The following is a 55,552-nucleotide window of genomic DNA, read 5'->3' on the forward strand; positions in this document are numbered from 1 at the left end:
CATCCAGGAACCGCGGCCGGCCAAACTGCGTGCGAACCCCGGGTGAGAAGAGCACCGATTCGGGCGGACCCGCGACGTTGATGCCGGCCGCCGCGACCAGCTGATCCTCGAGCTGGGTCAGTTGCGCCCGGTACAGCGGCCAAGGAGTGTGCGTGTTGGGAACATACAGGGTCCTGCCTCGGAACCGGGTATGCAGACCGAATCGGGCAGTGACGTGGAGGGACAGCGGATCGGTTGCTTCGGCGTCGAACTCCGGGGCCACCCCAAAATCACTCCGGGCGCCGCCCCGGAACCGCCGCACCCAGTACCCGGCCCGGGGGTTCCCCGCGACCAGCGGGACCGTCTGGCCGGCCGGTCCCGGCTGACCGGTCGGCCGGGCAGCCGGCCCGGCCGCCCCAGCTGTCCCAACCAGCCCGGCCGCCCCGTCCGGACGTCCGCCCTCCAAAGAGGCGAAAGGATCCAAGGCCTCCACCCCGCGGAACCCCGCCCGCGACCACACATAGGGAATCCCGGCCGCCCGCGCAGCCAGCACGACCGCCAGACGCGTCGCATCCAGGCTGAGGAAGACCACGCCGCGGGTCCCGTCGGGCTCCCGGGAGTAGAGGCGCACGTTGATCTCGTTGAAGCTCCCGAAATAGGGGATCCCGGGCCCGCGGCCCAAACCGGCGCCCTGCATGCGGAACCCGATCAGCCCGACCCAGGCGGATCCGTCGAACTCGTCCGGCACCGCACCCGCCGGCATGAACGGCGCCGCAACGGCCTGGGGGATGCGCCAGTGGAGAAAGACCGCGTCCATCCAACGCTGATCCATGATGATCGGGGTCGGGAGCTCAGGGGCGTTCGGCCAGGGATCGGAACGCATTGAGGCGGGCACGCTAGTTAAGCTGCCGGGTGGCGTCCGGAAACGCCCGGCCAACGAGGAGTCCTCCGGTCGCGTCGGTCGGGGCAAGGGCAAGGGCAAGGGAAGCGGCGGCATCAGTCATGTCCTGAGCCTAACTGCCGCCTCCGACAGCAGGAAGCGGTTCAGCCCGCAGGTGACGCGGCGGAGGAACCCTCGGGTTGCTTCTGCCAGGGCCAGCGGCCGGTGATTTCAAGCTCGAGTGAGAAGCTCAGGAAGGTCCGGATCAGCACGATAATGGCGAGCACTCCGACGCTTTCGAAGGTCGGAGTGACGGCGACGGTCCGGATGATGTCGGCCGCGACCAGGAGTTCCAGCCCGAGCAGGATCGAACGGCCCAACAACTGCCGGTAGGAGCGGTAGACGGATAGCGGCTCGGCACCGTCAGGCAGCCGCCGCGGCTGGAAGCCACGCATCGCCATTGGGAGGGACACGATGGCGCCGATCACCATCACTGCCACACCGGCGAGGTCCATGTACCCGCCCGCTGCCTGAATTATCTCGTGAAAATCCATGGTTCCCCTCAAAGAAATGGCTGGCGGAATCCGGGGCACCCGGTCAGGGGTGCCGGACCCCTTCTCCGGCCAGAATTGCCCGGTAACCCTCTCGGAAAGTCGGGTACCGGAACTCGAATCCAGCGCTTCGCAGCAAGGCATTGCTGCAGCGTTTGTTGCCGCCGCGCGACGGCTCGCCGCCGCCGCTCGGCGAGTTGCCGTTTTGCAAGTTGCCGGACTGCGGGGTGCCGTTCTTCGGGTTGCCGCCCTGCCCGCCCCCATCAGCCGAGCCCGACGGCGGCTGGGGCAGTCCCAGTTCGGCGGCCAGGAAGGCCAGCACCTCGCCGAGTTCGGCAGGCTCGTTGTCCACGCCGAGGTACACCGGTCCTGGCGCGGCCTCCATGGTGCACAGGTGCACGATCGCGGCCGCGGCGTCGTCGCGGTGGATGCGGTTGGTGAAGCGTGACTCGGCCGGAATGACCGCGGACCCGATGCGCACCTGGTCAATGAGCCGGGTCCGCCCGGGACCGTAAATACCGCCGAGCCGCAGAACCACCGGGGTGATGCCGGTGCCGCTCAACCGGGTGGCGAGGAGATCCTCCGCCACGCGGATGGTGCGGCCCGAGAACCCGCCGGGTGCCGGCGTCGTGGTTTCATCAATCCAGTTCCCGCCGGCATCGCCGTAGACGGCCGTGGAGGAGACGAACAGGACCCGCCGGACCGGCGCGCCGGAGTCCAGCACGGCGTCCAGAACGTTCGATAGCCCGTCCACATACGCCGCGCGGTAGGCAGTCTCGGTGGGGGAATCCGCCGCGATCGCGACGACGACGGCGGTGGTGTCCGCCGGGAGGGGCGGCAACTTACCGGCGCTCAGGTCAGCCGCGGCACCTTCGATAGCGGCTGGAAGTTTCTCCGGCGAACGCCGCCAGCCGACCACCGGGTGGCCGGCCGCGGCGAACCGCAGCCCCGCCTCGGTGCCCAGATCGCCGCAACCGGCCATAAGTACAGTCATGCTGGCCAGTCTGCCAGTTTTCGGCGGTGATGGCCGCCGAATCCGGTTAGCGCGCCGGGATCGGGAAGAAGACCCGCGGATCCTGCAGCAGTGCCGGGTAGTCGAAGTCCGAACGGTTCAGGATCTCGTCGACCTTGAAGTTGCGCGCGAAGCGGCCCTCCACCGTGATCGGACGTCCCAGGACTTTGCCCACGGCGAAGGACGCGCCGCCGTCGAACGGGATGGCGACGGTTGAGTTGCCGGGAAGCGTGTTGAACGCTTCCTCCTGCTGCTGGCGCTTGCGCGTGGGCTTCTTCACGAGCTGCTTCGGCGGGAGCTTGCGCTGCTTGGCGGGGCGGCGGGCACCGGAGTCGGCGTAGACGAACTGGTATTCGTCGTCGCCCGCGGCGGCGGCCTTCGCCTTGCCCACTAGGGGCAGGCTGACGGTGTCAAGCTTTTCCGGCTCGGTGTCATCGAACGGCAGGCGCAGGACCCACATGCGGTCGCCCGCAGGATCCTCCGGCACCAGCTCAAGCCGGGGCTCGGGCCAGACGTATTCCAGGTCGGGGTCGGTGTCCGGGAACAGCTCGGTGTAGAACCGCGGGTCCTTGGCGATCAGCCGGGAGCGGTGGCTCAGGTGCAGTTCGGGGGCCCCGAGCCACGGCGGCATGGGGATCTTCGCGGCGTAGTCAGGGTGCGCGGCCTGCGGGGCGAATTCCATGATCTTCTCGCGGGTGGTGTCCTCGCCGCCGCGGGCCGTCCACTCGTCGACCACGGTCAGGCCGTAGAGGGTCAGTGCGGGAACGTATCCCATCCACATCCGGATGGCCGGGTGCGACTGCCAGCCGTACTCCGGAATCACCAGCGCACGCAGGGTCTGCAGGGCTTCAACGCGCTGCTTGCCGAGCCGTTCGCGGTCCAAAACCGCGGCGCTCTGCTGGAAATCGGGGAACGGGAGAAAAGTCTGCATCTCTCCAGTTTGAGGCCAAGGAGCCAATGCGCCAATTGCGGGCGGCCGCGGGTGAGCGTGTTCACATTTTGGAATGGGACAGACAGCCCGCATTGTCGGCGGGTAAACTAACACAAAACAGCCCCGCCCCACGGAAGACACGCGCCCATGTCGACGAATCAAGTACTTGCACCTGCGGCGCCGACTGCGCCTGTCCCCCTGCCCAAATACGGACAACTGTTGAGTCCCGACGCCCACGGCATCCTGGTCCTGGAGGAGTTCACAATCGACCCGGCGGCTGCCCGCAAGGAGCAGAACGGATTCCGAACGGCGCTGGCCTCCGTGGCGCTGACCATGCGTCGGCTGCTCGCCCTCCGGCTGTTCATCGCGTTCGTGGCGATCGGCAACCTTCCCCTGTTCCTGCTCTCCAGCGGCTGGGAGATCTACGTCATCTCGCTGACGCTGGTGGTGGCGGTCCACGCTGCGGTCTCCTGGCTGAACCGGCACGAGCCGAAGATCCGCCAGCGGCGGATGCTGGAGCTTCACCTCAACCGCGAAAAAAGCGACAACTACCGCAAAGTCCGCGATGCCGTGAAGTACGTCATCGATGCTCCGGGCCGCATGAACGAGAGCCTCTACCTCGAACTGCTCGCCGCCAAGCGGGTGGCGCTGCACCTGGCCATGGGAACCGTAGCCCTGCTGGACACCAGCGACGACACTGCGTGGAAAGTGCGGATCGTCCGCGAGATTCCGCAGGCCGCTCGAGCCTGAGGCTGGCCGCCTGAGCTGGCTGGGCGCAGTCCCCGGCCGCCAGTCCCCGGGCAGTACAGAAGAGCGCCACGGCCCGGGGGAGTGCAAACGAAGACAGCACGACGCCGGAGCATCCCCTTGGGGAACGCTCCGGCGTCGTGGGTTAAGCCCTGCTGCCAGAGCCGGCCACGGGCCGGCCGAGCTCCGGTCAGGCCGGCAGCTGCAGTACCTGTCCCGGGAACACCACATCAGGATCGCTGATGGTCGCGGCGTTGGCATCGGCCAGCAGCTGCCAACCGCCGGCGATGTTGAGCTTCTCGGCGACCTTGCTCAGCGTGTCGCCGCTCTGGATCGTGTAGCTCTCGCCGCTCAGGGGAACTTCCGCCACGTGGCGCGCTGCCGGGGCAGCGGCCTTCGGCGCTGCTGCCTTGGGCGCTGCTGCCTTGGGCGCTACGGCCTTGGCGGGGGCCTTGGGCGCTACGGACTTGGCGGGGGCCTTGGCGGCCGGGGCGGGAACGGACGCGGGCGCCAGCGACGTGCTCTGCGGAGCGACGGCGCCGCCGGTCAGGCCCAGCTTCGCCGAGCAGGACGGCCACGCTCCCCAGCCCTGGCCGGCCTGAACCCGCTCGGCGACGGCGATCTGCTGCTCACGGCTGGCGCTGGCCGCGGAACCGGTGCCGCCATACGCGGCCCAGGTGCTGGGGCTGAACTGCAGCCCGCCCGAGTAGCCGTTGCCGGTGTTGATGCCCCAGTTGCCGCTGCTTTCGCACTCGGCCAGGGAATCCCAGACGGAACTGGAGGTGGCGGTGGGGACAGCTGCGTTCGCCGCCGAGGCGGAGAGTGCAACGCCGGCGATCGAAACGGCGGCGAGGGTGGCGCCGCGGCGCGCGACTGTGCTGAACGTGGATTTCTTCATGGGGGTGATGCTCCTGAGGGCCACCGGTGCTCGGTCCGTCCCCGGACGTTATCGCACTACTGCCCGCCCCTGACGGTAGAGGTCGTTGCGGTGTCTACCGGTCGGGCAGTATGTGGTGGTGGTAGCACCGGGCATTCATGCCCGGCGTCCGGGCATGACCCCTAGGCTAATCCAGGCTGACGCCGTTATCAAGCCGTTATTCCGGTGTCTTCCCAGCCGGATCAGCCGCCGGCGATCTCCCGGAGCACGCTGAGGTGCTCCGACCATGCTTCCCTCCCCGCCGTCGTCAGGCTGACGGAAGTCCGGGGCCGCTTGCCCACAAAATACTTGCGGACCTTGATGAAGCCGGCCTCCTCAAGGACGCTCAAGTGCTTGCTGAGTACCGAATCGCTTACTTGCACCGCGTCGCGGAGGTCCTTGAAGTCGAGTTCTTGGGCGGCCGCCAGTCCAGCAAGGATGGAGAACCGGACGGGCTGATGGACGATCTCCGAGAGCCGATGCCGGGGGTGGTCTCCGGCTGGGATCATTTGCGGGCCTCGTGCCAGGCGCAGGCGGTGGTAACGGCTGCCAGGGCACCGGCGGACAGGCAGACGCCGAGGAGGTTCTCACCCTGTGAGAGGGCAGCGAACAGGATCGCAACAGCGTAGGTGGCGGTCCAAAGTCCGCCGTAGATCGCCCACCGCTTCGTGAAGCCCTTCTTGATTGACGCCGCGAAGACAGTCATGAAGACGACCAGAATGATATTCCAGGCCATCATGGCCATCATCGCGATGAAGTACGGCGGGCCCGTGGTCAGGCCCATCGCCAATGTCCCCATGGACGTGGAGACGCCAAAGCTGAGCATGAAGGCAATGTGCGGCCAGCCTGCGGCAGCGGTGGCTGAACTGCCCAGGGACTCAGCCCTCGCCAGCAGTTCCCGGGCCTCTTCGGGGGATGGGGCGTTGCTGTCTGTGGCTGGCACGGTGACTCCTGTTCGCGGGCTGTTCCATTAGGATAGAAAGTACTTTCCGATCTGGCAAGTACTTTCTACCCGGATTCGTTCAGCCGCCGAGGACCGCGGCCAGATACGGCGCCGTCCGGCTCTTCTTGGACCGGGCGACGGCGGCGGGCGACCCCACCGCGATGATCTTGCCGCCGGCGTCGCCGCCGGCCGGGCCAAGATCGATCACCCAGTCGGCAGCGGCCACCACATCCATCTCGTGCTCCACCACGATCACGGTGTTCCCGGCGTCAACCAGCCGGTGCAGCTGCGCCATGAGGAGCTCGACGTCGGCCGGGTGCAGCCCGGTGGTGGGCTCGTCCAGCAGGTAGAGCGAGTGCCCGCGCTGGGCGCGCTGCAGTTCGGTGGCGAGCTTGATGCGCTGGGCTTCGCCGCCGGAGAGTTCGGTGGCGGGCTGGCCGAGCCGGAGATAGCCCAGCCCCACCTCGCGGAGGGTCTGCAGGCTGCGCGCCGCGGCGGGGACGGCGTCGAGGAACTCCGCGGCGGCGTTGACCGTCATGCCCAGGACCTCGGCCACGTTCTTGCCGCGGTAGGTGACCTCGAGCGTTTCCGGGTTGTAGCGGGAGCCGTGGCATTCCGGGCAAGGACCGTAGCTGCCGGGCAGGAACAGCAGCTCGACGGCGACGAAGCCCTCGCCCTGGCAAGTCTCGCAGCGGCCCCCCGCGACGTTGAAGGAGAAGCGGCCGGCGCCGAAACCGCGGGCCCGGGCCTCCTCGGTGGCCGCGAACTCCTTGCGGACCGCGTCGAAGAGGCCCGTGTACGTGGCGAGGTTGGAGCGCGGGGTGCGGCCGATCGGCTTCTGGTCCACCTTGACCAGGCGGTCCAGCTGGTCCAGTCCGGAGACCGGGCCGACGCTGAGCGGCCCGGCGGACTCGGCGTCCGCGGACTCCAGGTCCTCGGTGGCCTTCACGGCGGCGTCCGCCTCCGGATGCAGCCGGGCGCCGACGACCTCGGCGAGGACCTGGCTGACCAGCGTCGACTTTCCGGAGCCGGAGACGCCGGTGACCGCGGTCAGCACCCCGAGCGGGAAGTCCGCGTCGAGTGCGCGCAGGTTGTGGCGGGTGATGTCGCGCAGCTCCAGCCAGCCGGCAGCATCCCGGCGGGCAGTTCCACGCCGGGCGCCAGCGGCGGGGGAGCCGCCGTCGTCCGCTGTTTTCGACCCGTCCGCTTTCCCGGAGCCGTCGACCGACCCTGACCCGTTGGGGAACAGGAACGGCCGCGTCACGGACGACTCCACGCCGGCCAGCCCGGCGACGGGTCCGCTGTAGAGCACTTCGCCGCCGCCCTCGCCGGCGCGCGGGCCGACGTCGACCAGCCAGTCCGCGCGGCGGACGATGTCCATGTTGTGCTCCACGACAAACACCGAGTTGCCCGAGGCCTTGAGCTGGTCCAGGACTGCGAGGAGGGGCTCGGCGTCGGCCGGGTGCAGGCCGGCGGAGGGCTCGTCGAGGACGTAAATCACGCCGAAGAGGCCCGAGCGCAGCTGGGTGGCGATCCGGAGCCGCTGCATCTCGCCGGGGGAGAGCGTCGGGGTGGAGCGGCCCAGCGCGAGGTAGCCCAGGCCGAGGTCCAGCAGCACCGTGACCCGCTGGAGCAGGTCCCGGGTGATGGCGACCGCCACCTCATTGGATTCGCCGGAGCTCTGCTTGCGCGAGGCGGTCCCGGCCTCCGTGAGCTCGGCGGTGGGACGGATGATTCCGGCCAGCTCGCTCATGGGGACGGCGTTGAGCTCGGCGATGGTGCGGCCGGCGAACGTCACGGCCAGGGCGGCCGGGGTCAGGCCGGCGCCGCCGCAGACCGGGCAGGGGCCGGTTTCCATGAAGCGCAGCACCTTCTCGCGCATCGTGGTGCTCTTGGAATCCGCGAGGGTGTGCAGCACGTAGCTCTTGGCGCTCCAGAAGCGGCCCTTGTAGGGCTTCGCGACCCGGTCGCGCTGGGGCGTCACCTCCACGACGGGCTGTTCCTCGGTAAAGAGGATCCAGTCACGGTCCTTCTTGGGCAGTTTCCGCCAGGGGGTGTCCACGTCGTAGCCCAGATGGGTGAGGATGTCGCGCAGGTTCTTGCCCTGCCAGGCGCCGGGCCAGGCGGCGATCGCGCCGTCGCGGATGCTCAGCGAGGTGTCCGGGACCAGCGAGGACTCGGTGACGGTGTGCGCGATGCCGAGGCCATGGCACTCCGGGCACGCGCCGGCGGCCGTGTTGGGGGAGAAGACGTCCGAATCGAGCTGGCTGGCGCCGTCCGGGTAGCTGCCGGCGCGGGAGAAGAGCATCCGCAGTGAGTTGGACAGGGTGGTGACCGTGCCCACCGTGGACCGCGAACTGGGAGTGCCGCGGCGCTGCTGGAGCGCGACGGCGGGCGGCAGCCCCGTGATCATTTCCACCTTGGGGTTGTGGCCCTGCTGGATCAGCCGCCGGGCGTAGGGCGCCACGGATTCGAAGTAGCGGCGCTGGGCCTCGGCATAGATGGTGCCGAAGGCCAGCGAGGACTTGCCCGAACCGGACACCCCGGTGAACGCGACGATCGCGTCGCGGGGCACATCCACGTCCACGTTCCGCAGGTTGTTCTCCCGGGCACCGCGCACCCGGACAAAGCCGTCCGTGGGACGGTCGGCGCCAAACCCCTCAAGGGCCGGGCCAGATGGATGGGAAGCATGCTGAGCATTGTGCATCCTGTCGACTCTATCGGTCTCTGCTGCCCGCGGGCATATCCTTACCGAATGGAAACTAACGACGGCGTCGCTGCCACCGGGGACGCCGCAGCGGACAGCCCGGTACCTCCCGCCCCCGAGAGCCCCGACTTCGCCGAGGTTCCGGAGGAGGTTCACGGTCCGCTGCCGGTCGCTGAGCTGCATCTGCACATCGAGGGGACCCTCGAGCCCGAGCTGATCTTCGCCCTCGCGGAACGCAACGGCATCAAGCTGCCGTACGCGGACCTGGACGAGCTGCGCTCGCGCTATGAGTTCACGGACCTGCAGTCGTTCCTGGACCTCTATTACGCCAACATGGCGGTGCTGCGGACCGAGCAGGACTTCGCGGACATGACCCGGGCGTACCTGGCCCGGGCCGCGCTCGCCGGCGTCCGGCATGCCGAGATCATGCTCGATCCGCAGGCGCACCTGTCCCGCGGGGTGGCCCTGGAGACCTGCATCAACGGTGTGGCGTCCGTGCTGGACGTGTCGGAGCAGGAGTTCGGGATCTCCACCCTGCTCATCGCAGCGTTCCTGCGCGACCTGACCGAGGACGCCGCCTTGGAGGTGCTGGAGAAGCTGCTCGCCATGGACGCGCCGATAGCCGGGATTGGGCTGGACTCGGCCGAGGTGGGCAACCCGCCGGCCAAATTCGAACGGCTCTTCGCCCGGGCCAAGGACGCCGGGCTGCACCGGATAGCGCACGCCGGCGAGGAGGGCCCGCCGTCGTACATCATCGATGCGCTGGACCTCCTGGACGTCGAACGGATCGACCACGGGATCCGTTGCATGGAGGATCCGGACCTGGTGGAGCGGCTGGTGCAGGAGCTCACGCCGCTGACCGTATGCCCGCTCTCCAACGTCCGGCTCCGCGCGGTGGACACCCTGGCGGAGCACCCGCTGCCGGCCATGCTCGCCGCGGGGCTGAATGTGAGCGTGAACTCCGATGACCCGGCGTATTTCGGCGGGTACGTCGACGACAACTTCGCGCAGCTGAAAGCGGTGATCGGGCTGTCCGAGTTCGACTGCGTCCGGATGGCGGCCAACTCGATCCGTTCCTCCTTCGCGAGCGAGGAACGCAAGACCGAGCTGCTGGCCGAACTGGCCGCCTCCGGGCACTAACCCTCCCCGTTGCCCTATCACTCCTGGTTGCTAAAACCCGCGGATGGGAACCAGAACTGATAGGGCAAGGGGGCTTCTTAGGGGCCGTAGCGCGGCTGAGGGCTTCCCCGTGGTGGGACGACCTGCCGGGGCTGCGCTTCGGCGGGAGGCGCGGGGACTGCGAACAGTCCGAGCAGCCCGTCGATCTCCCACGTTGCGGTGCTGGGGTGGCGGAAGTGCTGGTGGGGTTCTATGGCGTAACGGGTGCGTCGTCCGGACCGGATGCGGTGCAGGTAACCTCCCTCTTCGAGATCCTTGAGGATCTGCAGGGTTGAGCGTGCGGTGACGCCGACCCTCGCTGCGATATCGGTAATGCGGGCCTCAGGGTCGGCGGCCACCGCGAGCAGGACGTGCCCGTGGTTCGTAAGGAAGGTCCACGGGTGACGGCGGTGACCCCAAGGGGCGGGCGGTTCCGGGTCCGTTTCCGGGTCCTTTCCCGGGACCGACGGCGGGATTGTCATGGATGCTCCTTGCTGACGTTTCGTGCTTTGCCGCCGACGGCTCGATGAGTTGCCGGTGCGGCGTCTTCTGAGTTGTCACTTCTGCATCGTTTCCGGTCGGCGTTACGAGGATGATGGCGTGCATTCGCCGTGCTGCGGCGGTGATGCTCTTCAGCATGGCATTCCCGGTGGTTCCTTTCCCTCTGGACAGGCAGGGCACCGCCCGGACCTCAGCCTCGGTCCCAGTGCTGTCGAGCACCGGGCGGACCCGGGCAGCTATCGTCTCCGCCTCGGCGGTCTGCCGGATAGCTGCGAGCCGGTGGGTCACGGAGTTGATGCTGAAGCCGGTCCGCTCCACCGGCACCAGGAGGATGAGAGGCAGGCTCTCCTTTCTGGCCAGGGCCGCGGCGCGCCGGGCAGTTTCAGGGGCCAGGGGCCCATCAAGTATCAGGGCCGCCACCGGGCGGACTGGTTCACCTTTCATTTGCGCTCACCCCCGGCAGGTGAGTGGGGGTCGGCGTCGGATTTCCCGGTGATGCCCGGCTCGGGAGCCACCGTGACTTTGGGGTCGCGGCGGGTGCGCCACAGCGGTTCCAGAGCGGCGATCTCCTCGGGTGAGGCGGTGCCGAACGGGGAGTGCGCCGGCGCCGCGGGAGCCCTGCGGCCTTGTCCGCGGGTGGCCCAGAGGCTTGCGCCGATGGACACCCCGAGGATTGTGGCGATGACGGCCAGCGAGAGGGGGGTGGGGATGTAGTAGATATCGATCTTGAGGAGCATTTTGATGCCCACCCAGATCAGGACGAGGGCGAGTCCGATCTTGAGATAGATGAAGCGGTGGATCAGGTCAGCGAGCAGGAAGTACATGGCCCGCAGGCCCAGGATGGCAAAGGCGTTGGCAGTGAAGACCAGGAACACTTCGTCGGTGACGGCGAAGATCGCGGGGATGGAGTCGACGGCGAAGATGATGTCGGTGACCTCGATCAGGACCAGCACCGCGAGCAACGGGGTGGCCAGCAGGACGCCGTTCTTGCGGATTACGAAACGCTGGCCGTGGAAGTCGTCCGTCATGGGCACGCGCCGGCGGAAGAGTTTCAGGGCCCGGGACTTTTCCGGGTCAAGCATGTCGTTGCGGTGGCGGATCATCCGGTAACCGGTGATGAGCAGGAACGCGGCGAAGATGTAGAGCACCCATCCCGCGCTGGCGATGATCGCGGAGCCCGCTGCGATGAAGATGCCGCGGAAGACCAGCGCGCCCAGGACGCCGAAAAACAGCACCCGGTGCTGGTATTCGCGGGGTACGGCGAAGTACGTGAAGATGATCGCCCAGATGAACACGTTGTCCACGGCGAGGGATTTTTCGATCAGGTATCCGGCGAAGTATTGCTGGCCAAACTCCGCGCCGTAGATCCGCCAGATCAGGGCGCCGAAGCCTAGGCCGAAAGCGACCCAGACGGCGGACCAGAGCGCGGCTTCCCGGACGCGGATGACGTGAGCTTTGCGGTGTGCAAACAGGTCAACGGCCAGCATCAAAAGAATAAAGGCAACAACGGCCAACCAGGCCCAAAAAGGAACATTCATCAGGGGACACCGCTTCCAGTCAGTTCAACCAACTGGAGGTCTTTCCCGGTCCCAGGGGACCTGTCCCGCCGGGCCGCTCAGGGTCGGCCGTACTGACGACGGGACATTCAGGGGATACTCCCCTCCGTAAGAATAGTGAAGCACACTTCACCTATGACGGCAAGGGACTGCGGCGATCGGCGTCGTCGAGCTCGCCCCGCCAGGTCCTCACACTCACTTGCCCTATCACTCTTGGTTGCTAAAACAGCTGAATGGGAGCCAAAAGTGATAGGGCAAACGGGGGTGGCAGCCGGCCAGGATCACCCCCGGGGGAGGATGCACCGGGTGCCGGTGCCCGGCAGAGTGCTGCTATGACGACGACCGGACAACGGCGGGGCGGCTGGCTGCGCCAGCTGATGCCAGGGCTCGACGTCGCCGCGGCGTACCAGAAGAGCTGGTTCGGCAAGGACATCGTCGCCGGAATTGTCCTGGCGACGCTCCTGGTTCCGCAGGGCATGGCCTACGCGGAGCTGGCCGGTCTGCCCCCGATCACCGGGCTGTACACCACGGTCCTGTGCCTGTTCGCCTATGCGGTCTTCGGCCCGTCCCGCATCCTCGTGCTGGGCCCGGACTCCTCGCTCGGCCCGATGATCGCCGCGACGGTCCTGCCGCTGGTGGCGTCCGACGGCGACCCGCAGAAGGCGGTCGTCCTCGCGTCGATGCTCGCGCTGATGGTCGGCGTCATCATGGTCCTGGCGTCCGTGGCCAAGCTTGGCTTCATCGCGGACCTCATCTCCAAGCCGACCATGATCGGCTACATGAACGGCCTCGCGATCACTATCCTCGTGGGCCAGCTCCCGAAGCTCTTCGGGTTCTCGGTGAGCGGCGAGGGCTTCATCGGGGACCTGATCGGCTTCATCCAGGGTCTGGCCGGGGGCGAGGCGGTGGTGGCCGCTGCCGCCGTCGGGATCTCCGGGATCGTACTGATCCTGGCGCTGCAACGGTGGCTGCCCAAGGTCCCGTCGGTGCTTGTCATGGTGGTGCTCGCTATTGGGGCGACGTCGCTCTTCGGCCTCGCCGACCGGGGCGTCTCACTGGTCGGGGTACTGCCCCAGGGCTTCCCGCCGTTCACCATCCCGTCCCTGGACTTCTCGGATTTCGCGCTGATGTTCGCCGGCGCCCTCGGGATTGCCCTGGTGTCGCTGACCGACACGATCTCGACGGCGTCGTCGTTCGCCGCGCGCTCCGGTGAGGAGATCCGCGGCAACCAGGAAATGATCGGCATCGGCGCGGCGAACCTGGCGGCGGGCCTGTTCCAGGGCTTCCCGGTGAGCACCAGCGGCTCCCGGACGGCGGTAGCGGAACGTTCCGGCTCGAAGACCCAGCTCACCGGAGTGACGGGTGCGCTGCTGATTCTTCTTATGCTGGTGCTGCTGCCGGGGCTGTTCCGGAACCTGCCCCAGCCGGCGCTGGCGGCCATTGTGATCACGGCATCAATATCCTTGGCCGATATCCCGGGCACCATGCGGCTCTGGCACCAGCGCAAGACCGAGTTCAATCTCTCGCTTGCGGCCTTCCTCGGGGTGACGTTGCTGGGGGTCCTGCCCGGTATCGGCATCGCGGTGGGCTTGTCCATCCTCAACATCTTCCGCCGGGCCTGGTGGCCCTACGAGACGGTGATCGGGCGGGTGCCGGGAGTCGAAGGATTCCACGATGTGCATTTCCACCCGGACGCGCAGCACCTGCCGGGCCTGGTGATCTACCGCTTCGATGCGCCGTTGTTCTTCGCCAATGTCCGGCCGTTCCGCGAGAATATCCGGCGGCTGGCACGCACCGAGCCCAAGCCGCGGTGGATCGTCATCGCGGCCGAACCCATCACCGACGTCGACACGACCGCCTCGGACGTGCTGCTCGAGCTCGACCAGGAGCTGAACGCGCAGGGCACCTCCCTGGTGTTCGCCGAGCTCAAGCACGGGGTCCGGACGAAGATCGAACGCTACGAGCTGACCCGCCAGATCGACCGGCGCCACTTCTACCGCACCATCGACGCCGCCGTGGCCGCCTATACGGCCGAGACCGGGGCCGAATGGAGCGCCGGGGACTGACCCCGCGTTGCTTTGTTGGCGGCGGGAGCTACTTTGAGGTGCCGGCCCGCCTGAACATGCGCCGAAGGAGGGTGGCCGTGAGCCACGTGACGGCGCTGCAGACCGCGACACCCCAGGCGATGTCGGTCAGCGCCACCACGGCGGGGAAGTCCTTGAGGACTGCGAGCGCGGTCAGGGCCCAGGTGGCGTAGGTGAAGAAGCCGAACAGGGCGGCTCCCGTCACCCGCTGGCGCAGGGTGGCGTCCGGGTCGTTGGGCCGGACGCCGTAGTGCACAATTCCCACGACATAGATCAGGTAGAACACGACGGCGCCGGCCAGGTTCACGCTGGGCGCCAGCAGTTCCCCGATCTGGCTTTCGTACTGGTTGTTCGCCACGGTGCCGATCCAGACGACGTCGACGACGGCGAAGATCACGGCGGCGACCGCGTAGGACAGCAGCCACCTCTTGAGAGGGGTTTTCATGCCTGGCTCCTTTTGTCCGCGTAGAGGCTGTCGACGATGTGGCGGGCGCGTTCGGTGAAGGCGCCGCGCTTGAGCTTCATGGTGGGGGTCACGATGCCGTTGGCCTCGCTGAGGTCAGTGAGGAGCAGCACAAACCGCCGCACCTGTTCGGAGCCTGCGATCTTCGCGTTGGCGGCGCTGACCGCCTTGCCGATCGCGGTGAGGAGCCGGGCGTCGTCGATCTGGACCGCGCCGCCGTCGTCCGGGATGCGGAGGCCGGCCAGATCGGCGATGCCCTCGCGCTCGGCCCAGGCCGCGACGGATTCCGGGTCCAGCAGCACGAGCCCGCCGAGGAAGGGTTTGCCCTCGCCCACCATCACGGCGTGGGCCACGAGGGGGTCACCCTCCACGTAGCCTTCCCAGATGGCGGGGGAGACGGTCTTGCCGCCGGCGGTGACGATGACGTCCTTGATCCGGCCTTTGAGGGTGAGCCGCCCCAGCTCATCGAGCTCGCCCAGGTCGCCGGTGCGGAAGAACCCGTCCGCGAACGCGTCCGTGTTGTCGGCCGGCCCGCGGTAGCCGGCGAACACGCCGACGCCGCGGGCGAGCACCTCGCCCCGGTCCGAGAGGCGCACGGTTGTTCCCGGCATTGGGACGCCCACCGACCCGGCCTTGATGGACCCGGGCATGTTCCCGGTCAGCGGGGCGGTGGTTTCGGTGAGGCCGTAGCCCTCGATGACCGGCAGGCCCAGGCCGCGGAAGAAGAGGGATAGCTCGGCGTCGAGCGCGGCGGCACCGGAGAGCAGATAGTCGAGGCGCCCGCCCACCAGCTTCCGGAGCCGGGCGTAGAAGAGTCGATCGAACAGCGCATGCCGGACGCTCAGTCCCGGGGCGGCCCGGGCGGCCGGGTCGGCGTCGCGGGCTTCGGCGAACCGGCCCCAGGCGACCGCGGTCTTCTGCGCTGACGCCCACACCGGCCCGAGGTGCTTTTTCGTCGCGGCGGCGGCGGCGGAGGCCTGGATCTTCTGCAGCACGCGGGGCACCACCACCAGGAATGTGGGCTTCAGGGCTCCGAGGGCTGGCACCACGTCCCGGGGGTCGGACAGGTGCGCGATGCGCATGCCGTTGGCCAGGCAGGTCAGCTGCAGCCCGCGGGCCAGCACGTGCGCCATCGGCAGGAAGATGATGGTGTTGCCGCCCTCGCGGACCACCTCCGTGTAGGCGGCGGCCACGTTCAGCACCTGCCCGACGAAGTTGCCGTGGGTGATGAGGGCGCCCTTGGGCGCGGCCGTGGTGCCTGAGGTGTAGACGATGGTCGCCACCGAGCCGAGATCTGCCAGCAGGCGCCGTTCCTCGACCGCACTGTCGGGAATTCCTGCGCCACGGAGCACCAGGTCGGCCAGGTCCGCCCCGGGCCGGGCGTCCATCGTCCAAATGCCCAGGCCCGGCGTCCGGGCCTGTTCGAAGCCCTGCTCCAGGAGGAGGGCATGCTCAGCGGTGCCGGCGATCGCGAGGCGCACGTCGGCGTCGGCGAGGATCGCGGTGACCTGGGGAGCGGCCGACGTCTCGTAGATCGGGACGACGACGGCGCCAGCGAACCACGCCGCCATGTCCGCCAGCGCCCACTCATACCGGGTGGGGGACATGATGGCGAGCGATCCGCCGGGCTGGAGGCCGGCCGCGATGAAGCCCTTGGCCAGGGCCCGTACCTCGTCAACGAACTGCCGGGTGGTCACCTGCCGCCAGGGATCCGTGATCGCCGCGTTCGGCGCCCGTACCTCGAAGGCAACGTGGTCGGGGGAGGTCCGGAACCGCTGCATGAGCAGCTCGGTCGCGTTCCGGTGACCGGTCGGCTCGACCAGCAGCGGGGTGGTGAACTCTCTCATAGGGCGTCCTTCTCCGAAAGTGTGTGCAGGTGGTCTTGCATCAGGTGCTGGGCGACGTCGAGGAAGTCCGCGACGGCGGCCTGGTGGTCGGCGGGCAGGGCCTTGAGGTGCTCATTGGTGGCGGCCATGAGGGGCCGCATCAGGTTCTTGATTCCACGGGTCGCTGTCGGGGTGACGCTCACCTGGACCTGGCGCCGGTCCTCGGTGTTCCGGTGGCGTGCCATGTAGCCGCGGGACTCCAGGCGGCTCACGATCGCGGTGGCGGTGGCCGGGGTGGCGCCCAGGTCCTCGGCGAGTCTGCCCACCGTGACCGGTCCCGACTGGGCGAGCGCCGACAGGGCGTGGTAATCGGTGAGGTTCAGACCCATGACGCGAGCGATTTCCCGCTCGGCATCGCTGGCGAGAGTGAACAGGCCCTGCAGGGCCAACGCCGCCGGGTGTTGCTGCGACGCGGTCATGTCCCCTCCTTAGATACGGAATTCCTTCATCAGTTAATCTTGTTCGATGATCGATTATTCAATCCTATTTGATCATCTAATAGGATTGCTATAACTGCTGACGCCCGGCGGTACCTCTTGGGTCGTGCCGGCCGCGGCCGGCACCGTCTGACCGCTCCGTGTGAAAGGAAGTTCCTGATGAAGGAATCAGACCGTAAGGCGCTCATCGCCCTCCCCATCGTTGTGCTGATCGGGGCGCTTGTCGCCGTGGCCGGCAGCCAGGGCGGGGCAACACTGGGCGGGATACCCGTCTTCGCGATGGCGGTCGGGGCGGCGTTCCTCATCCAGTGGCTGGCGTTCATCCCTTCTTTCACGGCCCAGACCGAGAAGTTCTACGACCTGACCGGCAGCCTGACCTACACTGCCATCACCCTTCTGCTCATCGTGCTCACCCCGGGAGTCGACGCCCGCGCCGTGCTGCTGGCGGCCATGGTGCTCGCCTGGACGCTGCGGCTGGGCACGTTCCTGTTCCGCCGCATCAGCAAGGCCGGCAAAGACGACCGCTTTGACGAGATCAAGCCCTCCTTCATCCGGTTCCTCAACGCGTGGACCATCCAGGGACTCTGGGTCGTCTTCACCGCGGCCGCGGCATGGGTGGCGATTACCTCGGCGACCAGGGTGGCGCTGGACTGGTTCGCGCTGGTTGGCTTCCTGGTCTGGGCCGTCGGTTTCGGCATCGAGATCGTCGCCGACAACCAGAAGAGCCGCTTCAATACCGACCCGGCAAACAAGGGAAAATTCATCTCCACCGGGCTGTGGTCCAAGTCTCGCCACCCGAACTACTTCGGCGAAATCCTGCTCTGGATCGGTGTCGCGATCATCGCCGTCCCCGCCTTGCAGGGCTGGCAGTGGGTCGCCTTGATCTCCCCGGTTTTCGTCACCCTGCTGCTCACCAAGGTCAGCGGCGTGCCCCTCCTGGAGGAGAAGTCCGACAAGAAGTGGGGCGGCCAGGAAGATTATGAGACCTACAAGAAGAACACCCCCATCCTGATTCCCAAGCCCTAGCAGTACCCCCCAGCTTCCAAGCAACGCGGGGTCATCTACGGCCCGTCCCGGGCCCCGGGATGGGCCGTAGATGACCCCGCGTTGCTTTTGTTACCCACAGGTATCCGCACCACGCAGTTTTTGTTACCCGCGGGTACCCCTGCCCCTGGCCCCTCGCGCCCGCCGCCATGGGGTGTAATAGTGGGTCACGACACGCAGAGTTAACCGATCCGAGTCGCGGAAACTCGATGATCCTTGGCAAAATGCAGGTGGATCAATTGCTTCTAAAGGAGACCCATGGGCGCGAACACTGCCGAAAACACCACCCGTCGACTGAAGGCCGTACTGGACGTGCTGGCAGAGGGGGTGTGGACGGGCGAGCAGCTGAACGCCGGAGCGGTGCTGGGCGAGGCAATGGCACGCGTTCCGCTCAACGAATTCGAGCGTGAACTGCTCAGCGGCGGAATTCCCCGCGGCCACAAGACCCTGACCACCGCCACCGCGAAGCTGGTCAAGGCCGGCTGGCTCGTCAAGGGCCGTGCGGGCTGGACCATCACCGAGGACGGCCAGCGCGCCACCGTCGCGTTCGCCGACCCTGACGCATTCGCCGCAGCGCTCGACGCCGGAACTCCCGTTCCCGCCGACACCCCGCTGCCGTCGGCTCCCCCCGCCGGAACACCGACGCGGAAGACGGCCGTTCGCGAGACGGCTCCGAAGGCCGCCAAGGTGGCCGAAAAGGTCGCCGGCAAGGCTGCCAAGCTGGTGGAAGACGCCGTGGCCCCGGTCGCCAAGGCAGTCCGCAAGCGCAAGGCAGCGGACAAGCCCGCTGCGGCAACCGCCACGGCCCCGGCGGCCCCGGCACCTGCAGCCGGGACGGCATCTCCGGCAGCCGCGGCGCTGGCCACCAGCGTGGAGACCCTCGAGCAGCCGGAGGCAGTCGCCGTCGCGGGTGACTTCAACATCCTGCTGGGCGCCCCCGCCAACTGGGCCCCGCAGTACGACGAATCCCAGATGGAACTGGATCTCGTCGATCAGCTCTGGAAGCTCGCGGCGGACCTCCCGGCCGGCACGTACAGCTTCAAAATCGCGCTCAACCGCTCCTGGGACGAGAACTTCGGTGCGTTCGGTGCCTTCGACGGCGCCAACCACGAAGTGCACCACTCCGGCGGCCAGATGGTCATCCACTACGACCACCGGACCCGCGACATCATCCTGCCGTAACCAGCGGCTCTCATTTTCCCTGCCGCTGCGCTAAAGACCCTTCGACGCCTGAATTCGGGTGTCGAAGGGTTTTTTGCTCAGCGCGGGCGGCTTAGAGCGTCGCCAACCCTCGTTGCGCGCCGTCGGAGGGCGCCCGGGTCCGCCGTTGCGTGCCGTGGGCGGGTACCCGGGTCCGCCGCTGCGCGCCGTCGGAGGGCGCCCGGATGCGCAGCCGCGTCGGGGCCCTGCCCGGCAACCGGCGACCGGCCTAGCATTGGCTTATGGAAGCCGTTGAAGTTGATGGGCTGCGAATCGCGTACCAGCGGGTCGGCCAGGGACCGCCACTGGTGCTGTTCCATGGCGCCGGGGAGGACAGCCGGGTCTGGCGCCCGCAGCTGGAAGGTCTCTCGGACGGGTTCACGGTGTTCGCCTGGGACGCTCCCGGGTGCGGAGGGTCGGATGACCCTGCCCCGGACATGTCCGCCGGGGAGCTTGGGGCCATCACCGCCGGCTTCCTGCGCGCGGCCGTCCCTGCGAAGCCACACCTAGTCGGGCTGTCGTGGGGTTCCATGGTGGTCCTGGAGCTGTACCGCGGAGCTCCCGAGCTGCCCGCGTCGCTGGTGCTGGCGTCCGCCTACGCCGGCTGGGCGGGATCGTTGCCGCCCGAGGAAGTGGAGCGGCGCTACGCCCAGGTGGAAGCCGAGATCGGTCAACCTCCGGAGAAGTTTATCGACGAGTGGCTGCCAACACTGTTCACGGACAAGGCGGATCCCGCAGTGGTCGCCGAAGCGAGCAGGATCATGGCCGACGTGCGGCCGGCCGGAATGCGGGCCCTGCTCTCCGCCAGCGGCCGGGCCGACTACCGGCCCGTGCTGCCCACCATCAGCATTCCCACGCTCCTGCTCTACGGCGCAGACGATCAGCGGTCCCCGCTGCACGTCGCCCACGAGCTGCACCGCCAGATTCAGGGTTCAAAACTGGCGGTGATTCCCGATGCCGGGCACGTGGCTCAGCTCGAAGCGCCCGACGCCTTCAACACCGAAGTCCGGAACTTCCTGCACGGCATAGCCGGTTGAGCCGGCCCGGGGGTTTAGCTAGAACCGAGTCGGGTCCGGCCGCGGTGGCGGGACCGGGGCGGGGTCCGGTATTGGCAGCGGCCCCGGTGTCGGGAAAGGACCGGGTGTTGGCGCGGGACCCGGCCCCGGAATCGGCGCCGGGGGAGGGACCGGGCCGGGCTCCGGGGGAAACGGGTCCCCGGGCTGAGGCTCGGGCGTGGTCGGCCCGGGTTCCGGCGGAAACGGCTCAGGTTCGTGCGGCGGCGGAATGGTCATGCCAGGCTCCCTCACTCGTGGTGGATGGTGTGTGATGCTCCGGCGCGGAAGACCTTCAGCTCCCACGGCCGGAGCTGCAGGCGGGGCGTTGCCGCATCGGCGGGGTAGTTGCCCAGGACCAGTTCCGCGCTGTCCCACACAAGGGGAACGTCGGCGTCGTCGAGCGCCACCTCATGGTCCTGGCCGGAGAAGTTGCCCAGCACCAGCAGCTTGGTCTCCGGCAGCGAGCGGACGAAGGCGTAGACGTGCTCGTCCCGGGGTAGGAGCATGGTGAAGTCCCCGTGCGACACCACGGGCTCGCTGTGCCGCAGCGCGATGACCGCCCGGTAGAAGCTGTACACCGAGTCCGGGTCGTCGACCTGCGCGGCGGCGTTGATGTGGTTGGCGTTCGGGTTCACGGCAATCCAGGGGGAGCCGGTGGTGAATCCGGCGTGCCGCGAGGCGTCCCATTGGACCGGGGTGCGCGCGTTGTCACGGTTCCGCGGCGCCAGCGCGGCGAGGACGTCCGCGTCGGTGTGGCCCAGGTGCGTGGTGGCCTCCCGGTGGTGGTTGAGGACCTCGATGTCGCGGTAATCGCTGATCGCCCCGAAGGCCATGTTGGTCATGCCGAGTTCCTCGCCTTGGTAGACGTAGGGCGTGCCACGGTGCAGGTGCAGGACGCCGGCGAGCATCTTGGCGGAGAGCTCACGGTACTGGCCGTCGTCGCCGAAGCGCGACACCGCCCGGGCCTGGTCGTGGTTGCCCCAGTAGAGGCTGTTCCAGCCCCGCTCCGCCAGGCCGGTCTGCCAGTGGCCCAGGGTCTTCTTGAGGTCCGTGAGCTTGAGTTTCTTGGGCCGCCACTTGTTGCCGTCCTCCTGGTCCAGGGCGACATGCTCGAACTGGAAGACCATGTCCACCTCGGCGCGCTCCGGGTCGGTGAACAGGATGGCCTCGTCCACGGTGACGCCGGGCATCTCGCCGACGGTCAGCAGCGGGCCGGGGCGGCCCGCGAAGACTTCGCGGTGCATCTCCTGGAGGAACTCGTGGATCCGGGGACCGCCGATGTAGAACGGGCTGCCGTCGCCGTAGAGCATCCCGGCGGCGATGGGCCCGTCCGGCAATGCGGTGTCCTTGGAGATGAAGTTGATGACGTCCATCCGGAAGCCGTCCACGCCCCGGTCCAGCCACCAGTTCATCATCTCGTAGACCGCCGCCCGGAACTCCGGGTTTTCCCAGTTCAGGTCCGGCTGCTTCCTGGAGAAGATGTGGAGGTAGTACTCTCCGGTGGCCTGGTCGAACTCCCAGGCCGGGCCGGAGAACGCCGAGCCCCAGTTGTTCGGTGCCGCTCCCGGGCCGCCGGCGGAGCCGTCAGGGGCCGTCTCGCGCGGCGGCCGCCACCAGTACCAGTCGCGCTTCGGATTGTCCTTCGAGGAGCGTGACTCCACGAACCAGGGATGCTCATCCGAGGTGTGGTTCACTACCAGGTCCATGACCAGCTTCATCCCCCGGGCGTGCAGCCCGTCCGTCAGCTCCCGCAGCTCCTCAAGGCTGCCGAAAATCGGGTCCACATTACGGTAGTCGCTGATGTCATAGCCGTTGTCGTCCTGCGGGGAGGTGTAGATCGGGGACAGCCAGACGACGTCGACGCCGAGCCGGTGCAGGTAGTCCAGTTTGCCGATGATCCCCCGCAGATCCCCGATGCCGTCGCCGTTGGAGTCGGCGAAGCTGCGCGGATAGATCTGGTAGACGACGGCGCTCTGGAACCAGTCGCGGGCAGGAACCGCTGCGGATTCTTCAGTCGGCTGTTCTACCGTCATGGGGACTCCTCAGCTGGTCCGGCAGCCAGCACCGACGCTGGCTCACCAACGTTTGATTATTGAACAGTTCCCGCGGGCAGGGAAGACCCCGCCGGTGCCATGTGGACGGCGCCGGACCGGCGCCCGGCAGCCGCCCGGACCTGGCGCCAGGACCGGGCAACCCGGCACCCGGACCGGGCAACCCGGCGCCCGTTCCGGGCAACCCAACCGGGCGTCCTAGTTCTGCGAGGCGATGCTCTTGTCGCGGTCCTCAAAGACTTCCTCGCCGGGGCCGGTGAAGGCCTTGGAGCGCTGGATGGCCTCGATGGATCCGGTGAACAATTGAGAGTCGTGCGGATCGGCCGGGTGCCGGCCGGGCTCGTCCGCGGCGGACACCTTGCCCTGCTGCTTCGCCGAGGTGCCGGACGGAGCGGCGGGACCGGGAGTGCCCGACCCAAGCGAAACGGCACCGAGCGATTCGAGCCGGACGTGGGGGAGCGCCGTCGGGTGTTCCTGCTGCAGGAACAGCACTAGCTCCTCGCGGATCAGGCAGCGCAGGTCAAAAAGCGTCGCACTGTCCGCGGCGCTGACCAGGATGCGGACCCGGACGAAGCCGGCGGTCGCGTCGGTGATCTGCAGGATGCCCACGCGCTCGTCCCAGAGCTCGGTGCCGGCCAGGACCCGTTTGAGCTCGGCGCGCATGTCCTCTACCGGGGCGCGCCAGTCGAGGTCGAACTCCACAGTGCCCATGACCTCGGACTGCCGCCGGGTCCAGTTCTCGAACGGGGTGGTGGTGAAGTAGGTGGAGGGCAGGATCAGGCGCCGGTCATCCCAGATGTGGACCACCACGTAGGTCAGGGTGATTTCCTCGATCCGGCCCCATTCCTTCTGCACCACCACGACGTCGTCCACCCGGATCGCGTCCGTGAAGGCGAGCTGGATGCCGGCGAAGACGTTCACCAGGGACGTTTGGGCGGCGAGGCCGGCCACGATCGAGATCACACCGGCGGAGGCCAGTAGCCCGGCGCCGAGGGCCTGGATCGCGGGGAATGTCAGCATCGCGATGCCCAGGGCCACGATGACAATCAGGGCCACGCCGATCCGCCGGGCCAGGATCACCTGGGTGCGGAGCCTGCGGGCGCGGCGGTTGTCCGCCACGTCCACCCGGTATCGGGTCAGCACCATGGTCTCGATGATGAGGAGCACGGCGATAGCCAGCCAGGCAATGGACCCAATCAGCGCGATCTGCAGCGCGTGGTCCAGGTTGCGGCGCCATCCGGCGTCCTCGGTGGTGAGGCCCAGGGCGATCCGGACGCCGATCAGGCAGAGCGCCAGGCGCAACGGCAGGCGGGCCACCCGGGAGGTCTCGCGGAGGGCCGGCTGATTGCGGTTGAACCGGAGCACAATCCGGCGCAGCAGCCAGGAGGCGAGGAGCCCACCGGCGACGGCGAGGGCCACGGCGAGGATGGGGGCCAGAAGGGGCATGGCGGGATCGAGAACGTCTTGCATTAGTTAAGCTCTAGCAAGCTTCCGCGGCCAACTGAAATCGGCAGGTTGTCAACGTGGGAAGCATCACGGCCGGCGGTCCGCTGGCGGTGGCTCCGGCATAGCGGTAAAGACCAAGGGGCCAAAGGCCCTAGTTTCCCCGCGGGAAGCACCGAGAATGGACCAATCACTGAATTTTCCAGGGGGAGGGTGTCATGCGCCCAGCCGCATTGTTGGCCACAGTCGTTTCCGCGGTCTGCGCGGCAGCGCTGCTCGCAGGGTGCGTGTCGCCCGCGCCGGCTCCCGCCACCAGTTCCCCGCCGCTATCGACGGCCACGGCCACGGCCACCGCGTCGCCGGTTTCCTCGCCCGCCGCCACGGTCCCGGCGGGCTGGAAGACCTTTACGACGTCGGACGGCACCCTCGCGTTCGACTACCCGGAGTCGTGGACCGTCAAGGACCCTGCCGATGAACCAGCTGAGGGCGGCATTGCGGTGAGTTTGGTGAGTGACTCCGGCAAGACGATGGCCACTCTGCGGACCAACATGGTCACTGGTGCCGAATGTCCGGTGAAGTTCCCCTTCATGGTGTACGACGCCGAGCCCGTCCCGGCGCTGGCCCAGGGTGGGTTGACGCCGCGGTTCGTCTACGAGGGCCGGACCGGTCCGGCGTCGGAGGACCCGGCGGGGTCCCTCAGCCTGGCCTTCGGCATCACCTCCGGCCCGGAGCCCACCGGGGATACCGCCTGCCCGATTTTCCAGTTCTTCACCTGGCCGCCCAGCGGCGCCATGTTCGGAGGGGTCTACGATCCGTTCGACACCGCACCGGGAGGTCCCACAAACGTGGATACCCCCGAGGCGTACATGGACACCACCGAGTACAAGAACGTCAAGCAGGCAATTACGTCACTGCGGCCGGCCGGAAAGCCATGACGTGAGGAGGCCTGCGGCTTCACCCGGCTGTGTCCCCGGCGCGGTTCCCGGCACTGTCCCCGGCCCTAGCGCAGCCGCCACACTGAGCACCAGCCTCGGACTGGTCCTGCTGCTGACGTCCTGCGGCCTGTTCCCCGCCGAGGCCGGGGGCCCTGGCGCTTCGGCGAACCAGACCCAGGGCACCAGCCCTGCTCCGTCCGCCCCGGCGTCGGACGGGCCGGCGGCGGGGGAGCCGACGTCGGGCTGGCGGACCTTCACGACGACGGACGGCGGGCTGTCCTTCGACTACCCTGCGGGCTGGACGGTGAAGGATCCCGGTGGGGCGCTTGGCGGCGACTTCGTGGACGTGCTGAACGCCGGGGGGAAGCAGATGGCGGGCCTGCGCACCAACATCGTCACCGGGGCGGAATGCCTCGGCAAGACCCCTTACGAGGTCTACGATTCCAAGCCGATGGTTGCCCTCGCCGAGGGCGGGGGCGCCGACGGCGGCGTGCCCCGGTACGTGTTCGAGTCCCGCGGCGAGGACACGGACCCGGTGGCCACCCGGTCCACCATCGCGGCCTACGGCATCACCATGGTCCCCGAAGGGGCCGGGGACCTGGCGTGCCCGATGTTCCACCTGTTCCTGTGGCCGCCGAGCGGCGCTTTCTTCGGCGGGACGTACAACCCGGAGCACAATGAGACGCCCGGGGACCCGGCACTGCCGTACCTGGTAAAGGCCAAGCTGTATGCGTCCACCCCGGAGTACCGGGACGTCCGGACGATGATCACGTCCCTGCGGCCGGGCGAAATGCCGACGGGTTAACAGCCGCGGCAGGCCTGCCCCGGAATGCGCCCGCGGGGTTACGCTTGCCGGACCAGCCTGTTCGTCCTGGCACTGCTTCTGCCACTGAAAGGCACGCCATGAGGATCAATCCTCGTCGCAAGGACGCTTCTCCGCCCGCACCTGCTGCCGCCGCGGATGCCGATTCCATTCCCGGCCGCCGCCGGACGAGGCGCCGGAAACGGCTGCGCATCCTCGCGATGGCCGCCTTGATCGCCGTCGGGCTGGGCCTGGTTTCGACAGGCGCCAACCTGCTGCTTGAGCGGCAGGAACGGGCCAGCATCACCCCCTATGGCGTACGGATTGAGATCGCCGGCGGAGCCGTCAACGTGTACAGGAATGGCCGGCCCGGGCTGCCGATCGTGCTCCTCAGCGGTCTGGGGACGGCCGCGCCCGCGCTCGACTTCGCGCCGCTGATCCGGGAGCTGGGTGACTACAACGTCACCGTCGTGGAGGGATTCGGCTACGGCTACAGCGACATGAACGCCAGCGAGCGGAGCAACAAGAACATCAACACCGAACTCCACGAAGTGCTGGGCAAGCTCAACATCACTCAGCCCTATACCCTGGCCGGGCACTCGATCGCCGGCTTCTACATGCTGGACTACGCCAACCGCTACCCTGCGGAGGTGGCCGCCGTGATCGGGATCGACCCTACGGTCCCGAAAGCCACCAGCGGGCCGGTGGAGGTGCAGACAGGCGCCCTCGGTGTGGCGCGGTTGTTCTCCGTCGCCGGCCTGGTCCGCGCCGCCCTTGTGGTGGCCCCCGGGCTCGGGGAACCCGACGGTGACGCCTACACGCCGGAGGAGCGTGAACGCATGCGCCTGATGACGAGCTGGAATTTTGGCAACCAGGCTGTCGCCGATGAGACGGCGCGGATCGGGAACAATGCCTCGGACCTGCGCGGAATCAGCTATCCCGATGGGCTTCCCGTGCTCGTCTTCGTCGCTGCCGACGGCTCCCCGGAGGCCGCCGACAAGGCTGCGGCGCTGGAGAATCTCCTGAAAAACGTCAAACGCCACGAAATCGTCCCGCTGGCCGGCGGCCACTACCTGCATTGGACCCAGTCCAAGACCATGGCCGAGGAGATCAGGAACTTCCTGGCAAGCCGGTAGCCCGGCCGCCCTCAGCCGCCAGCCGCCGTCGTCGGGGGCCCGTCAGCGGCAGGGTGCCGCGATCCGGCACGCAGCGCGGTCCGGACGTTGACCTTCGAGGTGTACGAAATCGAGCCGTACTGGAAGAGCCGCACGGCGAGGCGGAGCATCACGGCCGCGCCGACGAACAGGATCACGATCTCAATGCCGGCCTCGAGCAGGCCCAACGAACCGAAGGCGTTGCGCAGCAGGGCGGTCACCGGCGCGGAGAACGGGAAGTAGGTGAAGATCTGCACGATCACCGACTGCGGATCGGAGACCACCAGAGTCACGGCGTAGAACGGGACGAAGATCAGTGCCATCATTACGCCCATGAAGTTGCCTGCTTCCTTGGCCGTAGGCATCACGGCGCCGATGGCCACGAGGGTGGTGGTGAACAGGGCGAAGCCGCCGACGAGGATCAGCAGGCCAATGGTCATCCGGACCGGGTCCAGGATCAGCGGGGGCAGGTCCAGGGCCGTGAGGCTGAGCTCCTCGGGGAAGAACAGCCGGCCGATCAGGACGGGGGAGAGGAATACGGTCATCTGCGCCAGGCCGATCCCGAACAGCGCGATGACCTTGCCCGCGATAAGCCCGGTCCGCCAGCGCCACCCGGGCCAGGTAGTCGAGCGACCATTGCCTGGCAGTGCGCCGGCCCATCCCCTTGAGCCGGCCGAAATAGGTCATGATGTCGATGACCTTTTCCTTCTTGTAGAGCCCGCGCTCTTCGGGAAGGTAGCCCAGCCGGTCGCCGTGCTCGGGTTTGAAGTCCCGGCCGTTGATGTGGAGGGTCCCGGCGGTGGGCTCGTAGATGCCGAGCAGGGCCCGGATGGTGGTCGTCTTGCCCGAGCCGTTACTGCCGAGGAAACCGAAGGTCTCGCCGGCGTGCACGTCCAATGAGAGGTCGCGGACCACGGTGGTGTCGCCGAAGTCCATTCGGAAGCCGCTGATGTGGACCCGTGCTTCGTCCTTTGCGGCTCCTGATGCTGCCGGGCTGCCAGCCCGGGGGGTTGCCTATTCGCCGCCTAGACGGCGGGGACATGCCGGTGCCGGCGGTGGGCCGGCGTCGGCAGGCCCGCCCTGGTGTTGCCGGTGCCGCCCCAAGCGTTGGTGCGGGCTTCCTTGATCAGTCCCGTGCCGGCGCATTCGCGGACCGCCATGATGCCGTCCGCGGCGGACTTTTTGTCCTCAAACGCTTTGGAAATCGCCAGGACCGTGCCGTCGGCCCCGAGGAGCCGGAACCGGACGTTGGCCTCAGCGTCCGTGAAGATCTCGAATTGTCCTGCCATGTTTTTTGTCCTTCCGGGCAATGCAGCACCGCGGGATGGTTAAGGCACTTCCCTGCGCCAATGCCGTTTTCTCGACACGTCCCCGCAGCGCGTCTGACCATCTTTCCGGCTCGGGGCTGCGGAAGGTAAGGGGCAAAGGTCCCTATGTGGAAAGTGCACGGTTCCTCTGGCGGCGGCCGACGGGTGGGGCGCTAGATTGGGTGCATGGCTGAGTTTCCGAGGGGCGATTCCGGCGAGTGGGTCCGGCTGACGGCGCGGGTGGACGGCGTGGTGCAGGCCGTCGGTTTCCGCTATTGGACCGTGCGCCGTGCCGATCAGCTGGGGCTGACCGGCACGGTCCAGAACAACACCGACGGTTCGGTGGGTATCGTCGCGGAGGGGCCGCAGTCGGTGGTGCTGGAGTTCCGGCGCTGGCTGCGCTCACCGGAAGCGCCCGGCAGGGTGGAGAACGTGGAGGAATCGATCTCCCGGGCCACGGGGGCGTTCAGCAATTTCCGGGTGGTGTACTGAGCGTGAGCAGACCGTTGCCGGCCGTTGGTTTCAGGGTAGGACTTCCTGGAAAAGTTATGAAACGTTCTTAGTGCCGCCGGAAAGGCCGGTCCAGGCGCGACCGGGGCTAAGGTCCCTCGGCAGCCAGCCCGTTTCTGAGTAGGGTGGCCCCATGCAGAAGATATCGCTCGATGCCCTTGCTCGTCAGCAGCTGGCGGCTGCGGTGGCGGCACCCAGCGGACGTGCTGCGGATACGGCGTTTGGCGGCCATGAGAAGACGCTCCGCCAGACGGTGATGGCGTTTCGGGCGGGGACGCAGTTGAGCGAGCACCAGAACCCCGGCGAGGCGACGGTGTTTGTGCTCCGCGGCTGTGTGCGGCTGCGCGCTGGCAATGAATCCTGGCAGGGCAAGACCGGGGACCTGCTGATCGTGCCGGACGGGCTGCACAGCCTGGAAGCGGAAGAGGACTCGGCGATCCTGATGACCGTCGCGAAAATCAAAACCTGACGGCCGGGAGCAGGCCGGGAGACCCGTAGAGGCGATCGGCGGGCCGGATTACCGCAAGGAGCTGGACATGACTGTCGTTCCGTTCGAAGAGGTTCCACAGACCCGGCGGTGGTGGGCGCGGGGCGCCTACGCCGCCGTCGTCTGCGCGGCGCTGGTCCCGATCGTGGCCGCGGGGGTGGCAGGCGCCGTGGCCCTGCTCCTGACCGCTGCCGGCGGACTGGTGGTGACCGTCGCGGGGATCTACTGGTTTCTCATCAGCCGCGGCTTCCTGCGCTGGGGTGCGCTTGCGCTGGCGGTCCTGGCCCCGCTCGTGGTTCTCTTCCTCTTCATTCAAGCGGGCCTGCTGCTGGAGGTCATGATCACCGTGGGGCTGGTGTTTGTGGCGCTGGTCTGTGCCCGTGCAGCCCTCCGTGAGCCCCGGGCCGGGTCGAAGATGACGGAGTACCCGGCCCCCAAGCCGAAGCACCCCTTCGTGGTGATGAATCCGCGCTCCGGCGGGGGCAAAGTGGTGAAGTTCGAGCTGCAGCGCAAAGCTGAGGAACTCGGGGCCGAGGTGGCGCTGCTGGAGGGTCCGGGCAAGGTGGATGTCGCGGCCCTCGCCCGGGATGCCGTGGCACGGGGAGCCGACCTGCTCGGCGTCGCCGGCGGCGACGGAACCCAGGCGCTGGTGGCCGGCATTGCGGCCGAGCACAACCTCCCGTTCCTGGTGATCAGCGCCGGCACCCGCAACCATTTCGCCCTGGATCTCGGCCTGGACCGGGAGGACCCCACAGCCTGCCTGGACGCCCTCCGCGACGGGGTGGAACTGCACGTTGACCTGGGCAGGATCAACGGCCGCACCTTCGTCAACAATTCCTCCTTCGGGGTCTACGCCGAGGTGGTGCAAAGCCCGGAGTACCGCGATGACAAGGCCGGCACCGTGCTGCAGATGCTGCCGGACCTGATCAAGGGCGCTAAGGGCGCCCGGCTGCACGCCCAGATTGACGGCAGCACTGTGGACGGGCCGCAGGCGGTACTGGTGAGCAACGGCCCGTACGGCAGCCACGACCTCGCCGGCCTGGGCCGCCGCACCCGGCTCGACCGGGGCATGCTGGGGGCAGTGGCGCTCTCGGCCTCAACCACCCGTGAGGCTGTCGGGCTGCTGCGGCGGGCGACGAAGCGCGGCCTGATCCAGCGCACCTCGGTGGAGGTAGTGGTCGACGCCGATGTGCCCGAGATCCCGGTCGGTGTGGACGGCGAGGCGCTGCTGCTTCCCACTCCGGTTCGGTGCACCATCGAACCTGCCGCCCTGCGCGTCGTGGTCCCACGGAACCGTCCTGGTGTCCCGCCCGCCCAGCCGGCGCTGGATCTGATCCGGCTCCGTGAGGTGGCGTGGGGGCACCGGACTGCCGTGCACGCAGCGGCGTAATCCCGACCCTGGATCCGCGCAGTGCGGCCACCTCCGTGGCCACCCCGTCCAGGTGGCAGCGCGCTGGCACGGGGCGCATCCTTGAGATCTTCGCGGACGAGCCGCGGCGTACGATGACGTCAGTGGGCGTTTCCAGCATGCCGGAGGTGAAGGCTCGAGGCGGGGAAATTCTGCCGGACATCCGTCATTCCGGAGAAATCCTCGAAACAGCGTCAGGCAACACGCACTAACGAGTTCCGAACTTGCAGGCACACAGCGCACTCCTCCCGCAGACTTGCGGGAACCAAGGGCCACTCTGAACAGCTAAGGAAACCATGCGCACCCGATACGTACTTCCGATTCTCACCATTGCCACAGCGCTCGCGCTCTCCGGCTGCGTCGACAACAGCCAGCCGGCCGCCACCGGCACGGCATCCGGAAGCTCCGATGCCATCGCGGTGAAGAAGAATGACTCCATCGCCGCGATGCTCCCGGAGAAGATGAAAACCGCGGGCGTGCTCAACGTCGGCATGGCCAACAACTACCCGCCCAACGAATTCAAGGATGACAACGGTGCGCCGGCAGGCTGGGCTGTGGACCTCACGAACGCCCTGGGCCAGGTCATGGGCCTGAAGGTCAACTTCGACATCGGCACCTTCGACAACATCCTTCCGGCAGTGAAGGCAGGAAAGGACGACATCGGCGTCTCCTCCTTCACCGACACCCTGGAACGCGAACAGCAGGTCGATTTCGTCAACTACTACTCCGCTGGAATCCAGTGGGCGGCCCCGAAGGGCAAGACCGTGGACCCCGACAACGCCTGCGGGCTCAAGGTCGCCGTCCAGGCCACCACCTACCAGGACACGCACGAGGTGCCGGCGAAGTCGAAGGCCTGCACCGACGCAGGCAAGCCCGCCATCACCATCTTCAAGTACGACGCCCAGGACCAGGCCACCAATGCCCTGGTGGTGGGACAGGTGGACGCGATGAGCGCCGATTCCCCGGTGACCCTTTACGCGATCTCCAAGACCAAGGACAAGCTGCAGACCGCCGGCACCGCCTTTGAAGTGGCACCCTACGGGATGCCGGTGGCCAAGGGCAGCGAATTCACGCCCGTCCTGCAGAAGGCCCTCCAGACGCTGATCGACGACGGCACGTACACCAAGATCCTCTCCAAGTGGGGCGTGGAAGCCGGCGGCGTCAAGACGGCGGACCTCAACGTCGCAGCCAAAGGGTGATAGCCGATGAGCGAGCCGGAACCCGACCGGATGATTGAGTCGGAACCCGGCAGGAGCGGGCCGTCCGGCAGGACGCCGCGGGCCGGCCGGGGACGGCACGACGACGACACGCCGCCGGAAGCGATCGTCGCCATCCCGCTGCGCCACCCCTGGCGGAACGTGGTGGCGGTCCTCCTCATCCTGGGGCTTGCGGTCTTTGTGCTCGACGCCGCCCAGCGCGCGGACTATGGCTGGCCGGACGTGGGCAAGTACATCTTCGACCGGCGGATCAGCCAGGCCGCCTGGGTGACGTTGTGGCTGACCGTCTACGCGATGATCGGCGCGATCGTCATCGGCCTGCTGCTGGCCATCATGCGCCTTTCGCCGAACCCGGTGCTAAAGAGCATTGCCTGGCTGTACATCTGGATCTTCCGGGGAACCCCGGTCTACGTGCAGCTGGTCTTCTGGGGCATCGTGTCCTTGATCTACCCCGTGTTCACGCTGGGCATTCCGTTTGTGGAGCCGTGGGTCACCATCCCGAATGAGGTCTTTACCAACCTCTTCATCACCGCCGTGATCGGGCTGGCCCTGAACGAGGCCGCGTACATGTCCGAAATCGTGCGCGCCGGTCTGCTGTCCGTGGACCAGGGCCAGGAGGAAGCATCGACGGCGCTGGCCATGTCCTGGGGCCAGACGATGCGGTACGTCGTGGTTCCGCAGGCGATGAAGATCATCATTCCGCCCACCGGCAACGAGGTGATTTCGATGCTCAAGACCACCTCCCTGGTGGCCGCGATTCCGCTGAGCATTGACCTCTACGGCGTGTCCCGCGGTATTTCCGCGGTGACGTTCACCCCGGTGCCGCTGCTGATTGTGGCTTCCCTCTGGTACCTGCTGTTCACCTCCATCCTGATGGTGGGCCAGCACTTCATTGAGAAACGGTTTTCCCGCGGAACCGGGCGCGTCAAGACAGGCAAGGAACCGGCGACGTCGGGACCGGCACCGACGGCGGTTCCCGGCGGGCCCACCCCGCCGGTCAGCACAGACTTTGGAGGAAAAGGATGACGGACGCGCCGATGGTGCTTGCGGAGCGGGTCTCCAAGAATTTCGGCACCAACAAGGTGCTGCGGGGGATCAGCCTCGAGGTCGACCCCGGCGAGGTGCTCTGCATTGTGGGCCCCAGCGGTTCGGGCAAATCGACGTTCCTGCGGTGCATCAACCACCTGGAACGGGTTGACGGCGGCCGCCTTTCGGTCGACGGACAGCTGGTTGGCTACCGCCAAAAGGGAGACAAGCTCTACGAACTGAAGCTCAAGGAAGCTGCCTTCCAGCGCCAGGAAATCGGGATGGTGTTCCAGCGGTTCAACCTGTTCCCGCACCTGACCGCGGTGGAGAACATCATCCTGGCACCCATGCGGGTGAAGGGTCTGTCCAAGGCCAATGCCACCGCCCGGGCCATGGAACTGCTGGATCGTGTGGGGCTGGGCGACAAGGGGGAGGCCTATCCGGCGCACCTGTCCGGCGGCCAGCAGCAGCGGGTGGCGATCGCCCGTGCGCTGGCCATGGACCCGAAGCTGATGCTCTTCGACGAGCCGACCAGCGCCCTGGACCCCGAACTCGTGGGCGAGGTGCTCGATGTCATGAAGGAACTGGCCAAGAGCGGCATGACCATGATCGTGGTGACCCATGAGATGGGGTTCGCCCGCGAGGTGGCGGACACGCTGGTCTTCATGGACGAAGGCGTGGTGGTGGAGGCCGGACCGCCGCGGGAGATCCTGAGCAATCCGCAGCACGACCGGACCAAGGCGTTCCTCTCCAAGGTTCTCTGACGCTGGGAGTCCACCGTGCGGCGGGCCTGGGCGTGGGCCGGGACGGGCCGGGACGGGCCGGGCCTCGGCTTGGACCGGACCGGCCTGGCGCCGGGAGCGGTGGCTTCGCCGCCGCGCGGGTGGAAAAATGAAGTCGTGGAAAGCCTCGCGGACAGCAAGGTCTGGGCTGACTACAACGCCGCCCAGGCGGACCGACCCGTGCGCTCCCTCTGCCTCGACGCCATGGCCTTCGCCGGTCCGGGGGACGGCCGCCGTGCCATCGACCTGGGCTGCGGTGCCGGGAAGGAAACGCTGGCGATGTTGCGCGCCGGCTGGTCCGTGCACGCCGTGGACTCGCTGCCGGACACCCGGGAACGGCTGCTGGTTATGGCCCCCGAGGACGCGGCCGGCCGGCTCAGCATCGAGGTGCGTGCCTTCCAGGACCTCCGGGACCTCCCGCCGGCGGAGCTTATCTTCGCCGGCTATTCGCTGCCCTTCATCCACCCGGACAGGTTCGCCGGGTTCTGGGCCGTGATGCTCAGTGCCCTCCGGCCCCCGGGCGTTTTGGCGGTGAACCTCTTCGGGGACCGGGATTCCTGGGCGGACATCCCGGACTGGAACTTCCACACCGAAGCCGGGGCGCGGCAGCTCTTCGCCGGGCTGGAGATCCTGAAGTTCGAGGTGTACGACGCCGACGGGCAGTCGTTCCGCGGTCCCAAGCACTGGCACATCTACGACGTGGTCGCCCGCAAGCCGTGACGCCAGCCGTCACGGACAGCAGTCTTTTCCCTCCCGGTTCGAGGACTTCCGCACCATTCCGCGGTTCCCGCGCAGAGACAGGGCCAGAAGCCCGCCCTGCGTGACCCGGAACCCTGTCCGTCGCCGCGATTTTGGCGTCCGGTTCGATTTTGGCCGGCACCGTGGGACAGACTGTTGCCGTGAGCAACTCTCCCCGGACGGGCCTCGCCGTCGCAGGACTCAGCCTGGGCACGGCCCTGAACCCGCTGAATTCCTCGATGATCGCCGTCGCCCTGGTGGTGCTGCGCGCTGACTTCGGGCTCGACGTCGCCACCGTCACCTGGGTGATCACCTCCTTCTACCTCACCTCCGCGGCGGGCCAGCCGCTCATGGGCAGGCTGGCGGACCGCTTCGGCCCGCGGCGGCTGTTCATGATCGGCATGGCCCTGGTGGCCGTAACCTGCGCCCTTGCCCCGTTCGCACCGAACTTCGCGGTGCTCTGCGTGGCCCGCGCCTTCATGGCCCTCGGCACGGCCGCCGCCTACCCGAGCGCCGTCGTCATGGTCGGTGCCCTGGCGAAGCAGGCGAACGTGAAGTCCACCCGGCCGCTGGGCCGGATCCAGATGGCCAACACCTCCGCGGCGGCCGTCGGGCCGGTGGTGGGCGGGCTCCTGGTGGGGTTCGTCGGCTGGGAAGCACTGTTCCTTATCAACGTTCCGCTGGCGCTGGCAGCGATCATCCTGGTCCGCCGCTTTGCCCCGGCGGACGAAGACCGGGAAAGCGGAAGGGCCTCTGAGCTGCTGCGGGACTCGGACATCCCCGGCATCCTGGCCTTCATCGGCTCCATGGTCCTGGTGATGATGGCGCTGCTCAACGTGCTGCCTGCCTTCCGCTGGTGGCTGCTGGGCGGAGGCACCCTGCTGGCCGTTCTGTTCGTGTGGCGTGAGCTGCGTTTCACCCCGCCGTTCCTGGACCTGCGGCTGCTGGGCAGGAACCGGCCGCTGTTGCTGGTCTACCTGGGGTTCGCCCTGTTCAGCGGCGTTTACTACTTCGCGTTCTTCGGCCTGCCGCAGCTGCTGCAGGAAGCCGGCGGCTACGAGCCCGGGGTGGTGGGCCTGTTGATGTTGCCGCTGGCCGCGATGTCGGTCGTGGTGACGCCTTTAGCGGTCCGCGCCATCGACCGGTTCGGGGTGAAGCGCGTGCTGATTGCCGGCGTCGTTCTACTCATGGCCGCCTCCGCGACGATGTGGCTGCTGACCGCGTCGTTCGCCATTCCGTTGGTGCTGGCCCTCACCGCGTTCCTGGGGGTGCCCTACGGGGTGGCCAGCATCGCCTACAACCAGGGGATGTACCTCTCCACCCGGCCGGAGGAGCGCGGTGTGGCCGCCGGGATCTTCCAGACCTGCCGGTATCTCGGGGCGATCACGGCGACGGTGCTGATCGGCATCTTTTACGGCACGGGTGTGAACCAGGCCAGCTGGGGGCTGATGGTTTTTATCATGCTCGGACTCGGTGCGGTGGTGTTGGTGGTGTCGGTGACGTGGCGGGGGCGGCGGGGCTGAGGGCCGTCGGCGCGGACTCCCGGCCGGATGGGTTCTCGCAGTCAAAGTGATACTGCCGCAGGAGGTTGGACCGGATAGGGTCTTTGAGTTTCTCCATCGCCCTGACCTCGATCCGGCGGACGCTTTCCCGCGTGGTGCCGAGGACCTTCGCCACCGCGTCCAGGGATTTCGCGCCTCCGCCGGTCAGGCCGAAGCGCATCGCAATGACCCGGGCCTCCCGGGACTCGAGCGTGCCGAGTACGGCATGGAGCTGCGCCTTCATCTGTTGCTGGAAGAGCGCATCGCTCGCGTCGGGGGCGGAGGTATCCCACAGCTGTTCAGCCAGGGCTTCGGTACCGCCCTTTCCGTCGGGCACCAGAGCGTCCAACGAACAGACCGGCCGGTCCACGGTCAGCAGACACTCAACCTTGCCGACCGAATTGTGTGTCAGCTGACTGAGATGCACCCTGCTGCAAACGGACCCCGTCGTAGCTGCAGTCCGTTGAGCTGACCGCACTTTCTGCAGCTGGTCAATGACGTTGGCCGGCAGCCGGATGAGTCGTGCCTGATCAGCCAGCGCCCGGGTGATGGCGTTCCGGATGTGCCACGTGGCGTGGGTGGAGAACTTGAAACCCTTGGTGAAGTCGAACGTGCGCACTGCCCTGTGCAGTCCCAGGTTTCCCTCCTGGATCAGGTCCTCAAAATCGAGCCGCCTGCGGGTGTAGTGCTTGGCGACCGACACCACGAGCCGGAGGTTGGCGTGGAACAGGGCGTAGACGGCTCGCTTGCCCATGAGGACGATGGTCCGGAGCTCCGCGCTCTCCGGGCCGGCCCGCGCGGTACCGTCCGCCAGGAGCTGTTCCGCGAAAAGCCCGGCCTCGATCTCCTGTGCCAGGTCCACTTCCTGCTCGGCGGTGAGCAAGTCGTATCGGCGCAGCCGGCGCAGGTAGTCCCGGACGGCGTCGTCAGTGACCCCGCCGGTGGCCGCCAGCATTTCCGGCCAGCCAGGGTCATTTGGCTCGAATGAGTCGGGGACCGGGGCAGCTGCTGCAGGCGAGGCCTGCGCCGTGCCGATTGCCTCGTGAATCCGGTCAGCCATGTCATCCCCTGTCGGACGGTTCAAGCTTGTGAAGGCAGACTACGTGGCTGGTGTGACAATAACCGGAGGGTATGGGCGGGCTGGTTGGGGGCTGATTCTGGCGTCCACGGCGGGGGATTTCCGACTCCGGTCAGCTTTGCTGGGCAACGGCGGCAAGGCGGGACGGCGGCAACGGCGGCAGCCCAAGGATCCCTTGACAGGCTCGGACCACCGGAATATCTTCGGCCTTAACAGGGCGATTCGCCCATTCCTCACAACTTTCACAGTCGTTCTCGGCGCTCCGCGCGGCGCCCACTGCCCGGACGGCAGCCCGGCGGCGTGGGTCCGTGCGGCATGCCCGAACAAACGCGCTGGGGATCCAATTCGGTCTCTCGGCTACAAGGAGTCGGAAATGTCTGAAGAAATTAGGTTGATGGAGCGGTTCTACAAAGATGTCATGGAGAGCGGAAATCTCGCTCTCATCGATGAGCTGGCGAAGGATGGCATGGTGGATCACGAGGAGGGTTTCCCCGGGCAGCCGCCCGGCAAGGACGGGGTTAAATTCTTCGTGAACATGATGCGCTCGGCTTTCCCGGACATCAAGGTCAAAGAGATCACGCCCTCGCTGAGCGCCGGAAACCTGGAGGCGTGCCACGTGATCCTGACGGGCACCCATCGTGGCGAGCTGGCCGGCATCCCGCCGACGGGCAAGCGCGTGGAGTTCGACTCTACTGACATCATCCGTGTCGAGGATGGCAAGGTCGCCGAGCACTGGGGCACCACGGACAACATGGGTCTCATGCAACAGATCGGCGCCGTGGCTATGGCCTGAACCAAAAGCGAAGCACGACGGCGGCCGGAACGACCGCCGTCGTGCACGACGAAGGCTGTCCACCTTCCGAAAGGGAACGCGGACAGCCTTTCTGCAGCCGTCGCGCGTTTAGGCCTGCGGCGCGTAGGCCCTGGGCAGCTTCAGCCCGCGTTCTTCCATGACGGTGCGCAGGCGGGTGGGGTAATCGGTGATGATGCCGTCCACGCCGAGGTCCATCAGGCGCTGCATGTCCGCCGTGGTGTTCACGGTCCAGGGGATGACCGGCAGGCCGAGTTCGTGGGCTTCAGCGATCATGCCGGGGGTGACGGAGCGGAAGGCGGGGGAGATGACGTCGTAGCCCTGGGCCGCCGCTGCCTTGGCGAGGGATCCGCCGTACGTGTCGATGTCGATGCCGCCGAGGTTGGGGCTGGCGCCGGGCTGGCCGACCGCCAGCCACCCGTCGCCGCTGGACAGCGCAACGAGCGGCAGCTCCGGGGCGATTTCCTTGGTCAGGTTCAGCGATGACCAGTCGAACGACTGCACCGAGATGCGGTCCGCCATGCCGGAGGCCTGGATCTCCGTGACCACGGCCCGGGTCAGCGCCACCATGCCTTCGCCGCCGGACTTGCCGTCCTCCACCTTGGTCTCGATGTTGAAGCGGACCTTCTCGGCGTCGGTGTCGCGCACCAGCTGGAACACGTCCTTGAGCTCGGCGATCCGGTTGCCCTCGATCACGTTCTGGCCCGGGAACCCCAACAGTGGCGCGAAGCCGCAGTCCAGGGTCTTGATCTGGGCCAGCGACAGCTCGGCAACCCGGTCGCCGACATAGGGGAAGGCGGCGTCGCCCGGCGTGGCGGGCGCCGTGTCCAGGCATTTGTCGGCCTGGATGGTGTCGTCGTGCCAGACAATGACCTTGCCGTCGGATGTCAGGTGGGTGTCCAGTTCCAGGGTGGTCACGCCCAGCTTCAGCGAGTTGGCGAACGCGGCCAGGGATTCCTCGGTCCACTCGCCGCGGCCTCCCCGGTGTGACTGCAGGTCAAAGGACCCGTTGCTCTCGTTGGTCTTGATGTCGGCTTTTGCGTTGACGGCAGCCGTCCCGGCAGCGTTCAACGACGGCGCGGAGCCTGCTTGGGCGGGTGAAGCGGCGAGGGCGGGGCCCGCCAGGGCGGCGATGAGCGCGGCGGTGGCCGCGGCAGTCAGGGGTGTGCGCATGGTCATGGTTCCTCCTGGGTGACGGGTCTCCGGCGCTGCGCCGGCGACCCGACAACCCTAGGGAGGCGAGATGGACTGCCGTGTTCGGGGAACTGGACCTTGGGTGAACACTTCTTCATCCGCGCTGGCGGGAATCCGCTGGCGATGCCCTTCTGCAGCGCTCAGGCGGTGTGGCTGGGGGGCTGTTCCCGGGCGAGGTCCTTGACCCATCCAGGGGTCACCTTGCCCAGGCGGCGGTCCGTCACTTCTCGGAGCTGGGCCGCCGCGATCTGCATGGCGCGGTCATCTTCGTCGAAGACTTCTTCCGGCTCGTCCTGCAAGGGGGCGGCGTGTGCGCCGTGCCTTACCGGTTCGGTTGCCGTGCTCATCCTGCTCCTCCTTCAGTTCGGCCGGGCTTGTGGCCTCCTCCATTGTCGCTCGGTGCGGGTTCTCCGTCCACACCGGCGCCCGGTTGCGGGGTCCGGGACCGGGTCTCCAACGCAGGCGGCGCTTCGCCCGTGGCGCGGGCCAGCCGGGCTTGGGCCGCCTGGTCGAGAGGCCGCTCCGACGCGGCTTCCAGGACGGCGAGCTCGCCGTCGCCGGCCAGTTCGCTTTCACCCAGGACTTTGAGGACTTTGAGCCCAATCGTGCCGCGCTTCTTGTCCCCGGAGTAGACAGCGTCCAGGGCCCACTGGGTCCGCTTCCACCATTCGGCACGGTTGTCCGCTTCAGCTTTCTGCTTCAGAGTCCGCCAGCCGATTACTCCGGCGATCAGAGCGCCGAGGAGCACCGCCAGCGGCCCCAGAGCAGCAAGAATCTGCCACCACTCGGCGGGGCCGGTGTGCACAAAGACCTCGATGGGTGTCGGAGCCGGCGTCGGTGGCATGCGACCAGCTTAGGCCGTGGCCGGGACGATGGCCTCCAGGTCACGGATGGCGTAGCGGTGGTGCTCCCATTCCTCATCGAGAATGGTGTGCAGGCACGCGAGAGTGGTCTCCGGTTGACGGGGGGCCCAGGGGTTCTTGCGAGCGATGGACAGGTCGTCCGGGGTGACGGTGGCGAGGAAGTCGCGCACCATGGCTGCCCGGCCGGCCCGGACCTCGAGCACTTCGGCGTATGACGGTGCGGCCGTCGAGAAAACCGACAGGTCGTACCCGTCGGTCCCGTACTCCACATTCGGCTGGCCGATGGGGTGGTAGGGCTGGTCGATTTCCAGGATCGCCTTGCGAAGCCACGTGTCGGTAGCCATGACCAGGTGACGCAGGGTCTGGGCGAAGGACCATTCACCGTCCACTGAGATGTCGACCGTGCCCGCCGGCATCGCCGCGACCCGCTCCAGCGTCGCCGACCAGGAACGCTCCAGCACGGCCCAGGCGGCGCGAAGCCCCTCCGGATCGCCGGCGCGTCTTTCGGCGCGGCCGGGGAAGCGGCGGTTGAGTTCGGCCTCGACGAAGGGGACCACATCGACGCCGTTGACGTGCAGGGCGTTCCCGCCATCGAACAGCCACAGCGCATCGATATCTGCTCCGGCTACGTCCACGCCGCGCATGACCGCGCCGGACGACGTCAATCACATGGACGAGCAGTACGACGGCCGGATCTCGGACATGCTCGACAACGCCTATCGTTGGGGGCGCGAATCACTCTGGCCTGGGGCACCGGCTGGCCCGCCATCCTGAAGTAACATGAGCGGCAGAGCGCGACACCAGCGCTTCGGACGGGACGGCCCGTTCGTCTAAATCAACGCGGGGAGGGCCCCGTGAAATGGGGTTCAACCCGTGGTTTCCTCGTTTGCGCGATCCATCGTCACGCGTGCCGCCATATCGCGGCTCGTGGTTGGCTGGGGCGCGGTCCTCGGACTGGTGTTTGCCGGGCCCCTGCTGGAGCCACCCGTCCCGACGTGGCCACTGATCGTTTCGCTCGTGCTCATCGTCGGGGTTGTCTTGGTCTGCGCCTTCGGAGTGGTACATGAGGCCGAACATCTGGCCCATCGGCTGGGTGATCCCTACGGCTCTCTGGTCCTGACACTCTCCATCGTGCTGATCGAGGTGGTGCTCATTTCCGCCGTCATGCTCGGGCCCGGGGAGCACACCACGATTGCCCGGGACTCCGTGATGGCAGTATCGATGATTATCCTCAATGCCGTGATCGGGCTCTCGGTCCTCGTTGGGGCGATCAAGCACGGCAACCTGGGGCACAACAGCACGGGCACCTCCTCCTATCTGGCGATGCTCGTCGTCCTGGTCGCGGTGGCGTTTGCCCTGCCGGCCCTGATCGGGGCTGACGGCTCCTACACATCGGGCCAGACGATCCCCATCATCGTGCTGACCCTGGCCCTGTATGCCTTCTTCCTCTACCGGCAGATGGGCCCGCAGGCCGACGACTTCCGGGAAGTCGATCCGAGCTTCTCCACCGGCCCGGACCAACCAGGCAGCGCGGCCGAGCAAAGCCGCCCTAGCATCACCCAAGTCATCGCCGACCACCGGACCGAGGTATTGCTGCGGATCGCATTGCTGATAGTGACGGTCCTGCCCATCGTGCTGCTCTCCCACGACATGGCCACCCTCCTGGACGACGGGCTCGACCGCGCCGGTGCGCCGGTGGCGCTGTCCGGCATTCTGATCGCCATGATTGTGTTCTTGCCCGAGTCGATAACGTCAGTGCGCGCAGCGTTGCAGGGTGAGATTCAACGCGTCAGCAATCTATGTCACGGCGCCCTGGTCTCCACGGTCGGCCTGACCATTCCCGTGGTCCTCATCATCGGCGCCCTCACCGGTCAGGCCATCGTGCTCGGAGAGTCCCCGGCCAACCTGCTGCTTCTCGGCGTCACGTTGATGCTGTCGGTGACCACGCTTGCCGCCAAGAAGGTGACAGCGACGCACGGCGCAGCCCATCTCGTGGTCTTCGCGGTCTACGGCATCGCCGTCTTCTCCTAAAACCCCTGCGTCAGCCGTTGAACAGGCCCGGCGCGGTGCGCTCAGCCCGTTAAGGCCGGGATGATGGCGCCCGAAAAGACCTGCCATGCGAGCGCTGTCTTGGCGATGAGGCTGAGAGTGATGTAGACGCGTTCGCCGTAGAGGTAGTCGCGCCACGGCCCCACCTGGCGGTACTGGAGCAACTGGTTGATCGCGAAGGTGTTGAAGAACAGAAACAGCGAGATGATGATGCCGTAGACGAAGGCGGGCGGCTCCACCGTGCTGGCCGACCCGGGGGACAAGAAATAGACCAGGATCACGATCCAAGGCGCCACCCCGGCCATGGACCCTAAAATGAACGGCAGGAAATTGCCGCTGCCAGGCTTCTCGTATTTTTCCTGCAGCGCACCGAAGCCGATCATCGCGGCATTGACGGCGAAGAGCGAGAGCAGTGCGGCGATATCGGTGATTCCTGTGGTCTGGGCGATCAGCCAGATCATCACGGACGAACTGAGTGAGTATTCGGCCCAGCGGAAGTAGTTGTGGTTCGCTCTGAGCCCGGCACCGTAGCGCGGGAAGAACAGCGGCGACGCTACGGCGAAGTGGAACAGGGCGGAGAGGGCGAGGAACACAACGACGCCGGCACCCACATTGACGGCAAAAAGTTCCACGCGCTCAGGTGGCACCGGGAACCCGGGAGGACCCGCCAGGTAGTCCGCCGTGACACCGAACGTGACCTGGGTGCTCAACATTGTGAGGATCACTCCAAAGCCGATGGCCTGGACCAGGTGAAGAGCGCCAGCCACAAGGTTGTAGGGGCGAAGACGGCGGATGCTGTCGTCGGCGGTCCGGGTTGTGCGCGCCATGGGGGTGCTCCTCGAGGAGGCGACGAACAGTATCTGTGCTGCCCACGGTAGCAGTCGGGTGCCTGCGGGTGCGAGGCACGAGCCTGACTGCCCCGGCGGGGCTCCGTCTGTTGAGTTGCGCTGAGACACAGACCGCGCCGCCTTGCTGGGTTCGCGGTTAGGTCAGTCAGTCTCTACTCGGCGACAAAAGCGGGGGAGCGCGGTACCAGCGTCCCCGCCAGGATGCCGCTGACGAAGCGCAGGATCTCCTCGCCGGCCAGGACACCGGACGCAGAGGTCACGGCCAGGTGCGGCCGGGAAAACCCGTCGGTGTCGAGTTCGCCATGCGCGGGGCGGATGGCGATGTCCGCCAGCTCAAGGATGCCCGCGTCCAGCCGTGAGTCGCCCGCTGCCACCAGAAGACCTGATCCGGTGCGCCGCCGGACCTCGTCCACGGCGGCTTCCTTGGTGATGGGGGCCGGCACGCAGTAGAGCTTCCGCCCCTGCAACGAAATCGTCCAGCCGCGGGCGTTGCACCAGGCGCCGAGCTCGTCGAGGTACGCCTCGGGCATCGCCTCGCGGTCAACGATCGAGTACACAAAGACGTCTTCGGCGGTCCGGACCCTCAGGATTGCGGGGATCGCCCCGCTGCCCTGGAGATGGCCCAGCACTGCGTCCAGGGGCGCACAATCGGCTCCCAGGGACCGCTCAATGTGGCGGGACCAGTCGCGGTCCGGCTCGCCGTCGTGCAGGAGCACGGCGCCGTTCGTCGTCACGGCGTACCCCTGGCCGAAGCCCGGCAGCCGCACGCGGGAGAACTGCGCCCGGGTGCGGGTGGTGACGGGCACGAACACGCTCCGTCCCACGATCCCTTCCAACAGCTCCTCCGCGGCCCGCGTCATGAAGGACAGCGGTGCCGCGTCATAGACTTCGGCGACGACCATCCGGGGCGCCAAGTGGTCGCTTCCCACGAGGGCCATGGAGTTCGCCGAGTAGATCAAGGTCCGGTCCAGGTCGCTGGCCACCATCACCGGGGCGGCGCTTGAGTGGACGCTCATACGTCGACCACCGCCTTGCCGTCTGCGCCGGTCGCTCCCGGGGTGTGGATCGGGTGGATCAGCCCGACACAGCTGTAGGCCAGGCCCGGAACCTCCAACACCTCGACGCCGCGCTGTTCGGCCAGGTGCAGCACGTGGGCGAGCTCCGGCATCGCCTCAGGGCGCACCAGCACCTTCCATGGCACGCGCCGCAGGAGGACCCTGGTGGTTTCGCCGACGCCCGGTTTGACGAGGTTCACGTTGTTAATGCCGAAGCTGCGGCTGATTTCCTCGACGGCGGACCAGCCGGACCAGTCTGCGTCCGGGAGTCCCGCGACGGTTGAGGGGAAGTGGACTGCCGCTCGGAGGACGTCGTCCCGGACGCCGGGGAACTGGCTGGTGACCGCTGCCAGGAAGTCGTTGGAGACGTCGCTGCCGGAGAGCTCCGAGTAGAACTTGGCCCCGTGGAAATCGCCGGGCCCGATCAGCGCCGTGTTGTACACGGTGCGGGAGACGAGACCGGAGACGGTCGAATTCAGGCATGCCGAGGGGACAAGATAGTCCTCCCGGGTGCCGAAAATCCGGACGCAATGCCCCGGGTCCGCGAGGACCGCCAGGTCCGGCCGGAACGCCGGCCCGTCGGTCTGCCGGAAGAGGTCGACGGCGGCGGCGAGTTCGCGGGCGATCGCTCCCTTCCCGGTCCAGCCGTCGACGAACATCACATCCTCCGGGCGGTGCCGGGAGGCGAGGTAGCCGAGTGCGCTCTGGTCGATGCCGAGCCCGCGGACAATGCTGATGGCATAGTGCGGCAGCTTCAGTCCGTTGACCTCCCAGGCCCATCTTTTCATCAGGATTCCCACGGGCGTACCTGCGCGGGCGAGGGAAACCAGCACGGGCGCGTTGCCGCGCAGCTTCAGGACCTGCTCGGTGAGCGTCCCGACGGCGTGCGCGATCCGGCCGGCCGAGCCTTCGAGTGCGGCCTCGAACAGGGCGCTGTACTCGGGCGAGGGTTCGAATTCCTGCGGCAGCGATTCCGCGTAACTTGCCTTACCGGACTGGATCGCGGCTTCACGTTCGGCTTTGGGCGCTTCCAGCTGCGCAAAGCTCAGGTCCTTCAGCAGCCACTCGACGTCCTCCGGCAGGTAGGAACCGAACGCGGGCCCGACCAGCGGCGGCGGGAACGTTGACTGGACCGGCAGCGTGAGAATGCGGACGTCGTCGGTGCTGCCGGCAACGGCCTCGGCGATCCTGCCGGGGGCCAGGAGTTCGGACACCGCGGTGCCCGGTTCCGGCATGATCACCACGGTGTCGAAGCGCCCTGCGGGGTGCATGAAGTTGTAGGCGAACCGCGCCCCGGACCCGTCCGGGGCGTCATCGCCGCTGTCAAAGGCAATCGCGGAGCGGATCGCGTAGCCCGGTTCATCCAGCGCGGCGATCGGAGAGCGGGTACTGGTGGAATAGCGGATGTCGGCGTCGGGGCGCAGGCCCTGCAACCGGACGGCGACCGCCAGGGGCAGGGCCATGAATTCCTCCGTGGCGAGGACCAGCACCCGGGCCCCCGGCCCGGCGCTGCTGCCGAGGGTCCCGGCCAGGGCGTCGGCGATGCGCCCCGCCTGGTCCGGATCCGGGCGCCCGGCCACGCCGAAGCGGGCGCTGCGGATGGGCGGCACGAGTCCGGTCAGGTCAGCCACCTGGATCCGGCCGGGGCCGGCAACCGCTGCTTCCGGTTGCGGGAGGTTGCCGATCAGCTCTGCCGCGTCCGCAGCGAGTGATTCCGGCAAGTGGATGCTGCCCTGCGCCAGTGCCACAGCGGTGATCCGGGAGCCGAGTTCGTGTGCCAGTTCATCAAGGCGGCCCCGGTCAGCGGCGGAGCGCAGGTCCACCAGGGAGGCGACCACGTAGTGGCGGTGCGGGGCGGTGCGGTGCAGTTCGCGGATGGTGTTGATGATCGTGGCGCCGGTGCTTAACTCGTCGTCCACGAGCACCACGGTGTCGGCCAGGTCAAGGGCGGCGCGGCTGGTCGGCAGCAGTTGGTGGGAGGTCGCGTGCGAATGCACTTCCTCGAACGCGCCATACGGCTCCACCCCGCTGCCGCCCAGCCGGGTGGAGTGAATGTAGTAGGTCCCCAGCTGCCCGGCCACCAGCTGACCCAGCCCGGTCGCGGTTTCAGCGTAACCGATGGTCACGACGCCGGGAAGTTCGGTCTGCTCCCGGGCGAGCAGTTCGCACAGGCCCGACACGGCGGCCAACCTGGCAGGGCGTTCGTCCTGGTCCGGGGCGGTCCCGCCGTCCGGGCATGATGGCCCGTCCAGCAGGTGCCCCAGCCGGTCCACGGCCTCGTGGACGACGGGAATCAGCGACCCGGCAGGCAGCGACCCGCCGGTCAGCGATCCGGCCGGCGTGTCCGGACCGGAGGCATCGGGGACCTGGAGTTCCTGGCGGACCAGGAGCCCCAGCAGCTGGCCTGACGCCGTCGCGATCCCGGGTTCGGTGGGGACGTGCTTGGCCAGCACCCGCGAGACCAGCAGATGGGCCCGCTTGGGGTTGCGCCGTAGCGCCAACCCGACCAGGGCCTTCACCGGCAGCACGCTGCGACCGGGGTCCGACGCCACCTCGACGCCGAGGGCGTCGCGCACGTAACCGCCGCTCCAGGGAGCATCTGTTGAGAGTTGCTTCACCGCATGCTCGCTTCCAGTAATTCGACAAAATTGACGCCGGGCCTCGCGACTCCGAAGGCCCTGGCCCGCAACAGGGTGCGCTCCGCCCAGGCACGGTGCGGCTTCATCTCGTTCATCTTGTTTCCATAGGACGATGCCTTCACGCCGCCCCCTGCGCTCTCGGTGATGTCCAGGGCATCGAGGTACTCCTCGTGGCTCACGACGCACATGGCATGCACCACGGGCACGTGGCTGGGATGGATGACCGTCTTGCCCAGCAGTCCGTTCGCGAGATCCAGTTCGATCTCGCGAATCAGGCCGTCCAGATTCTCCAGGAGGATGCGCTTGCGGAGTCCGCCCACGTTGACGGCTTCGAACGGTGTGGACCGCAGCTGGGGCCGCAGGACCCGTTCTGTGTTGACGAAGTGTTCCCAGACGGGGCCGGAGATGACCCAGCCGTCCTGCGGGCGGCCGAAGATGTTCACGACGTCGCCAATAATGTTCGCGACGACCTTGACGTTGTAGATGGTCAGGTCGCGGGAGCGCCGCAGGCCAAAGGCGCTGGACATGTCCGTGGCACCGATCCGGACGCACAGCACCAGGTCGCGGAACTCTTCTACGAGGGCCAGGTTGTCCGTCAGGACCCGGACGCGTGACTCCAGGTGTGTTGTCGACAGGTCCTCGATGATCGGCATCGCCCTCAGGGCGTGTTCCCTGGAGTCCCCGGTGCGTCCGGCTTCCTCGTTCAACAGCTGCAGTGCGACCAGGAAGGCCCGCCCGCGGCCTGTCTCGTTCTCGAACTTGGGCAGCACGAAGCCGTAGACGACGGCGAGAGCGGCACCTGCCCGGCGTCCGACGTCGAGCAGCTGTTCGGGGGTCCGGCACCGGATGAAAATCAGCGGAAGATCGTCCGGATCGTCCAGCGAGAGTTCGTCCAGTGCGGCGAGCAGGTTCTCCTCCGCTGCGGGCACTTCCTCGTCGGGTACGGCGTCTTCGAGACAGATGACGATGCTGAGGCAACCCGCCTCGGCCTGTTTCCGGATTCCGGCTGCCAGTGAGCTTCGTGTGGCCGGCGAGTACAGGGTGGCACCGAGCGCGACGGCGAGCAGGCCGGGATCCGAGGTGCGGTGCAGGGGTTCGGGGTGCAGGTGGAAGAGCCGATCCCTGACGGATTCGGCCAAGGCTTTGAAGTGCTGCATGGTCCCCTAGTTGTTGTCAGTAGTGCGCTGCCGGATCAGCGCTGGAGGACGCGCCGGTCCAGTGGAGTGGTCATGGTGAAACCGAAAATAGCCCAGATGGCTGCGTCGGAGGCGTCTGCCGGAACGAACTCGGCGCGGAGCTCCAGCACCGCGCCGACCCGCACGACGTACAGAACGCTCCGCAGCCCGGCATCGTTCCGGGCGGCAACCGTGGCGGCCGCGCCGTTGAAGACTCCGACCGTCAGCGGGCTCTCTCCCGCGACGAACAGGAGGCGGCGAAGGAGCCGGACATGGCGCAGGGACACGACGCCGGCCCCGTCCTGCACGCCGGCCAGGGACCGGTTTCCGGGCGTGAGGACGGCGGTGCCAGCCTTGTGCCCCTCGGTGTGGTGGGCGCCGGTGGTGAGCTCCTGGTCCTCCCAGGCCGCCGAGCGAACCCCGGCCACCAGGAGTGAGCCAATCGCGGACTGCCTGGCGTTCAGGCGCACCACCGGATTGGCTTCCCCCAACTCGCGGACGCTGCCGAAATCCGGGGCCGGGAACAGCCGCTCCGATGCCGCCGGAGCGGGCCGGGGCCCCGGCGTTGAAGACCCTGCGGCCTTCGTGGACGGTGAAGCCGCCGGGCTGGCGCCGAGGGTGAGTCCGCCGGAGGCCGCCGGCCTGGTTCCGAGGGTGAGTCCGCCGGAGGCCGCCGGCCTGGCGACGGGGTTCGGGTTCGGGGCTGAACTGGGCGAAGTGGTTCGAATGGGTTCCGGCTGCACCACCGGCTTCGGGCGCCGGCTGAGGTAGGGGATGTCGGTGCGAAGCGCGGTTCGATTCAACGCCATGCTCAGAGCTTCAACTTGAAGTCGGCGGCAACGGCGGAGAGTCCCGCCTCATAGCCTTGACCGAGGGCGCGGAACTTCCAGCCTCCAGCGTGCCGGTAAAGCTCCCCGAGAATCATGGCGTTGATTTTGTCGAGGTTCCCCTTCGGAACCGTGAAGCGCAGCAGCTCCCGGTTGTGTTCGGTGGCAACCCGCAGGTAGGCATTCTTCACGGCGCCGAACGTGCCGGGGCCGCGCACCTCCGGATCCACGTAGAGCAGCACGACGATCTTGTGGACCCCGTCGGGCACCCGGTTCAGGTCGACGTCGATCTGGTCCTGGTCCTCCGCGCCGGCGAAGGAAATGCTGCCTTCGGGGCTGACAATCTGGTTGAAGAAAACCAGGTGGTCATCGGAAACGGCACGGCCGTCGGCCCCGCACATGATCACCATGGGGACCAGCTCGGCCTGCGGTCCACGGCTCGGGACCATGTCCCAGCCGAGACCGAGCAGCACTTTCTCCAGCCCGGGGTTCTCAGCAGTGAGGGCGGCGTTGCTGCCCGCGACCATAGTAGCCACTAGCGTCCTTCCAGATGGAGACCATCAATATCAAACTTGTCCCGGAGGAACTGGCCGTGGACTGCCAGTTCCGTAATGGCCCCCGTCCGGACCTGGGTGTCCAGGTTCTTGACGGTGGAGTAGAGCACGTCGAACTGATCCAGCAGCACCGTTGTGTCGGCCGAATCGTCCCGCCGCGACCCGGCGGCCAGCATCAGGTAGGCCCGCAGCGGGGACGGCAGATAGTCGGTGATGACGGCGTTAAGCAGGACGCGCTGCTCGGTCGACGCGCCCGACCGGCCGATGTAGCCGATGAGGGCGCGCAGGATGTCGGTCAGCTGCAGCACCTGTGACACCACGAGGGGAGGCAGTTCGGCGCCGCGGGCCAGGACCGTGCGCCGCAACTCCTCGAGCGCGGCGGCGGTGACTGTCAGCTCGTCCGCAGCCGTATCGACGGCGGGAGATTCGGCACCGGGGACGGCGGCGGGGCGGGATGCCGCTCCGCCGCCGAACAACGAGCCTAAGAAATTTGCGACCATAGCCCGTAAGCCTATTGCTCAGGACTGACGACCACTAATTCCCCTCCTGCTGCCTGACCCTGTCCAGGTACGGGCGGGCCCGTTCCAGCCCGGTTTCAAGGGCCTGTACGGTGCCTTCCATGCTCTTGTTGGCCTGGGAGCGGAACGTGTCGATGGCGTCCATGGTCTGGAACACGTTGTCGAAGGCCTTCTGCAGCGTCTCCACGCTGACACCGGAGCTCGCCGCCTGCTGGTGGATCCGCGTGGTCTGATCCTTGAGCATCTCGGAAGTCTTGAGGATCATATTGTTCGTCGTCGTGTTGATGGCGTCGATCTGATCCAGCACCATCTTCTGGTTCGCCAGTGCCTGGGCCACAATGACGGCGGTCCGCAGCGCGGAGATCGTCGTCGTGCGGGCCCGTTCGACGCCCTTGATCAGTTCCGTGTTGTTCTTGCGGATCATGTCGATGGCCAGGTAGCCCTGAACCGAGACGGCCAGCTGGGTCAGGATGTCCTGGTGGCGCTGGCGGATCGGATAGAGCACATCAGAGTCGAGTTTGCCGGCCTCTTCGATCTGGCCCTGCATCTTCATCTCGTCGATCCGGGTGGCGGTGGCATTATCGAGGGCCTTGGCGAACACTGCGTATTCGCTCAGCCCCTGCATGGTCTCCCACAGCTGGGTCTTCTCCTGCGCGAGGGAGGCGTTGTCCTTGAGCAGGGCGTCCTGCCCGGCCATCAGGGACTTAATGATCTTGTCGAGCTGGGTCTGCGCACTCTCGTATTTCTGGAAATACTTGGCGAGCTTGTTGCCGCCCGGAATGATCCCCAGGATCTTCCGGCCGACGCTCAGATCGGCGTTGCTGGGTGTCAGGTCCTCGACGGTGGATCGGAGCTCACCGAGCGTCGAGGCGACCTGCACCTGGGCGTTGCTGCCGGACTTCTTCGCCCCGGCCAGCGACGTGGACGACCGCTCCAGCAGCCGGCTTGACGTGCTGGCGGATGCCACGAGCTGCTGGCCGCCAAGCCGGTTGATGCCATCGATCTTGCTGGTGTATTCGGGGCTGAACGGGCTCATCGCCGAGACTTCGGTGATGAAGGCCCGGGCCTGCGCGTTGATTTCCTGCTGGCGTTCGGCCGGTACCGGAACCATGCCCGGTGCGTCGTCCAGCTTGACGATTTCGACGTTTTCCGGGGCGTTCAGTACCAGCGGCGTCGAGGCGGTGGCCTCCGGCGGCGTGAGTTGCATGCTCATTGGTCCGTTTCTCTTTCTATGGTCTCGGCTGCTCAGCCGAGCTGGACGCCGAAGTCGGCGGCGATGCCGGCGAGCCCGGTGGCGTACCCCTGGCCGACTGCCTTGAACTTCCACTCGCCGTTGTGCCGGTAGAGCTCTGAGAAGATCATGCAGGTCTCCGGTGCCGCGTCCTCGCTCAGGTCGTAGCGGACGACTTCGGTGTCGCTTTCCTGGTTGACAATTCGGCAGTAGGCGCCGCGCACCTGGCCGAAGTTCTGCCGGCGTGCTTCCGCCTGGTCGATTGAAACCACAAAGACGATCCGCTCGACATCCGCGCCAACGGCCGAGAGTTCGACGGCGACCACTTCGTCGTCGCCGTCGCCGTCACCGGAGCGGTTGTCGCCCTTGTGGACGACCGACCCGTCGGCGGCGGCCGGCTGGTTGTAGAAGATGAAGTCCGCGGAGCTGCGGACTTTGCCGTCGGCGCCGAGCAGGAGCGCCGAGGCGTCCAGGTCGAAGGCGTCGCCGGTGGTGGTGCGGGGATCCCAGCCGAGCCCGACCAGGACTTTGTTCAGCCCCGGATCGGTCTTGGTGAGCGAGAGGTTGCTGCCTTTGGTGAGGGTCAGTCCGGCCATGGTTGTTCTCCTTGTTCAGTCTGGGTGGCGTGTGGCTGGGCGGCCCGGGTTTCCCCGGACCACCCGGATTCTAGTCCAGCGCGATGCCGAAGTCCGTGGCAACGCCATGGAGTCCCGAGGCGTAGCCCTGTCCGACCGCACGGAACTTCCACTCGCCGTTGTGGCGGTAGATTTCCGCGAAAATCATGCAGGTTTCGGCTGCTGCGTCCTCGGTCAGGTCGTAGCGGACCACTTCGTTGTCGGTCTCCTGATTTACGACCCGGCAGAACGCGTCGCGGACCTGGCCGAAGTTCTGGTGGCGGGCCTCTGCCTGATCAATCGACACCACGATGACAATCTTCTCGATGTCCAGCGCCACGGCGTCGAGGTCGATCAGGACCTGCTCGTCGTCGCCGTCGCCTTCGCCCGTGCGGTTATCGCCCTGGTGGACGACCGAGCCGTCCGGGGACGAAAGCTGGTTGTAGAAGATGAAGTCAGCGTTGGAGCGGACCTTGCCGTCAGCACGGACAAGGAGGGCCGAGGCGTCGAGGTCGAACTGTTGCCCGGCGGTGGTCCGCGGGTCCCAGCCAAGACCGATCATGGCTTTGCGAAGACCCGGATCGGCTTTCGTCAGCGACAGGTTACTGCCCTTGCTCAGAGTCAGGCTGGACACGAGATACTCCTTCAGTTCGGTGGGTGCGTACGCCGGGCCCGGGAGCCCGGGTCCCGTCTTGCTACAGGGCGGAAGCCGCGGCGCCGAGGACGTCCCCGGCAGTGCGGCCATTGGCCGGGGTGCCGATCGCCTGGAAGGTCCAGGTATTGCCGGTCCGCGACAGCTTCGACATGATCATGGCCGTGTTGCGGCCCGACTCGGTGAGGGAGTAGCGGGCGACTTCCGGGCTGCCCGCGGCCGAGTCGTCGAGGACCCGGCAGAACGCGTTCTGGACCATGTCGAAGGTCTGCTGGCTGTAGCTGGTGATGACGAACACGATGTGCTGGACCGCCGGAGACACGGCGGGGAGGTTGACCATCATGGTCTCGTCGTCGCCGTCGCCGGCGCCGGTCAGGTTGTCCCCGGTGTGGCGGACGGCGCCGTCTTTGCTGCTGAGCTGGTTGAAGAAGACCGTGTCCAGGTGCTTTCCCTCAGCGTCGAACATGATGGCCGAGGCGTCCAGATCGATCTCAACGGTTTTCGTGCCGCCGAAGAACCCCTTCTTGGCCGGGACGGCCGAGTCCCACCCAAGGCCCAGGCGGACGGTCGTCAGAGACTCGCCGTTCTGCTTCGTGAGTGACAGTGACTGGCCTTTTTGCAGACTCAAACCCATTGATTTACTCGCTTCTCTTAGAGGTGGTTGTTGCTTCTTTAAGTGTTAGTGACGAGCTATTTGTTGGCGTCGGCTGATTCAAGCACGTCGGCCGGACCGGCGACGCTTTTCTTCTTGTTGCGGCGTATCGATCCTGCGAAGGCGGCGCCAATGAAAACGACGCCGATCAGGCCGGTGATGATTTCGTTGATGGGGAACACGATGGTGACCAGGAGGATGACCGCCAGGGCGCCGATTGCCCAGTGCGCGCCGTGGTCGAGGTACTCGAATTCGTCCAGCGTTCCTTCCCGGACCAGGAAGACGGTCAGGGAGCGGACGAACATGGCGCCGATGAAGCCCAGTCCCAGGGCAATGATGATGGGGTCCGAGGTGATGGCGAAGGCGCCGATGACGCCGTCGAACGAGAAGGACGCGTCGATGACTTCCAGGTAGAGGAAGAGCATGAAGGCGGCCTTGCCGGCCAGTTTGGCGGATCCGGAGGGGCCCGTGTGAGCGATCAGGTTCGCGTCGTCCGCGTCGACGTCGCCGTCTTGATCAACGTCGAAGAGATTTCCGAGGCCGTTGACCAGGAAGTAGGTGATCATGCCCAGCAGGCCGGAGAGGAGCACGATGCCCTGCTTCTCGCCGGATACGGCGCCGGCGATGGCCAGTGCCGCCATGCCGATGATTATTGATGCGCCTTCGAGCTTGCCCAGCCGGGCCAGCGGGATTTCGAGGAACTTGATCCACTTGATGTCCCGGTGGGCGAGGATGAAGTCCAGGAACAGCATCAGGAGGAACATCCCACCGAATGCGGCGATCTGCGGGTGCGCTTCGTGGAGCAGGTATCCGTAGCTGCCGGGGGTGTTCGGGTCACCCTTTTCCATCGCGAGAGTGACGGCTTCGACCGGGTTCAGGCCGGCGGTGACCCCCACGATGAGCAGGGGGAAGAGGATCCGCATGCCGAAGACGGCGATGATGATGCCGACGCTGAGGAACATCTTCTGCCAGAACGGGTTCATGCGTTCCAGGATCCGTGCGTTGACAACAGCGTTGTCGAAACTCAGGCTGACTTCAAGAATGCCCAGGATGACGCAGAGAATGAGCGCCTCAGGGCCGCCATAAAGGAAAGCGATCACTAGCGCGATGATGGTGACCGCGAACGACCACCCGAAAGTCTTGAAAATCAAGCTGGAACAACTCCTGGAACGACAGGTCCTGTCCGGTCAGTGACGGCAGGACGGCGAAAAACATCCCGGAAGTTATCCCCCAAGACTTCGTGGCACCCATCCTATCCGCAGGCCGCGACGCTTTGTCAGTGACGCCGCCGTCTTTTTGAGGGTGGTTGTCGGTTTCGGGCCACTACTCGCAGGCGACGCCGTCGCCGTCGCGGTCCAGTTTCCGGCTGTAGCCGGGCTGGCCGGCGCGGATCGGGGCCGCCCCGGCAGCCCGAACGGCAGCGCAATTGGCGTAGTAGACCGCAGACGGCGCCGGGGGCACGTAGACCGGTGCCGGTGGAACGTAGGGTGCGGGTGCCGGTGCCGGCGCCGGGGCGGGAGCCGGCGCGAGGTACACGGGGGCTGGGGGACCATACGGGGCGGGGGCCGCGGGCGCAGGGGCAACGACCACCGCTGCGGCTGCGGAGTCTGCTGTCTCGTCGGCCGACGCGACGACTCTGACTTCCGATTCATTGGTCGGTACCAACTGGCCGGAACAGTCCTTCAGGACTTCTTCCATCGCGTCGTGTTCAGGTTTGGTCACCCACAGGTCATACGTCGCTTTGACGGCGATCTGCCGGGCAACGTATTCGCAGCGATAGCTCGTGTTCGGCGGCAGCCAGGCCGCTGCGTCGCTTTCACCCTTTTTGACATCGGTTGGGCCATCGGTTGCCTGGAGGTTCAGGGGATCGTTGGCGAAAGCCATGCGCTGCTCGCCGGTGAGCTGCTGGGCCCCCTTTATCCATGCGTCACCAAGGGCGACCACATGGTCTATCTGTACGGCGCTGCTTGTTTCGGGGCCCCGCTGGAAATTGATTGACTTAGCCGTGTAGGGATCGGGTGCAAGGATCCCGCTATCGACCTTGCAGGTCGAATTGTCGACAAAAGCGACTTTGGTCAGGTCTCGTTTGAGTATGTCGTTCCGGGTGTCGCACCCGTTTCTGTCGATATCTGCCCAGGCCTGCCCGTACATGGCTCGAGCGCTGTACCCGGGCGTTGACGCGGTTTCTTTGACGGGGAGAAGGGCGAGAAGATCCAGTGCCTTGGTCGCGAAGGCTGGCTGGCTTTTCGGGGCGGTGTAATTCACGCCTTTGGCGAGTTCCGTGACCCTGTCGGGGTCGAGGGGTTCACCCGTGTTTGTCGGGGAAGGTGAGGGGGACGGGGTGGCCGAGGGTGACGGTGATGAGGTGCGGGAGGCTTCTTCTGCTCTCTTTGCATTTTCAGAAGCCGCTTGGGCGGCAAGGCTTTCGGCAGAAGGAGGCGGCAGGATGACCGCGCCGACCACCAATATGACCAAAGACGCGGCCAGGACGATGCCGCCGACTTTTCGTTTGCCGGGCAGCCGGGCCCAGGAGCGGCGCCCGGTGGCCGCGACGTAGAGGCCGGTCAGTGCCGCGAAGATGGCGAGGAATATGAGGGCCCCACCCAATCCTCCGTTGGTGAAGCCCAACCACATGGCCAAAAGGACAAGCACTCCGACGATGAACGTCGAGAATTTTGGCTTTTTCGGGGGCTTTGGTGGGTCGAAGGAAGCGCCCGGTGGCCGCCACGCCGAGGGCTCCTCGCGCTTTTCAAAAAACGACGAGAACGATTGGTGACTATTCAATTTGGAATCCCCATGTTTCCGGCCCATCAGCTACGTCGCTGGGCGCCCGACCAATAACGCAGACCTGCGTCAAGGGGAGTATATGGCACCCTTTCGATTTCGTTGTTTTGGAACTGTTTCAAGCCGTATCAACGCGACTTGGGTGGCGGGGCATTCCTGGCGTGGATCCAAGACATTGACGCGGCCGGTCCTTAAGTGCGGCTGATTAATACCGCCTGCAATTTCTCGAACGACTCGGTCCATCCGCTGCGGTGCAGGGCCACCCGCTCCTCCGTCAGGAATGGGCCCTGCGAGAGCACCAGGCGCGTGTCCTCGCCGGTAATCCCGAGGGAGAGGTCGACGACGGTTTCCCGGTCGTCGGGGGTCGGTTCCTCCCAGCGGAAGGTGTACACCAGACGCCATGGAGGATCGATCTCCAGGAACTCGCCCGAGAGGTGGAACGGTTCGCCATCCGGGGGCGTCATGCGGAATCCGTAGCGGCCGCCTTCGGTGAGGTTCAGTTCGGCCGCAGGGGTGGTGAAGCCGTGCGGTCCCCACCACTTCACCAGTTCGGTCGA

Annotated in this window: 55 protein-coding genes and 1 pseudogene (1 of these 56 cut by a window edge); 19 read left to right on the top strand and 37 right to left on the bottom strand. The window is 67.0% G+C overall.

What is annotated here, in order from left to right; genetic code table 11:
• From QK291_RS16495 to QK291_RS16510, 4 genes are all read right to left on the bottom strand, one after another.
• Positions 1 to 862, bottom strand: an 862-nt coding sequence (locus tag QK291_RS16495; RefSeq protein ID WP_282383786.1) for a DUF2071 domain-containing protein, incomplete at its 3' end; no start/stop codon positions are given.
• A gap of 161 nt (positions 863 to 1,023) precedes the next feature.
• Complete coding sequence (locus tag QK291_RS16500; protein WP_282383787.1) at positions 1,024 to 1,413, bottom strand: DUF1622 domain-containing protein; 390 nt, start codon at positions 1,411 to 1,413, stop codon at positions 1,024 to 1,026.
• A gap of 43 nt (positions 1,414 to 1,456) precedes the next feature.
• Positions 1,457 to 2,404: an SDR family oxidoreductase gene (locus QK291_RS16505; protein ID WP_282383788.1), complete on the bottom strand. Its 948-nt coding sequence runs from the start codon at positions 2,402 to 2,404 to the stop codon at positions 1,457 to 1,459.
• 46 nt (positions 2,405 to 2,450) lie between these two features.
• Positions 2,451 to 3,353, bottom strand: coding sequence for an MSMEG_6728 family protein (locus QK291_RS16510; RefSeq protein WP_282383789.1), 903 nt, complete (start codon positions 3,351 to 3,353; stop codon positions 2,451 to 2,453).
• 216 nt (positions 3,354 to 3,569) lie between these two features.
• Between QK291_RS16510 and QK291_RS16515 the strand changes: the two genes are divergently transcribed.
• Positions 3,570 to 4,103: a hypothetical protein gene (locus QK291_RS16515; protein WP_282383870.1), complete on the top strand. Its 534-nt coding sequence runs from the start codon at positions 3,570 to 3,572 to the stop codon at positions 4,101 to 4,103.
• Between the two features lie 187 nt (positions 4,104 to 4,290).
• Here QK291_RS16515 and QK291_RS16520 read toward each other — a convergent pair whose 3' ends face one another.
• The 4 genes from QK291_RS16520 to QK291_RS16535 all read right to left on the bottom strand — a co-directional run bounded on the left by QK291_RS16520 (position 4,291) and on the right by QK291_RS16535 (position 8,666).
• Entirely contained in the window at positions 4,291 to 4,998 is a 708-nt protein-coding gene (locus QK291_RS16520; RefSeq protein ID WP_282383790.1) for a transglycosylase family protein, read from the bottom strand.
• A 221-nt stretch (positions 4,999 to 5,219) separates the two neighbouring features.
• Positions 5,220 to 5,525 (bottom strand): transcriptional regulator, encoded by a 306-nt coding sequence (locus QK291_RS16525; RefSeq protein ID WP_282383791.1) that lies wholly within the window; start codon positions 5,523 to 5,525, stop codon positions 5,220 to 5,222.
• The gene (locus QK291_RS16530; RefSeq protein WP_282383792.1) at positions 5,522 to 5,959 is read right to left on the bottom strand and encodes a hypothetical protein; all 438 of its coding nucleotides are present in this window, start codon (positions 5,957 to 5,959) and stop codon (positions 5,522 to 5,524) included. The genes QK291_RS16525 and QK291_RS16530 overlap by 4 nt, the downstream gene beginning before the upstream one ends.
• Positions 5,960 to 6,038: 79 nt before the next feature.
• Positions 6,039 to 8,666 carry an excinuclease ABC subunit UvrA gene (locus QK291_RS16535; protein WP_282383793.1) on the bottom strand — a complete coding sequence of 876 codons (2,628 nt, stop codon included), beginning with the start codon at positions 8,664 to 8,666 and terminating at the stop codon, positions 6,039 to 6,041.
• 48 nt (positions 8,667 to 8,714) lie between these two features.
• Here QK291_RS16535 and QK291_RS16540 point away from each other — a divergent pair, with 48 nt between their 5' ends.
• Positions 8,715 to 9,806, top strand: a complete 1,092-nt coding sequence (locus QK291_RS16540) for an adenosine deaminase (protein ID WP_282383794.1) — start codon at positions 8,715 to 8,717, stop codon at positions 9,804 to 9,806.
• A 77-nt stretch (positions 9,807 to 9,883) separates the two neighbouring features.
• On the opposite strand, the gene QK291_RS16545 is transcribed toward QK291_RS16540, so the two are convergent.
• Both QK291_RS16545 and QK291_RS16550 read right to left on the bottom strand, forming a co-directional pair.
• A complete protein-coding gene (locus QK291_RS16545) occupies positions 9,884 to 10,306 on the bottom strand; it encodes a winged helix-turn-helix domain-containing protein (RefSeq protein ID WP_348994594.1) in 423 nt (140 codons plus the stop codon).
• Positions 10,307 to 10,765: 459 nt separating this feature from the next.
• A complete protein-coding gene (locus tag QK291_RS16550) occupies positions 10,766 to 11,863 on the bottom strand; it encodes a TerC family protein (RefSeq protein WP_282383795.1) in 1,098 nt (365 codons plus the stop codon).
• A 350-nt stretch (positions 11,864 to 12,213) separates the two neighbouring features.
• On the opposite strand from QK291_RS16550, the gene sulP reads away from it, so the two are divergent.
• Positions 12,214 to 13,947 (top strand): sulfate permease, encoded by a 1,734-nt coding sequence (gene sulP, locus QK291_RS16555; RefSeq protein WP_282383796.1) that lies wholly within the window; start codon positions 12,214 to 12,216, stop codon positions 13,945 to 13,947.
• Positions 13,948 to 13,975: 28 nt separating this feature from the next.
• On the opposite strand, the gene QK291_RS16560 is transcribed toward sulP, so the two are convergent.
• The 3 genes from QK291_RS16560 to QK291_RS16570 are packed head-to-tail and all read right to left on the bottom strand — an operon-like array spanning position 13,976 to position 16,733.
• A complete protein-coding gene (locus QK291_RS16560; protein ID WP_282383797.1) occupies positions 13,976 to 14,410 on the bottom strand; it encodes a DUF2177 family protein in 435 nt (144 codons plus the stop codon).
• A complete protein-coding gene (locus tag QK291_RS16565) occupies positions 14,407 to 16,275 on the bottom strand; it encodes an AMP-dependent synthetase/ligase (protein WP_282383798.1) in 1,869 nt (622 codons plus the stop codon). The genes QK291_RS16560 and QK291_RS16565 overlap by 4 nt, the downstream gene beginning before the upstream one ends.
• Entirely contained in the window at positions 16,272 to 16,733 is a 462-nt protein-coding gene (locus QK291_RS16570; RefSeq protein WP_282383800.1) for a MarR family transcriptional regulator, read from the bottom strand. The genes QK291_RS16565 and QK291_RS16570 overlap by 4 nt, the downstream gene beginning before the upstream one ends.
• Positions 16,734 to 16,910: 177 nt before the next feature.
• On the opposite strand from QK291_RS16570, the gene QK291_RS16575 reads away from it, so the two are divergent.
• The 3 genes from QK291_RS16575 (at position 16,911) to QK291_RS16585 (ending at position 20,032) form a co-directional block, all read left to right on the top strand.
• Positions 16,911 to 17,777, top strand: coding sequence for a DUF1295 domain-containing protein (locus QK291_RS16575; protein WP_282383802.1), 867 nt, complete (start codon positions 16,911 to 16,913; stop codon positions 17,775 to 17,777).
• Positions 17,778 to 18,053: 276 nt separating this feature from the next.
• Positions 18,054 to 18,977 (top strand): glycosidase, encoded by a 924-nt coding sequence (locus QK291_RS16580; RefSeq protein WP_282383804.1) that lies wholly within the window; start codon positions 18,054 to 18,056, stop codon positions 18,975 to 18,977.
• Between the two features lie 260 nt (positions 18,978 to 19,237).
• Complete coding sequence (locus tag QK291_RS16585; RefSeq protein ID WP_282383805.1) at positions 19,238 to 20,032, top strand: alpha/beta hydrolase; 795 nt, start codon at positions 19,238 to 19,240, stop codon at positions 20,030 to 20,032.
• Positions 20,033 to 20,298: 266 nt separating this feature from the next.
• Here QK291_RS16585 and QK291_RS16590 read toward each other — a convergent pair whose 3' ends face one another.
• On the bottom strand, positions 20,299 to 22,083 hold the full coding sequence (locus QK291_RS16590) for an alpha-glucosidase (protein ID WP_282383806.1): 1,785 nt from the start codon (positions 22,081 to 22,083) through the stop codon (positions 20,299 to 20,301).
• Between the two features lie 216 nt (positions 22,084 to 22,299).
• Complete coding sequence (locus QK291_RS16595) at positions 22,300 to 23,571, bottom strand: mechanosensitive ion channel domain-containing protein (protein WP_282383807.1); 1,272 nt, start codon at positions 23,569 to 23,571, stop codon at positions 22,300 to 22,302.
• A 191-nt stretch (positions 23,572 to 23,762) separates the two neighbouring features.
• On the opposite strand from QK291_RS16595, the gene QK291_RS16600 reads away from it, so the two are divergent.
• From QK291_RS16600 to QK291_RS16610, 3 genes are all read left to right on the top strand, one after another.
• Complete coding sequence (locus QK291_RS16600) at positions 23,763 to 24,479, top strand: hypothetical protein (protein ID WP_282383809.1); 717 nt, start codon at positions 23,763 to 23,765, stop codon at positions 24,477 to 24,479.
• A gap of 1 nt (position 24,480) precedes the next feature.
• Positions 24,481 to 25,284, top strand: a complete 804-nt coding sequence (locus tag QK291_RS16605; protein ID WP_282383810.1) for a hypothetical protein — start codon at positions 24,481 to 24,483, stop codon at positions 25,282 to 25,284.
• 98 nt (positions 25,285 to 25,382) lie between these two features.
• Positions 25,383 to 26,417 (top strand): alpha/beta hydrolase, encoded by a 1,035-nt coding sequence (locus tag QK291_RS16610; RefSeq protein ID WP_282383812.1) that lies wholly within the window; start codon positions 25,383 to 25,385, stop codon positions 26,415 to 26,417.
• Between the two features lie 11 nt (positions 26,418 to 26,428).
• On the opposite strand, the gene QK291_RS16615 is transcribed toward QK291_RS16610, so the two are convergent.
• From QK291_RS16615 to QK291_RS16625, 3 genes and pseudogenes are all read right to left on the bottom strand, one after another.
• Complete coding sequence (locus tag QK291_RS16615) at positions 26,429 to 26,980, bottom strand: ABC transporter permease (protein ID WP_282383814.1); 552 nt, start codon at positions 26,978 to 26,980, stop codon at positions 26,429 to 26,431.
• 46 nt (positions 26,981 to 27,026) lie between these two features.
• Positions 27,027 to 27,371 (bottom strand): annotated as a pseudogene (locus QK291_RS16620) (ATP-binding cassette domain-containing protein); the annotation flags it as partial.
• Positions 27,372 to 27,460: 89 nt separating this feature from the next.
• The gene (locus QK291_RS16625) at positions 27,461 to 27,724 is read right to left on the bottom strand and encodes a YegP family protein (RefSeq protein ID WP_282383815.1); all 264 of its coding nucleotides are present in this window, start codon (positions 27,722 to 27,724) and stop codon (positions 27,461 to 27,463) included.
• A gap of 204 nt (positions 27,725 to 27,928) precedes the next feature.
• Here QK291_RS16625 and QK291_RS16630 point away from each other — a divergent pair, with 204 nt between their 5' ends.
• The 8 genes from QK291_RS16630 to QK291_RS16665 all read left to right on the top strand — a co-directional run bounded on the left by QK291_RS16630 (position 27,929) and on the right by QK291_RS16665 (position 35,433).
• Positions 27,929 to 28,234 (top strand): acylphosphatase, encoded by a 306-nt coding sequence (locus QK291_RS16630; RefSeq protein ID WP_282383817.1) that lies wholly within the window; start codon positions 27,929 to 27,931, stop codon positions 28,232 to 28,234.
• Positions 28,235 to 28,385: 151 nt separating this feature from the next.
• On the top strand, positions 28,386 to 28,721 hold the full coding sequence (locus tag QK291_RS16635; protein WP_282383819.1) for a cupin domain-containing protein: 336 nt from the start codon (positions 28,386 to 28,388) through the stop codon (positions 28,719 to 28,721).
• Between the two features lie 67 nt (positions 28,722 to 28,788).
• A complete protein-coding gene (locus QK291_RS16640) occupies positions 28,789 to 30,129 on the top strand; it encodes a diacylglycerol kinase family protein (RefSeq protein ID WP_282383820.1) in 1,341 nt (446 codons plus the stop codon).
• A 314-nt stretch (positions 30,130 to 30,443) separates the two neighbouring features.
• On the top strand, positions 30,444 to 31,346 hold the full coding sequence (locus QK291_RS16645; RefSeq protein WP_282383822.1) for an ABC transporter substrate-binding protein: 903 nt from the start codon (positions 30,444 to 30,446) through the stop codon (positions 31,344 to 31,346).
• Positions 31,347 to 31,352: 6 nt separating this feature from the next.
• Entirely contained in the window at positions 31,353 to 32,390 is a 1,038-nt protein-coding gene (locus tag QK291_RS16650) for an amino acid ABC transporter permease (protein ID WP_282383823.1), read from the top strand.
• Positions 32,387 to 33,154, top strand: a complete 768-nt coding sequence (locus QK291_RS16655; RefSeq protein ID WP_282383824.1) for an amino acid ABC transporter ATP-binding protein — start codon at positions 32,387 to 32,389, stop codon at positions 33,152 to 33,154. The genes QK291_RS16650 and QK291_RS16655 overlap by 4 nt, the downstream gene beginning before the upstream one ends.
• Positions 33,155 to 33,289: 135 nt before the next feature.
• A complete protein-coding gene (locus QK291_RS16660) occupies positions 33,290 to 33,892 on the top strand; it encodes a class I SAM-dependent methyltransferase (protein ID WP_282383826.1) in 603 nt (200 codons plus the stop codon).
• Positions 33,893 to 34,071: 179 nt separating this feature from the next.
• On the top strand, positions 34,072 to 35,433 hold the full coding sequence (locus QK291_RS16665; RefSeq protein ID WP_282383828.1) for an MFS transporter: 1,362 nt from the start codon (positions 34,072 to 34,074) through the stop codon (positions 35,431 to 35,433).
• Here the strand turns inward: QK291_RS16665 and QK291_RS16670 are convergent.
• Complete coding sequence (locus QK291_RS16670; RefSeq protein WP_282383829.1) at positions 35,369 to 36,511, bottom strand: sigma-70 family RNA polymerase sigma factor; 1,143 nt, start codon at positions 36,509 to 36,511, stop codon at positions 35,369 to 35,371. The two genes, QK291_RS16665 and QK291_RS16670, sit on opposite strands and share 65 nt — an antisense overlap.
• A 391-nt stretch (positions 36,512 to 36,902) precedes the next feature.
• Between QK291_RS16670 and QK291_RS16675 the strand changes: the two genes are divergently transcribed.
• Positions 36,903 to 37,322 carry an ester cyclase gene (locus tag QK291_RS16675; RefSeq protein ID WP_282383830.1) on the top strand — a complete coding sequence of 140 codons (420 nt, stop codon included), beginning with the start codon at positions 36,903 to 36,905 and terminating at the stop codon, positions 37,320 to 37,322.
• Between the two features lie 108 nt (positions 37,323 to 37,430).
• On the opposite strand, the gene QK291_RS16680 is transcribed toward QK291_RS16675, so the two are convergent.
• The 4 genes from QK291_RS16680 to QK291_RS16695 form a co-directional block, all read right to left on the bottom strand.
• Positions 37,431 to 38,519 carry a glycerophosphodiester phosphodiesterase family protein gene (locus tag QK291_RS16680; protein ID WP_282383831.1) on the bottom strand — a complete coding sequence of 363 codons (1,089 nt, stop codon included), beginning with the start codon at positions 38,517 to 38,519 and terminating at the stop codon, positions 37,431 to 37,433.
• A 155-nt stretch (positions 38,520 to 38,674) separates the two neighbouring features.
• Entirely contained in the window at positions 38,675 to 38,881 is a 207-nt protein-coding gene (locus tag QK291_RS16685) for a hypothetical protein (RefSeq protein WP_282383832.1), read from the bottom strand.
• On the bottom strand, positions 38,878 to 39,378 hold the full coding sequence (locus tag QK291_RS16690; protein ID WP_282383833.1) for a hypothetical protein: 501 nt from the start codon (positions 39,376 to 39,378) through the stop codon (positions 38,878 to 38,880). Before QK291_RS16690 ends, QK291_RS16685 begins: the two co-directional genes overlap by 4 nt.
• A gap of 9 nt (positions 39,379 to 39,387) precedes the next feature.
• Positions 39,388 to 40,041, bottom strand: a complete 654-nt coding sequence (locus tag QK291_RS16695) for a DinB family protein (protein ID WP_282383873.1) — start codon at positions 40,039 to 40,041, stop codon at positions 39,388 to 39,390.
• A gap of 229 nt (positions 40,042 to 40,270) precedes the next feature.
• Between QK291_RS16695 and QK291_RS16700 the strand changes: the two genes are divergently transcribed.
• A complete protein-coding gene (locus QK291_RS16700) occupies positions 40,271 to 41,428 on the top strand; it encodes a calcium:proton antiporter (RefSeq protein ID WP_282383834.1) in 1,158 nt (385 codons plus the stop codon).
• Between the two features lie 41 nt (positions 41,429 to 41,469).
• On the opposite strand, the gene heR is transcribed toward QK291_RS16700, so the two are convergent.
• From heR to QK291_RS16770, 14 genes are all read right to left on the bottom strand, one after another.
• Entirely contained in the window at positions 41,470 to 42,273 is an 804-nt protein-coding gene (heR, locus tag QK291_RS16705; RefSeq protein WP_282383835.1) for a heliorhodopsin HeR, read from the bottom strand.
• Positions 42,274 to 42,446: 173 nt separating this feature from the next.
• Positions 42,447 to 43,310, bottom strand: coding sequence for an HAD family hydrolase (locus QK291_RS16710; RefSeq protein WP_282383836.1), 864 nt, complete (start codon positions 43,308 to 43,310; stop codon positions 42,447 to 42,449).
• Positions 43,307 to 45,967: a phosphoribosyltransferase domain-containing protein gene (locus QK291_RS16715; protein WP_282383837.1), complete on the bottom strand. Its 2,661-nt coding sequence runs from the start codon at positions 45,965 to 45,967 to the stop codon at positions 43,307 to 43,309. Before QK291_RS16715 ends, QK291_RS16710 begins: the two co-directional genes overlap by 4 nt.
• A complete protein-coding gene (locus QK291_RS16720) occupies positions 45,964 to 47,145 on the bottom strand; it encodes an HpcH/HpaI aldolase/citrate lyase family protein (RefSeq protein WP_282383839.1) in 1,182 nt (393 codons plus the stop codon). Before QK291_RS16720 ends, QK291_RS16715 begins: the two co-directional genes overlap by 4 nt.
• Positions 47,146 to 47,180: 35 nt before the next feature.
• Positions 47,181 to 47,972 carry a hypothetical protein gene (locus tag QK291_RS16725; RefSeq protein ID WP_282383840.1) on the bottom strand — a complete coding sequence of 264 codons (792 nt, stop codon included), beginning with the start codon at positions 47,970 to 47,972 and terminating at the stop codon, positions 47,181 to 47,183.
• Positions 47,973 to 47,974: 2 nt separating this feature from the next.
• The gene (locus QK291_RS16730; protein ID WP_282383875.1) at positions 47,975 to 48,517 is read right to left on the bottom strand and encodes a TerD family protein; all 543 of its coding nucleotides are present in this window, start codon (positions 48,515 to 48,517) and stop codon (positions 47,975 to 47,977) included.
• Between the two features lie 8 nt (positions 48,518 to 48,525).
• The gene (locus tag QK291_RS16735; RefSeq protein WP_282383841.1) at positions 48,526 to 49,044 is read right to left on the bottom strand and encodes a hypothetical protein; all 519 of its coding nucleotides are present in this window, start codon (positions 49,042 to 49,044) and stop codon (positions 48,526 to 48,528) included.
• Positions 49,045 to 49,078: 34 nt separating this feature from the next.
• Positions 49,079 to 50,275 carry a toxic anion resistance protein gene (locus QK291_RS16740; protein ID WP_282383842.1) on the bottom strand — a complete coding sequence of 399 codons (1,197 nt, stop codon included), beginning with the start codon at positions 50,273 to 50,275 and terminating at the stop codon, positions 49,079 to 49,081.
• A gap of 32 nt (positions 50,276 to 50,307) precedes the next feature.
• The gene (locus QK291_RS16745; protein WP_282383843.1) at positions 50,308 to 50,889 is read right to left on the bottom strand and encodes a TerD family protein; all 582 of its coding nucleotides are present in this window, start codon (positions 50,887 to 50,889) and stop codon (positions 50,308 to 50,310) included.
• A gap of 70 nt (positions 50,890 to 50,959) precedes the next feature.
• Positions 50,960 to 51,541, bottom strand: a complete 582-nt coding sequence (locus QK291_RS16750) for a TerD family protein (RefSeq protein WP_282383844.1) — start codon at positions 51,539 to 51,541, stop codon at positions 50,960 to 50,962.
• A 61-nt stretch (positions 51,542 to 51,602) separates the two neighbouring features.
• Positions 51,603 to 52,193: a TerD family protein gene (locus QK291_RS16755; protein ID WP_282383845.1), complete on the bottom strand. Its 591-nt coding sequence runs from the start codon at positions 52,191 to 52,193 to the stop codon at positions 51,603 to 51,605.
• Between the two features lie 56 nt (positions 52,194 to 52,249).
• Positions 52,250 to 53,359 (bottom strand): DUF475 domain-containing protein, encoded by a 1,110-nt coding sequence (locus tag QK291_RS16760; protein ID WP_348994595.1) that lies wholly within the window; start codon positions 53,357 to 53,359, stop codon positions 52,250 to 52,252.
• 175 nt (positions 53,360 to 53,534) lie between these two features.
• Positions 53,535 to 54,995: a DUF1524 domain-containing protein gene (locus QK291_RS16765; RefSeq protein WP_282383848.1), complete on the bottom strand. Its 1,461-nt coding sequence runs from the start codon at positions 54,993 to 54,995 to the stop codon at positions 53,535 to 53,537.
• A gap of 191 nt (positions 54,996 to 55,186) precedes the next feature.
• Positions 55,187 to 55,552, bottom strand: partial view of an SRPBCC domain-containing protein gene (locus QK291_RS16770; RefSeq protein WP_282383849.1) — the 3' portion only. It continues 102 nt past the right edge of the window; only the last 366 of its 468 coding nucleotides appear in the window; the start codon falls outside the window, past its right edge; the stop codon is at positions 55,187 to 55,189.

The organism is Arthrobacter sp. AL12, from assembly GCF_029960645.1.
In the GTDB taxonomy this organism is placed as follows: Bacteria; Actinomycetota; Actinomycetes; order Actinomycetales; family Micrococcaceae; genus Arthrobacter.

What these genes read in the sequence shown, in the direction of transcription:
- QK291_RS16510 (WP_282383789.1), bottom strand. Translation starts at nt 3,353, where the DNA reads ATGCAGACTTTTCTCCCGTTCCCCGATTTCCAGCAGAGCGCCGCGGTT.
- QK291_RS16500 (WP_282383787.1), bottom strand. Translation starts at nt 1,413, where the DNA reads ATGGATTTTCACGAGATAATTCAGGCAGCGGGCGGGTACATGGACCTC.
- QK291_RS16730 (WP_282383875.1), bottom strand. Translation starts at nt 48,517, where the DNA reads ATGGTCGCGGGCAGCAACGCCGCCCTCACTGCTGAGAACCCCGGGCTG.
- sulP (WP_282383796.1), top strand. Translation starts at nt 12,214, where the DNA reads ATGACGACGACCGGACAACGGCGGGGCGGCTGGCTGCGCCAGCTGATG.
- QK291_RS16635 (WP_282383819.1), top strand. Translation starts at nt 28,386, where the DNA reads ATGCAGAAGATATCGCTCGATGCCCTTGCTCGTCAGCAGCTGGCGGCT.
- QK291_RS16720 (WP_282383839.1), bottom strand. Translation starts at nt 47,145, where the DNA reads ATGCAGCACTTCAAAGCCTTGGCCGAATCCGTCAGGGATCGGCTCTTC.
- QK291_RS16625 (WP_282383815.1), bottom strand. Translation starts at nt 27,724, where the DNA reads ATGGCAGGACAATTCGAGATCTTCACGGACGCTGAGGCCAACGTCCGG.
- QK291_RS16630 (WP_282383817.1), top strand. Translation starts at nt 27,929, where the DNA reads ATGGCTGAGTTTCCGAGGGGCGATTCCGGCGAGTGGGTCCGGCTGACG.
- QK291_RS16680 (WP_282383831.1), bottom strand. Translation starts at nt 38,519, where the DNA reads ATGACCATGCGCACACCCCTGACTGCCGCGGCCACCGCCGCGCTCATC.
- QK291_RS16645 (WP_282383822.1), top strand. Translation starts at nt 30,444, where the DNA reads ATGCGCACCCGATACGTACTTCCGATTCTCACCATTGCCACAGCGCTC.
- QK291_RS16655 (WP_282383824.1), top strand. Translation starts at nt 32,387, where the DNA reads ATGACGGACGCGCCGATGGTGCTTGCGGAGCGGGTCTCCAAGAATTTC.
- QK291_RS16560 (WP_282383797.1), bottom strand. Translation starts at nt 14,410, where the DNA reads ATGAAAACCCCTCTCAAGAGGTGGCTGCTGTCCTACGCGGTCGCCGCC.
- QK291_RS16740 (WP_282383842.1), bottom strand. Translation starts at nt 50,275, where the DNA reads ATGAGCATGCAACTCACGCCGCCGGAGGCCACCGCCTCGACGCCGCTG.
- QK291_RS16615 (WP_282383814.1), bottom strand. Translation starts at nt 26,980, where the DNA reads ATGACCGTATTCCTCTCCCCCGTCCTGATCGGCCGGCTGTTCTTCCCC.
- QK291_RS16535 (WP_282383793.1), bottom strand. Translation starts at nt 8,666, where the DNA reads ATGCACAATGCTCAGCATGCTTCCCATCCATCTGGCCCGGCCCTTGAG.
- QK291_RS16710 (WP_282383836.1), bottom strand. Translation starts at nt 43,310, where the DNA reads ATGAGCGTCCACTCAAGCGCCGCCCCGGTGATGGTGGCCAGCGACCTG.
- QK291_RS16520 (WP_282383790.1), bottom strand. Translation starts at nt 4,998, where the DNA reads ATGAAGAAATCCACGTTCAGCACAGTCGCGCGCCGCGGCGCCACCCTC.
- QK291_RS16695 (WP_282383873.1), bottom strand. Translation starts at nt 40,041, where the DNA reads ATGCGCGGCGTGGACGTAGCCGGAGCAGATATCGATGCGCTGTGGCTG.
- QK291_RS16505 (WP_282383788.1), bottom strand. Translation starts at nt 2,404, where the DNA reads ATGACTGTACTTATGGCCGGTTGCGGCGATCTGGGCACCGAGGCGGGG.
- QK291_RS16690 (WP_282383833.1), bottom strand. Translation starts at nt 39,378, where the DNA reads ATGCCACCGACGCCGGCTCCGACACCCATCGAGGTCTTTGTGCACACC.
- QK291_RS16570 (WP_282383800.1), bottom strand. Translation starts at nt 16,733, where the DNA reads ATGACCGCGTCGCAGCAACACCCGGCGGCGTTGGCCCTGCAGGGCCTG.
- QK291_RS16755 (WP_282383845.1), bottom strand. Translation starts at nt 52,193, where the DNA reads ATGGGTTTGAGTCTGCAAAAAGGCCAGTCACTGTCACTCACGAAGCAG.
- QK291_RS16585 (WP_282383805.1), top strand. Translation starts at nt 19,238, where the DNA reads ATGGAAGCCGTTGAAGTTGATGGGCTGCGAATCGCGTACCAGCGGGTC.
- QK291_RS16650 (WP_282383823.1), top strand. Translation starts at nt 31,353, where the DNA reads ATGAGCGAGCCGGAACCCGACCGGATGATTGAGTCGGAACCCGGCAGG.
- QK291_RS16525 (WP_282383791.1), bottom strand. Translation starts at nt 5,525, where the DNA reads ATGATCCCAGCCGGAGACCACCCCCGGCATCGGCTCTCGGAGATCGTC.
- QK291_RS16595 (WP_282383807.1), bottom strand. Translation starts at nt 23,571, where the DNA reads ATGCAAGACGTTCTCGATCCCGCCATGCCCCTTCTGGCCCCCATCCTC.
- QK291_RS16685 (WP_282383832.1), bottom strand. Translation starts at nt 38,881, where the DNA reads ATGAGCACGGCAACCGAACCGGTAAGGCACGGCGCACACGCCGCCCCC.
- QK291_RS16580 (WP_282383804.1), top strand. Translation starts at nt 18,054, where the DNA reads ATGGGCGCGAACACTGCCGAAAACACCACCCGTCGACTGAAGGCCGTA.
- QK291_RS16575 (WP_282383802.1), top strand. Translation starts at nt 16,911, where the DNA reads ATGAAGGAATCAGACCGTAAGGCGCTCATCGCCCTCCCCATCGTTGTG.
- QK291_RS16745 (WP_282383843.1), bottom strand. Translation starts at nt 50,889, where the DNA reads ATGGCCGGACTGACCCTCACCAAAGGCAGCAACCTCTCGCTCACCAAG.
- QK291_RS16540 (WP_282383794.1), top strand. Translation starts at nt 8,715, where the DNA reads ATGGAAACTAACGACGGCGTCGCTGCCACCGGGGACGCCGCAGCGGAC.
- QK291_RS16670 (WP_282383829.1), bottom strand. Translation starts at nt 36,511, where the DNA reads ATGGCTGACCGGATTCACGAGGCAATCGGCACGGCGCAGGCCTCGCCT.
- QK291_RS16545 (WP_348994594.1), bottom strand. Translation starts at nt 10,306, where the DNA reads ATGACAATCCCGCCGTCGGTCCCGGGAAAGGACCCGGAAACGGACCCG.
- QK291_RS16640 (WP_282383820.1), top strand. Translation starts at nt 28,789, where the DNA reads ATGACTGTCGTTCCGTTCGAAGAGGTTCCACAGACCCGGCGGTGGTGG.
- QK291_RS16610 (WP_282383812.1), top strand. Translation starts at nt 25,383, where the DNA reads ATGAGGATCAATCCTCGTCGCAAGGACGCTTCTCCGCCCGCACCTGCT.
- QK291_RS16590 (WP_282383806.1), bottom strand. Translation starts at nt 22,083, where the DNA reads ATGACGGTAGAACAGCCGACTGAAGAATCCGCAGCGGTTCCTGCCCGC.
- heR (WP_282383835.1), bottom strand. Translation starts at nt 42,273, where the DNA reads ATGGCGCGCACAACCCGGACCGCCGACGACAGCATCCGCCGTCTTCGC.
- QK291_RS16600 (WP_282383809.1), top strand. Translation starts at nt 23,763, where the DNA reads ATGCGCCCAGCCGCATTGTTGGCCACAGTCGTTTCCGCGGTCTGCGCG.
- QK291_RS16735 (WP_282383841.1), bottom strand. Translation starts at nt 49,044, where the DNA reads ATGGTCGCAAATTTCTTAGGCTCGTTGTTCGGCGGCGGAGCGGCATCC.
- QK291_RS16550 (WP_282383795.1), bottom strand. Translation starts at nt 11,863, where the DNA reads ATGAATGTTCCTTTTTGGGCCTGGTTGGCCGTTGTTGCCTTTATTCTT.
- QK291_RS16565 (WP_282383798.1), bottom strand. Translation starts at nt 16,275, where the DNA reads ATGAGAGAGTTCACCACCCCGCTGCTGGTCGAGCCGACCGGTCACCGG.
- QK291_RS16725 (WP_282383840.1), bottom strand. Translation starts at nt 47,972, where the DNA reads ATGGCGTTGAATCGAACCGCGCTTCGCACCGACATCCCCTACCTCAGC.
- QK291_RS16675 (WP_282383830.1), top strand. Translation starts at nt 36,903, where the DNA reads ATGTCTGAAGAAATTAGGTTGATGGAGCGGTTCTACAAAGATGTCATG.